We start from the raw sequence: 57671 nt of genomic DNA, 5'->3' as shown, positions 1-57671 counted from the left end.
CGCCGCTGACGTATCGCGTCCACCACCGGGATCGGCGCGTCGGCCGGGATCCGTGACCACGGGGCGGTGATCTGCAGTGGAGCACCAGAGGCCACGGCGAGGCGCAGCAGCTGCTCACCGGGCGCCCGGAGATAGAGCAGCCCAACCGAGGCGACCGTGTCGCGCATGACCTCCGCCAGGACGGCATCAAGCTCCTCCAGGCAGGCGGCGTCCTGGGCTGCGGCGGATTCGGCCGGATCGCGCATGCGCTCACCTTGGCCCGGTGCCGACGGAGGAGGATCCCCGTGTGCGCGCGAAGCGGCTGCGGGCGGCCGCCGCAGTGATACCCAGGGCAGCACCGACCTGCGCCCAGCTGGCTCCAGCGCGCCGGTCAGGCAGCACGCCGGCCCGCACGAGGTGTCTGGTCAAACCCGGGACCGTGGCGACGGTGGTGCCGTGCCGGCCCGCCGTACGGACCGCGAGCGCTTCCCGCGCACGTTGCGCCACTGCCTGGGCCTGAAGCAGCAGATCGGTGCCGGCCTCTGCCATCATGGCGCGGGCTTCGGCCGCCCGCTGCCACCGTCGCCGGGCCCGCCAGGCCGCCTGCCGGTGCGCGGGACGGCGGTGCCGGCGGTCACGAGCCATCGGCTCGAGCAGGGCACCGCACCGCTCACACCGAACGTCGCCCATATTCGGACAGTACGCCCGACGGTGGGTCACGGCATCCAGGAGGGACTGGCCAGTGACCTGCAGCGCAGCCTGTTCTGCCGGCGGCCGTGGTCACGGCGTCAGCGTGGAGCCGCCGACGATCGCTCCGTAACCGATGTGGGCGAGAACGGTGACCACGGGGGTGCCGGGCCCGTAATTGCGCATCAGGAAACCGGGCGGTTCCAGCAGCGCTGTCTGTGGGGCGCTGGTCAAGGGGCTGCCCATGCGCGGGTGGACGAGCGGCAGCAGGATGTTGACCAGTGCGGTGCCGGCGAACAGGCCGTGCACGAGACCGAACAGGGCGCCCAGCCACCAGCCGGCCCGGTCGATGGCGGCGAAGACGGCGAAATAGACGAACGCGAAGATCTGCCCGTTGAAGAAGTGCATCAGGTAGCCGAGGGCCTTGGCCCGAGTGCGGTTGACGGTCACCGCCGTGCCGAGGAGAAACGGCAGGTCCATGCGGGTCAGTCTCAGCTCACTGGCGGCGCGCAGTGCGGTGGTCAGGGCGAGTGTGCCGACGAAGGCCCCCGCGGCGGTGCCCCACGCGTTCACCGGGCCGTGTCCTTGCTCGCGGCGGTGATGGCGCAGGCGGCGCTGATCAGCGCCAGGTGGCTCAGGCCCTGGGGCAGGTTTCCCAGGAAGTCGCCGGTTGTGGGGTCGGTCTCCTCGCTGTAGAGGCCGACGTCGTTGGCCAGGCCGATCAGCTCGTCCATCAGCGCGATCGCCTGCGGAAGGCTGCCGGTGCGGGCGAGGGATTCGGCGAGCCAGAAGGAGCAGGCGAGGAAGGCACCTTCGCCGCCGGAGAGCCCGTCTTCCCCGGAATACCGGTCGACGTAGGGTCCGTGCCGGAGGTGGCGGTCCAGGGCGCTGATCGTGGCCCGTATGCGGTGACCGCCGCCGCCGTATCCGTAGAGGTGGCCCAGCAGGACGGCTGCGTCCAGGTCGTCACTGCCGGCGGCGCGAACGTAGCTGTCCCGGTCGGGTGAGAAGCAGCGGCCCTCGATGAACCCGGCGATCTCGTCGCGCGCGGCATGCCAGCGCTTGATGTGCCAGCTGGGGATCATGCCGCGTTCGGCGAGGTCGGCGGCGCGGTCGAGGGCCACCCAGCACATCATCTTCGACTGGGTGAAGTGCCGGGGCGGGCTGCGGACCTCCCAGATGCCCGCGTCCGGCGCCTCCCAGGCCGTGCACACGAGGTCGGCCAGCTCCGCCAGACGGCGGGCGACATCCCTGTCCAGCCCGCCCATGGCCTGGGCGTACTGCCAGGCCGTCTGCATCAGCTCGCCGTAAGTGTCCAGCTGGACCTGCCGGGCCGCGGCGTTGCCGATACGGACCGGCCCCGAACCGCGATAGCCCTCCCAGGACAGGGTCTTCTCCGGGGTGCGATGCCCGCCGTCCAATCGGTACAGCACGTTCAGACGGGGGTGGGTCAGCTGGGAAGCGTGCATCAGCCACCAGAAGTAGGCATGTGCCTCCGCCGGGCAGCCCAGCCGTAGGAAGGCGGCCAGGGTGAAGGCGGAGTCGCGCACCCAGGAGAACCGGTAGTCCCAGTTGCGCTCACCGCCGATCTCCTCGGGCAACGAGGCCGTAACCGCCGCCGCAACCGCACCCGAAGGGGCGTAGACCAGCAGCTTCAGCGCCAGCAGGCTGCGCATCACGGCCTGATACCACCGCCCGGTGTACAGCCGGTCATGCGCCCAGGTCCGCCAGGCCGCGCACGTCGCCTTCAGGCGCGCCTCGCAGTCGGAGCGGGTAGGGAGGACGAGCGGCTCCTGATGGGCGAACGGCATCGCAATCAGTGCGTGCCGACCCCCGGCGAGTTCGAAGTGCCCGCCGACGGCATCCTCCGCGCATATGGGCTCGCCGGCATCCCAGGCGCAGACCGCGAGCGCATCGTGTCCGGCTGTCGCCACCGGAACACCGGCACGTCGGGCGATCCGGGTATGGCGGGTGCCGTAGCCGAATCGGGGCTGCACGCTCCAGTGCAAGGGGACGGACCCGGAGAGTCCCTCCACACGTCGCAGCAGTTCCCGCATCGGCGTGAGCGTCGCTTCGTCGTGGAGCGTGAGGGCGTCTGTAACCCGGACCGTGCCCGTGTCGGTGCGGAAAGTGGTCTCCAGGACGTTGGTGCTGGGCAGGTAGCGACGCTCGCTCCGGTACGGGACTGACGGCGCGAGCGTGAACCGGCCACCGCGGGCGGCGTCCAGCAGAGCGCCGAATACCGAGGGCGAATCCAGGTCGGGCAAACCCAGCCAGTCCACCGCCCCGTCCCTGGCGACCAGAGCGGCGGTGCGACCGTCACCGATCACCGCGTAGTCCCGCAGCGGAGCGTAGGCACCAAACCGCGGGCCCCCGGCCGACGGGCTTGCGACGCTTCTTGTTTCCGTTCGACCGTTGATGCTTCCCATGACACCACCATCGCCTGCGGGCTGCTCGCCTGCCTGGTCCGCACCCCAACGGCACGGGGCTGGGGCCCCACACCACAGGCAGACGTGTGGAAAGCCCTCAGTCCAGCGGGGCCTTGCGGCACTGATGGCCGCAACAGATCGGCACTCAGCCTTACGGCCGCAGGAAGAGAGGATGGCGCAACTCGGCGCCCGACAATGACGCCGCGATTTGCCCGTCTTCCTGGGGATTCCCGCAATCGCCCCGGTTGCAGACCGCCCCGATCAGACCGCCGCTGACGCGCGCCCAGAGGTCAGATGGCTGTGGCATGCTCGTCTGCGTGATCGATACCCCGAACGATGGCTGGTCGTTCGCAACCGCGCGGGAGCCGGCCCGATTCGGCGCCTGCGAGGTGAACGACGTTCCCGGTGTTGAGCACGCGGTGGGCGCGCGCGGGACGCTGTGCGGCATGGCGGCGCGGCGCACAACCCGCTATCTGCACCTGTTCGTGCCCGATGCCCTGCAGTCGTGTCGGCGTTGTCGCCGGGAGGCAGACACCGTGCCGACACAGCCAAGCGCCCAGGAACGCCTTCATGGCCGAGTCCGGGCCGCAGTTCAGGGCAGGGCTCGCGACGACTTGCTGGCTGCTCTTCACAAGGGTGCGAAGGTTCGCTTGTGGATCAACGGCCCCTCCGCAGATCTGGCAAGGTTCTACGCGAGGCTCGATGAGCTGACCGACGGTGCAGGGCCCGCTGCCGAGGCATTCGCAGCCGCCACGACAGTCGGATTGGCGAGTGTTGAGGACGACCACTGGCGGTTCCTCGTTGTCCTGCCAGACGACGGCGGTCGTCCGCTCGTCGCGCGCGGACCACGCGACCTTCACTGATGCATTCGCGACCTTCTTCGGTTGAACGGGGCCAGGGGGTGATCAGCCCGGTCTCGGCCGGGCGGGCGTCGATGAGCTGGGGTCGGTCGTGTATCGCACTCCGATGTCATCACGGAGGAATCAAGGTCCGTCAGTACCAACGACAAGACGAGTTCAACCTGAGTAGTTCGGAGAAGCGCAGCTCCTGGCCGTCCAGCTCGCAGACCTTCTTGTAGCGGATCCGGCCGCCGTCGGCGGTGTGGATCTGCCGGAAGCTGATGTCATGCGACTCCGTCGCGGGTTCCAGGTGGATCGGGTTGCTCACCAGCCCGAAGCTGATGGCACCGTTCCAGATCGGCCGGGGCATCGACGCACCTCCCACAGGTCCCCGTGGGGCTTCCCAGCGTAGGACGGCTCTGCCTGGAGGGCTCGGCGGCCGGTGAGAACACCATCGTCGTCACGTGCGGAGTGCCAGCGGCCGGCCTGTGCACGCCCGGAGACGAGCGGTGGGCAGCGGCTATCCCGTGGCCTTCTCGTAGAGGCGCGCCGCCCATCCTCCCGTGATGGCTCCGCACACCCCGCCCAGGAGGGCACCGGCCCACCCGAAGGTGACGATCGCCGCATCGATGACAGGAAGGGGCCATTCCCACGGATCTGTGCCGTATTGCCCCCACGCGATCTCCACCCCGTATGCGCCGTGGCCGATCCCTACGGCGATGAAGGACCCGCCGAGGAGGCACGCGGTGGCGATGGCGAAGTGCTGAACGGGCCCTACCTTGAGCTTCCTGCTCAGGACGAAGACGAACAGGGCGACCCCGGAGGACCAGGCGAGCGTCGCCCAGAACACGCCGAACACGCCTCGCTGGGCGGCCACGTCGTCGGCCATGGCACCGGCGAGCACGGGACCGAGCAGCGTGAGCAGGGCCGGCCAGATCAGTTCGAGGAAGTGGTCCACCGCCCAGTCTGCGTACTTCTTCTCCCGGCGGACCCGGCCGAACTCGCCCCGCAGGGTGTCGGGCGATGGAGGCGAGGTCTGGGCGACTTGCGGAGGTGGCCTCAGGAGTCCGAGCCCCGAGCGGCTCAGCTGCTCGACCCGGCCGTCGGCGTGATGGATCTCGACGACCCCGCCGCCCAGGTACCCCGTCAATGCCAGCTCGGCAGCCCCCACGGCACTTCCGAGATCTCGATGTACCGACTCGGCACCCCCTTCACACAGCCGCCACGCTCCGCGGCCGTCCGCGATGACCTTGACTACTCGTCCTGTCGAGAATTGCGACATAACGATCACGCTCATTCCTGGGGAGTCGGCGTTCGAGCCGACGGCGATGAGGCTCTGGCAGCCGCTCAAGGGGACCGTCGGGGCTGGCAACTGTAGCTGCCAGATTCACCCATTTGCCGTCTTTATTTGTTACTTCTATGTCTCGCCCCATGTGCGTGGAGGTGGCCGACATCGCATGGCACTCCGCACCAGTGATCGCATCGGGCCGCGGCCGCTGCTCACCCGTTGGCGGACTACTGCCGCGTGGCTCCGGAACGCCGGCGCGGACCTGCGCTTCCGTCCGTGGGCCCATGCGGATCATGTTCATCGGCTGCCTCGTGGTGCTCCTCGGCGGTCTCAGCCACTTCACGGCGATCGGCCTGCTGCACCGGTGAGCCCCCGTGGCGGGCGGCTGCTTGCCCATCTTGATCGGCAGGCCCGGCTCGGCACCGCCGTGCCCTGTGCGCCGCGCCCGGCTACGCCCGCTTGCCGACGGCGCCACTCGATGTGACCTGTTTCACCCGTCAAAAATCCTTCGTTCCGCCCCACAACTAAGGCACAAGAAGCGGCACCCGTAGCCGCTCCCAAGGCCGCATTCAAGACCCGCCGACCAGCAAATGCACAGGTCAGGTCATTGAATGCGGCTCACCGCGTCCGACGCCACCGCCCGTGAGCGGCTGACCGGCTGGGAACTGGGCTCGGAGTTGGAGCAGGAGTTGGACGGCAGCGCCCGCAAAGCGCGGATTCTGGATGAGCAGATGCCGCCGGACACGGTGCGGGTGGCGACCGACGGACGGACCGTGGTCGACATAGCGCGCGAGGTCGTGAGCGCCCGAGCCGATGGCTGGCGAGCGCCTCCGGGTAGGTTCCTCGCCACTCAAGACCGAGTCCAGATGAGGATGGCGGCAACGTGGGGTGCGGCCTGGTAGGCGATGGCGAGCTCGTCCGTTCGCAGGGCCAGACCGCGCCACTGTTTGAGCCGGTTGATGCATCGCTCGACCGCGTTGTGCTGCTTGTACACCTCGGCATCGAAAGCCGGTGGGCAGCGCCGGCGCGGCCTCGCCGCAGACGGTGGCCGACCTGGTCGGACGGCTGAGGAATGACAGCGCGGATGCTCCGCCGACGAAGATGGGCCCGGATCGCCCGGGACGAATAGGCGCGTGGGCTAGAACGGCGTCCGGCCGGGTTCTCGGTCTTCCCGGCCCGTTTCGCGGGACGCGGATGCGTGCCATGACGGCTTTGAACACTGGCGCGTCGCCTGCCTGGCCTGCAGTGATTCGGAGGACCAAAGGGCGGGCGAGGCTGTCGCTGGCGAGGTGGACTTTCGTGCTCAGGCCGCCTCGGGAGCGTCCGTGGGCGTGGTTGTCAGGTTCGTCCCGGCCTGGAGCCCCCTCTTTCCTCGCGCCGGTGGCGTGCTCGTGGGCTCGGCAGACGGTGGGGTCCACCGAGACGGTCCAGCCGATGTTGGCGTCAGCGTCGGCTGCTGCCAGAACTGCGGCGAGGATGCGTCAGGTCCGTCCACGGGCCACCTGATCAGGCGCTTGTCGGCGGTCTGGAACGAGCCGAGCTCGTCCGGCAGGTCACACCAGGGCGAGCAGGTGCGGTACTTCCATGCGATGGCTTCCAAGGTTCGGCGGTGGTCGGCCCATCGCCGACCGTGGACCGGATCGGCCGGCAGCAGCGGCTCTATCCGGTCCCACATCGCATCAGTGATCACGGAGCTTCTTCGATGTGCCACCAATCGGGATGGGGTGTCAAGCGCAACGAGCGAGGCCCCCGGGCTGTTGATCGGGGTGTCTGATGTCTCAATCACGCAGCTCGGGGGCCTCGTTGGTCGTCCATCCTGCCGCACTTGACCTGTGGCACGCTGCCGATTGCGCGGCCCGGAACCCGTTCGCAGCTACTCCCTGTTCAGTGATCGCCGCCGCGATCTGATCTGGCGCGTCCTGTCGGGAGCCCCTCTGCTTCAACAGGATTTCATCAGAAAAGCAGCGTGCCACGACAGAGTCTGTCAGGCCCGTGAGTGCCGTGCGGTCAGGGATCCGTACCTTCATCGCCCGGCGTACACGAGCAAGCGACCGACCAGACAGATACGGCGTCAATGCCGCATCGAACCGGCGAAGACATCAGGGGCTCCGGGGCATGGACGAAGAGAACCAAGAGCAGTGGCCTCATGTGCAGGGCAAGGATGGACACCCCTGAGCCGGGTGCCCGCGGGGATGCACCGATAGATCTGCTGCCCCCGTGAGCGATGGCATAGCAAGCATCGTCGATGTCGGCACCTCGTCAGGCTGGTGCGGTCTCATCCGGTGTCTGCCGGACAATTCTGCGGCGACCTTTCGAGGTGATGTGATTCATTCATGTCATCTCGCCCTGTACTGCATTCATAGCGGGCCTCTCCACATGAGCGGCTGTACAGCCGGACCAAGGAGATTCCATTGCGTATTTCGATGTTCACTCGCAAGGCAGGAGCGGCCCTGGCCGTGACAGTCGCGCTCACGGTCACAGCTGCCGGGCCGGTCCACGGTGCGCCGACCCAGACCGCCGACCAGGTGATGCAGGATGGACTCAATGCGGCCGTGGCCGCCGGGTACCCGGGTGCCACGGCGCTGCTCCGCAAGGATGGAGCAAGCCAGTACCTGACAGCGGGTGTTGGCGACCGGGCCGCCCGGACGCCGACGGATCCGAAGGCGCAGGTGCGCATCGGGAGCAACACCAAGCCGTTCATCGGGGCCCTCACTATGATGTTGGCCGATCAGGGCGCGCTGTCGCTCGATGACACCGTGGACCGGTGGCTGCCGGGCGTGGTGACGGGGAACGGCAACGACGGCAAGAAGATCAAGATCCGCCAGCTGCTGAACCACACCTCAGGCGTGCCCGAATACCTCGACAGGGTCACCGTCGATGCCTACAACAACCCGAACAAGCCCTTCCCGCCCGCACAGTTGGTTCAGCTGGCCATGCAGCGAGCGCCGTTGTTCACGCCGGGCACGAGCGTCAAGTACAGCAACACCAACTTCATCCTGCTCGGGATGATCATCAAGTCGGTGACGGGCAACGAGCCGGCCGTCGAGGTGCAGAACCGCCTCATCGACCGGCTGGGCCTCACCGGCACGAGCTACCCCACGTCGGATCCGAAGCTGTACGGCAACCACGTCCGGGGATACGCCGTTCCCCTCTACTACTGGGGCGAGCGCCCCTACGTCGACGTCACCACCCTGAACGTCCAGTTCTCCGGTGCAGCGGGCGCGATGGTGTCCACCCTGGACGACTTGGCGGCTCTCCACGAAGCGCTGCTCGACGGCACCCTGCTATCCCCGGCGATGATGAATGAACTCAAGACCCTCGTCCCCTACCCCGACCAGTCCAACTTGTCCTTCGGGCTCGCCCACGAAGTGGTGAACGGACCGGGCACCTGCGGCAAGGTCTGGACGAAGGGGGGCGCCATCTACGGTTACTACACCGCCGTCCTCACCCGGGAGGACGGCGCCCAGGCCGCCGTCGCCACCAACCAGTACAACATGGCCGGCCCTGCGGGAGCGGGGGTGGCGAACCTGACCAACGCCGCCATCGACGCCCTCTGCGCCCTATGACGGTCATCCCGCACGCTTGACCCCGTATGGGCCTGACCCTTCGAAATGGCTCGTCGAATGCTCTCGACGGGCCGTGGGGCTTCACGCGACGCCCACCCAACGCGCTCAGCTCGCCTACCTCGGAGTGGAATGGGCCTGATCTGCGTGCGACATCGCTAGGCCGACTCGCCCAGCACCGTTCGCGGCTGCCGCACCGAGGCTCACGACGTACACCTCGTCGGTGAGGGGGTCGACGCTCGCCGGGTCCTGCCGGCACACTCGCCAGTCGTCGTACTCGCCCTCACGGGGGAGCGTGTCGTTGAGGTACGCGGCCTCGGCGTGCACATCACCCTCGGGTACGCCCGCGGCCGCCACCTTCGGGACGGCGGCGCGCCAGGTCAGCCCCAGGACGTCGGGCATCTTCGTCCACGGCACCATTTCGGTACCTCGCAGTCTTCCGTGCAGCGGAGTCTCGCGCGTTTGACGCTCTCACTACGGGCGCGCTGCCTGGGACACCTGGCTGGGAGGCTACCGAGCGGTCCGTCGTTGCGCTCCAGGAGTACGGCGAGGCGTGCGCCCGTACAAACGACGAGGCTGAGCGCGAGCCGTATCGAATGTCAGCGCGCGCCGCTCTCGCTGCTGTTCCGCATATCAACGCGGGGCGGGTGGAACTACTGATGCTGGACTGGGAACAGCCTGAGCTCGGCCCTCTGCGGGAGAGCCACAAAGCGGCGATCGACACAGCCATGGCATCTCTGATTCGGGAAGCCCGCTTGATGCTTCGGTCCCACGAGGAGCACTAGGCGGTGCCTTCAAATGATGCTGGTGGATCATGGTGTCGTGATACGTCGCCATGGACTGTCCGATGCTGAGTGGGAGTTCGTCCGGCCGCTGCTGCCCGAGTCGTTGCGGGGGCGGAAGCGGCTGGACGACCGCAGGGTCCTGAACGGGATCGTGTGGAAGTTCCGGACCGGTACGGCCTGGCGGGACGTGCCCGAGCGCTATGGTCCGTGGGCCACGCTGCATACGCGTTTTCGCAGGTGGGCGGCGGACGGGACGTTCGACCGGATGCTCCGGGCCGCGCAGGCGAAGGCGGACGCGGCGGGCGACATCGCGTGGCTGGTGTCGGTCGATTCCACGGTCGTCCGGGCCCATCTGCATGCGGTGGGGGCCCGAAAAGGGGGCTCCGCGACCCGGCCCTCGGCCGGTCCCGAGGCGGTCTGACCAGCAAAATCCATCTGGCCTGTGATGGGCGGGGCCAGCCGCTCGGCTCCGTCGTGACGGGCGGCAACACCAACGACTGCACCCGGTTCACCGCCGTGATGAAGCGATCCGGGTGCCCCGGATCGCACCGGGTCGGCCCCGAACCCGGCCCGATCGCGTCCTGGGCGACGAGGGCTACGGTTCGAAGGCGATCCGTGCCTGGCTCCGCCGTCGGGGCATAGCGCGCACGATTCCCGAGCGTGCCGACTAGGTCCGCAACCGAGTCCGGCGAGGCAGCCGCGGTCGCCGCCCGCCGGCCTTCGACCGCGAGGCATACAAGCACCGCAACGTCGTGGAGCGGTGCTTCACCCGTCTGAAGCAGTTCGGGGCATCGCCACCTGGTACATGAAGCAGCCGTCGCCCTCGCATCACTCCTGATGTGGGCGTGACATTTGACGACAGAACCTAGATGGCTGGCGGGCCCGGCCTGGGTCGGCGCGGCCCGCCAGCCGTTTACTGCTGTGGGGCACTCACCAAGCTTCGGGTAGGTAGGCGGACCGGATACCCAGCTGCCAGCCGTGCGCGAGACGAGCGAGGGCCGCGAGCGTGACGGCCCCCACCGGCAGCAGGCTCCTGACTGCTGGGTCGGCGCCAGCGCTCTCGCGGTGCGCGACGAGCCGTTCATCAAGGGCCTGCTCGAACGCGGACTGGTCGTCGTCGAGCAGGACACGCAGGAGACGCTGGTCCGGTGTCAGCATCCCGGCCGCATCGAGCTGCTCGGCCGTACGCGCCCGCTCGGCGGCGGCCGGCTTGACCAGCGGCACCGGGCCGGGGAGTGAGCCGGGGTAGCGCCCCTGCACGACTGTCAGGTAGCCGCACAGCGCGTCCATCTCGGCGAGGTCGGCCGGGTCGGACACCGACTCCCGCTTCGAGTACGGAACGCCGGCACGGATGGCGGGCGCATAGTCCTCGCGCAGCAGGGGGCCAATCACCAGGTTCCGCTCCCATATCAGTCCGCTGATCACTGACCACGCGAACGCGTCGGTCCACCTCCGCGCTGTGGTCGCCGGGTGGATCGGCTCCGATTGTTCCTCGTAGTGAAGTTCCTCGCTGCTGAGCGTCTCCCCTACGAGCGGGAGGGGGACCTCGAAATCACCGTCGGGGAAACACCCGAGGCTCAGCACGCCCAAGGAGCACTGAGCAGCCGTGATCAGGACGGTGCGCGAGTCGGGCGTACGGTCGAGGTCGTCGGGGTCGGCCGCGGTGCGCGCCGCGATGTGGTCGGCTAGTTCCTCGCCGAGCTCCGTGAGCCCGCGCCGCAGTGGCATGTCGCCATAGCGCATGTCGTGCCACTGGCCGTGGGCCCGACTCCATATGCCCTCCAGTGCATGTTCGATCCGCTGCTCTGCGACTGCGTGACGTGTCACTTCCTTGATCGTCATGCCTGCCATCCTGGCAGTGACCACCGACAGCGCGGTCCCACGCGATAGTTTAGGCGGAGCCGGTCCAGTGGGTACGGGCGGCAGTGGCGCAGAACCCCGGTCCGACTCCGCAAAGCAGTCCCTGAGCACCCGCAGGCGGAGGGTCATCACGCGTGCGGTCCAGGATCGTCAGCACGGCTGGCCCGCCGGTGTTCCCGTCCTCCTCCAGGCTCGTACGCGACTGGCGGAGGGCCTTCTCCGAGCACGCACCTGCCTCGACTACCGGTCAAGAATCTTGGGACTGCCGGTCGGCCAGGTGGGCGGCGGCCGCCTCCGGGCCGGCGAGCTCGCTTACACGAACAGAACGCGGCCGACTTCGTGGCTTCTCACACGAGTTCAGAGGTCGCTAGGTCAGGGTCGTGGACGGAGGGCGCCAGGGGGAGGGGGCGGCCGAGGATGTCGAGCACGAGTCGGCGGTGGGCGGCGTGCAGGGTGCGTTACGGCACTGGCTTGGTGCCGGGCGGCGGTGGCTCGACGCCGCCCCGGGGCCAGCCGGGTTTGATGGGGATCCATAGGTGTCCGGGGTCGGAGCCTGCCCGCAGGCCTCGCCGAGAGCGAAGCCGACTGGCGCGGCGACCTCATGCACACCACGACCGCCCTGGACGCAATCCGCGACAGCGGCCAGCTCTACGCCTCCTCCGGCTGCCTCGTCGCCGCCCTGTACTGCGCATCGCTCGTCCCCGTGCCGGTTGGACTGCGCCCGCACAACCTCGGCGCCTACCTCCTCGAGACCAAGCCCTACACCCGCACCCTCGTCATCACCGTCACCCCCGTCCCCGCAAGCGGCATCGACTACCTCCGCCTCGGCCGCTTCCACCTGAACGCCTACCTGCAGCACCGCAGCTTCCTCACCGAGACCGAAGACGCCCAGCTACGCGAGCGCGCCCAGCGGCAGATCCGCGCCACGGCCCCGCTGCTGGACACCCTGCTGGCCAGCGCCACCGGCCACCGGACCGCGCCGGAGCCCTTCCTGGACCAACTCGCCGCCACGATTCCCCGCATGCCGTTCCTGGGCTACCTGTACTTGCCGGACAATTCAGGCGATCCTGCCGAAGCTGGCGCTCCACCAACAGCCCATCCGAGTCGCCAACCAGCACCGACACCTCCACCTGACTTGCAACGATCAGCCGGAACCTCTCCAGACGGACCTCCGGTCATGCTCGACTTGCCCGATCACCTGTTTGCCCTGTCCCACAGACCAGGTCGAGACTTAATCCGCTTCGTCTGATGGCGCGAGCTCGGACAATGGAGTAGCTGGACGTAGCGACTCTCCGAGATCGAAGCAGGTTGCTGAGGCAATGACTGAAACGCCATCCACCATGCAGATGGTCACCTTTGCGGCCTGGCGGGACGATGCCCTTCCCACGGACAGCCCGGCTGATCGCCGCTACGTCACCCTGGCTGAGCTTCTGGTCCGACTAGGGAGTTACGGGCTCGGGCTGACATGGAAGGCTCGGATGTTCGACGAGCAGCCACACCCGGCGTTCGCTCGGATGCTGAAGGCTTCAGCAGGCACCGGAATCCCCACCCTTCAGTTGCTGGCCATGGACGCGTCCTACGTGCAGGCGATCGACGGCGACTTCGAGGGCTACGCGGGCAACGAACTCGTACTGACCCTGAGGGAGTTCGACAGTTCCAGCTGGGATGTCCGCACAGCCGACGCCTGGGTGCTGGGTGAGATCCAGCGGCGCTACCCCGACGCCAGGCCAATGACCGCAGACGAGTGGGACTCCACGAACTGATTCTTCGGAGGATGGAGCCACGGAGCCACCGGTCGTGCACGAGCTCTTCGTGCACCAAGGTGTCGTCGCACACGAAGCAACCATCAGAACCCAGGACACCGACACAGCCCGTGCCTAACTGATCGTTTCAGAATGCGGTTCGCAGGCGGCAGAGGCATATGAGGCTGCGGGCCAGTTCGAGCAGGCCCTGGTGGAGATCTGCGCGTCGTTCGTATGGGATGCGGAGCCGTTTGAACTGGTGCAGCCAGGCGAAAGCGCGCTCGACCACCCAGCGCACCTTGCCCAGTCCGGAGCCGTGGGCGACGCCCCGTCGCGCGATCAGTGGCTTGATGCCGCGCTTCCACAGCAGGCGGCGGTACTTGTCGAAGTCGTAGCCCCGGTCCGCGTACAGACGCCGGGGTTTGTGGCGGGGGCGTCCCCGCCGACCTCGAATCGATGGGACGGCGTTCAGCAGGGGCAGGAGCTGAGTGGCCGCGGGTGCCCGACCGGCAGGCTGTGTGCGGGATCCTGTTCGTTCTCCACACCGGCATCCAGCGGGAGTACCTGCCCCAGGAGCTCGGCTTCGGGTCCGGCATGACGTGCTGGCGTCGCCTGGCCGCTTGGAACGAGGCCGGCGTGTGGGACCGACTCCACGCTGTCCTGCTGACGAAGCTGCGGTCGGCGAAGCAGCTGGACTGGTCGAGGGCGGTGATCGACTCCAGCCACGTCAGGGCCGCCCGGCGCGGCCCAAAAGTGGGCCAAGCCCGGTCGACCGAGCACCTCCGGGCAGCAAGCACCACGTCTTCGTCGACGGGCAGGGCATTCCACTCGCCGTGTCACTGACCGGCGGAAACCGCTATGACGTCACCGAGCTGCTGCCTCTGCTCGCGAAGATCCCGTCCGTCGCCGGCCTCGTCGGCCGGCCGCGGCGACGGCCTGACATGCTGTTGGCCGACCGGGGCTACGACCACGACAAGTACCGTCGCCTCGTCTGGGCCCAGGGCATCAAGCCGGTGATCGCCCGCCGCGGCGTCCCGCACGGCTCCGGCCTCGGCGTCCACCGCTGGGTCGTCGAACGCACCATCGCCTGGCTGCACGGCTTCCGGCGCCTACGCGTCCGCTGGGAACGACGTGACGACATCCACGAAGCCTTCCTCGGCCTCGCCACCTGCCTCATCACCCACCCACATCCAACGCCTTTGTTAGGACCTCTTAGCCTCGCGCTTTCACGAAGCGGTCTGTCCAGCACGTGATCAGGGATGTGGGAAGTGCCTCTGAACAGCGAGGAGGGAGATTGCTGAGGTTCTGGTTCCCGTACCAGGCGGAGACACTTTCCAAGTCAAGCGGTGCATCGCTCTGGCAGCTGCTCGCCATCCTCGACGCCGAAGCCGCGTCTCTCTGTACAGGGCGGGCCGGAACAACGCCCTGGCCGAACTCCATTCATCGCACATACGATCCCGGCATGACGAATACGGCGTGGCGCGTCGCTCTCGGCGTGGTGGCTTCCAGCGCGTTCTTTTGGGCAGTCGCCGGGGCCGTTGACCTGGGACTGGAGCGAACCCGTAAGGGCTACGCCCTCCCTGACGGCGGAGGATGGTACACACTCGCCCTGTTTGCCGGATTCATCGTCGCCTACTTCAGCGTGGCCTCCCTCACCGATACGACCGCCGGTCGCCACGCGCCCCTGGTCCCGGCAGCGGGTGCCTGCTTCGGAGTCGTCTCGTGCCTGCTCATGGGCCAGCAGACGCGGCACTGGGTCGCCGCCGTCGTCATGGCACTGATCGGATCTGCCCTGCCGCTCATTGTTTACCTACGGAATCGCACACGGCGTGCCCGGATTGACGCAGACGCACCGGCCTAGCCCTTTGCTGTCGGGTAGGCGGTCGTCCGAGGAGTGATCAGAAACGCGAAGAGTGCTCCTGGAAGGAAGCACTCCTCAGGTGAAGAAGCGTATCGGGTTCTATCCGCAGGTCCGGATCGAGGGCAGCGGCCGGGCGGTGGTCACCCAGGCCGGGGGCGTGCTGCTGGTCGAAACCTTCCGCAAGGCCGGACTGGACACCGCAATGTCCGCGGCGCTGGCACCGCGGCGGAAGGCTCGGGCGGTGCACGATCCGGGGAAGATCCTGCTGGATGTGGCCCTGGCGGTCGCGCTGGGCGGCGACTGCCTGGCCGATGCCGGGATACTGAGGGCCGAGCTGGCCGTGTTCGGCCCGGTGGCTTCCGACCCGACCGTTTCCCGCCTCGTCGACACCCTGGCCACGTCCGGCCCAAAGGCTCTGAGCTCGATTCGGTCAGCGCGCGCCGAAGTGCGCCAGCGAGTCTGGAAGTTGGCTGGAGCCTCGCCGCCGGACACGGGACAGGTGATCGTGGACCTGGACGGGGTGCTCGTGCTGGCCCACTCCGAGAAAGAGGACGCAGCCGCGACCTGGAAGAAGACCTTCGGACATCACCCGCTGATGGGCTTCGTCGACCACGGAAGTGGCGGCACCGGCGAGCCAGTGGCCGTGCTGTTACGGCCCGGGAACGCGGGCAGCAACACCGCCGCTGGGGGGGACAGGCTCAAGAACTTCCGTGCGGTGGCTACGCGGTATGACAAGCGCGGCTACGTGTTCCTCGGCACTGTCTCAGCTGCGGCTGTCATCGTGTGGCTCCGCTCATGACCGGCCACTCGTGTTCAAGTCGAGTGCGGAAGCCCGGCCGTCCGCGGCAAAAAGGATAAGAGGCAGCTCCTTGTCGGCCTGGCCGATCGCCAGCGCGAGCCAACGACCGCTGTCGGGGAGCGGCCACACCTGCATGCTCATGGCCTGTTGGCTGAGGTAGTCGAGCGGCTCGGCGCTCCCTCGCAGCTGGCGCTGAGATACGGTCCGAGGTCCACGACGAACGCACTGCCCCACCGATCCGTCAGGCGCGTCGCCAGGTCGTCGAGGCGGGCCTGCAGGTCGCGCACATGATGCTCTGGTCCACCGCCCCCGGAGGCGTCGACATAGGTCACCTCCGGGAACGGTTGCACGGCCAACGCGTCAATCGTCGAGAGGTACTCCTCGGTGGTCATGGGCGCGCAGGCTATGGGACCGCGCAGACAACCTCCGCCGACTGCCCACCCCAATGATCGGCCGGACAGCTCCTAGTGATCACTGATGCGATGTGGGACCGGATCGAGCCGCTGATGCCGGCCGATCCGGTCCGGGGTCGGCGATGGGCCGACCACCGCCGAACCTGGAAAGCCATCGCGTGGAAGTACCGCCAGCGTTCGCCGTCGTCGTCCCAGGTGCACTGGTGGCCGTCCCTCTCCAGGGCCTGTGCCCGGATCCCCTGGGGCCTGGGGGAGGTACGCCAGGCCCCGAGGTCTTCTTGCCAGTGGTCGGAGGTAGCCACCAGGGCACCTCCTCGCTGGGTCAGGTGTTGCAGAAGCCGCTCTTCTTCAGTGCGCCGTTGATGCCGGCGCCTTGCGCCTCGTCGGTGGTGACGTCCTTGTAGGTGAAGCGCTGGGATGCCAGCCAGTCGGCCTTCGGGGAATCGAGTGAGCCGCAATGGTTGCGGGCGGCGTCGATGGCCTTGTCCTCGTGCCTGACTGCGTCGGGGGCGACGCGGCGGATCGCTTCGAGGAGTTCGGCGCGCTTGGCGCCGGTCGGCTCGGGCGGGATGCCGGCCTTCTTCAAGGCGTCGTCTGTGCTGGCCTTCGGGGTGCTGGTCGAGGGTGCAGGTGGTGCTGTCCCGTCGGGCTTGGCCGTGGTCGTGCAGCCGACGAGCGTGGCAAGCAGCAGTGTGGCAGTGATGGCGGTGGTGCGGGTGCGCATGGTCCCCCCGGACGTTGCGTGATGAGAGACCCATCATGCGCCGGACGAGGCGCGTCTGGGGTGGGAACGGGCGTTCGGTCAGGTCGCTGCGGTGCAGCGGTCGTACTCGGTGAGGTGGGTCCGCCTGCCCACCGAGCTGCCTACGGCGATGGCGGCCCCCACCTTGTCGGAGGGAACCGCCACTTTCACGCACGCAGGTCGCGAGTCACTCGCAAGGGGTGAACTCGTCTTGCGGAGGCTCGTCACGAAGGCGGCCCAGGACTGCTTGGGGAAGAGTAACTCGAGCTTCACTGAGCGTCGTCTGGCCACTCGAGGAGAACGCGGCCGTCTTCGCTCTTGACGATCGAGTCCGTGAAGAGCCAGTGGATGCGATCGTCCAAGGGCGTGTTCTGCACCCCGTATCCGAACAGCGTTGCGCGAAGGAGCCACCCGTTTCCGTGGCAGCCTGCGAATCGCACGTTCTGCATGGCCACCTCGCCATCGGTGTGAAGGATCAGTCCCCCATCCGCGTCGGTCTCTGGGACCTCGGCGAACAGCATTGGGCAAAGGCTTTCGAGGGTTACCTCTGTCCTGAAGCCTTGGCGATTCAGGCTTTGAGTGAGCTGTTGCAGTACATCCGACCAGGTCCTTCCGGGTGGGTTGTCGAAGACCTCGAGGGTCATGTAGGTCGTGTCCAGGACGTCCATGAGTACGGTTCCGCACAGCCGGCCGTTCTTGATGTGCGGCTCGAACGTCACGCCGCGTGCCCGGGGGACCTTCAGACCGCCGAGATCCAGGTATGGGCGTCGAGACTGTGGCGCTTCTCTGCTGTCCCAGGGGCCGACGATTCCGTCTCTCACTCGCTGCACGGGAGGAGGACCTGCACGGTGCTCGAAGGCGGACTCCACGAGCGCCAGGGCGGCTGCCTCGCCCGAGCTCTCCATGTCGGCCAGGAGACCTTCCGCGAGATCAAGCAGGCGGTCGATCTCGTCTTCTGGTCGAGAAGTCGAAGCGGCAGCCGCCCAGAGTAGAGCTGCGTAGTTGCGCAGTGTCGGCAGGCGTCGTTCTTCGCTGATCCTGGCTGCGTCGAGATCCCCAAGGGCTCCCTGAGCAAGCAGCCTGACTTCCCCCGCGGGCAGTTCGAGACCTCCGTCCAGCAGCGTCTCCACTGCCAACGGGATGCTGTACTTCTCCACGTGGTCGTCCAGCAGATCGCGCAGGCCATAAGGATCAGCCAGGTTGCGGTGGGCTTGCTCAGTGTGTCCCGCTCCGAGAGCTGAGCGCTTTCCTCTGAGAAGTAGCCGGCTTCCCCGAACTGCATCATGACCTGATGTGCGTGGTTCCTCAACGACGTTTCCTCAGCTTCCCCTTGCCCGGTGGCGGGCGCACCTCCGCATCAGGCAGCAGGACACCACACGGGCGGGCCCTGGTCGAGACGGCCCGGGCCCTTCGCCGCGTCCGGGCCGCCAGCCGCAATCGGCATCCCGGCCTACCCGGGGCTCGAAGCCGCCACAAAAGCAGTTGCCGGTTGGTCGGCCCGGTGCTGCTGTCAGTGGGCGGTGGAAGGATGCCCGGTCATGGGAACGAGAGATGACAGCGATGAGGCGTACGTCGTCGGTCTGTGCAACCGGATCCTCGGGGAAAGCGCCCTGGCGCAGCACAGGTTCGACTGGCTGCTGGGTGATCCCGGAGCGGGTGGCCGGCAGGTCAGGCTGCCGGTCGATGCCTACTGGCCGGGCCATCAGCTCGTGGTCGAGTACCGTGAACTGCAGCACGACCAGCCGATGCCCCACTTCGACAAGCCGGACCGACTGACCGTCAGCGGTGTCCACCGCGGCGAGCAGCGAGCCCTGTACGACGCCCGGCGCGGCACGGAGATTCCGACACACGGGCTACGCCTGGTTGTCATCCGCCCCGCGGACTTGGATGCGGACGGCCGCGGGCGGCTGCGCCGCAACGAAGAGGCCGATCTGGCGGCACTGACGAAGATCCTGGCCCGCGACAGTGACGAGGACCGGGTCACTGACACCTTCCGCACCTGGCTCCTGGCCGAACGCTGGACACCCGTCGATCCCACGGACCGGTGGACTGACCTGGAAGCCGTGCGCGGAGAGGAACGGCTGATCTGCGAGGCCAAGGGCCGCACCAGCGAGAAAAGCATCGACGCCGACATCGCTTACGGCCAACTGCTGCGCCGCATGACGAGCCAGGACCCGCACACTCGCTACGCCCTCGTCGTGCCGTCCTCCTCCATCAAGGCCGCAGCGCGCGTTCCGGCCCACGTCCGGCAGCTCCTGCGCATCGACGTGTACGAGGTGACGGACGATAACCGGGTATGCCGGCTGATCGACTGATCGGTAGTGGGTGCTGCGTCGTCGATGGCGCTTCTCTCAGTGCTTACCGCCCGCCCGCGTCGAGTTGCTGCGGCACGGCGCCGGACCTGAGCGTTCGCAGGTCCGGGATGTGGTTGTAGAGGGTGCCCGGGGAGACTCCGAGAGTTTGGCGATCGAGGTGATGGAACGGCCGGGGTCGGGCAGGAGGTCACGGGCGGCCTTGATGACTTCCTCGGTGGCGCCGGTGGGGCGTCCGCCGATGCGGCCGCGGGCGCGGGCGGCGGCCAGGCCCTCGCGGGTGCCCTGGACGATGAGTTCGCGGATGAACTCGGCGAGGGCGGCGAAGACGTGGAAGACGAGCCGGCCGCCGGGCGTGGTGGTGTCGAGGTTCTCGTGCAGCGAGGTAAAGCTGATGCCGCGCTCACCCTGTTCCTCGACGGACAGCCCTTGGCCGACCTTCGCGTCGAGGGCGCTTTATTGGTCCAGTTCGTCCTGGACGCGGCTCTTCACTGCCTCGCACTCGGATCGACGGACGTCGGAGTCCGTGGCGCTCAGCCATCCGGCGAGGAACGCCGCAGCAGCCAAGGCGATGCCAACTGGCACGGCAAGGAAACAGCACGCGGGATCTCTTGGAGCGCGGTTGTGACGCGCCAGGTGCAGCAGCGGGGGGCCTGGGGTGTTTGAGTCGTGCATCCTCTCACCTCGGGATAGGCGAGTCACTGTGGCAGAGGCGGTCTACGGTCCGCTCTACAACGGGTCGCGCCGCCGCTTACTGATCTTGCTCATCAATCGGTCGATAGATGAGCGTCTGCCTCTATCGAGCCCCGACTCCGCCAGTGGGCGAGCTGGTCTTGGGTTCTCAGGGTGCTGTAATGGTGCGGCCCATGCTTTTGCAGCCGTACAACCAGTAGTTCCGCCAGGGCCTCGGCGGCTCCGGCCGCGTCCCCAGCCTCGCCCCGTCGTATAGCCATCCAGTAAGCAAGCTCATTCTGTGTGCTCAAGGTGTCTGGGTGGTCGGGCCCCTGGATCCGCAGGAGGTCGGTGAGCAGTTCGGCCAAGGCTTCGGCAGCTCCGGCCGCGTCCCCGGCGTCTCCTTGGCATTTAGCCAACCAATAGCGGGTATCCAAGGTGTCTGGGTGGTCGGGCCCTTGGGTCCGCAGGCGGTCGGTGAGTAGTTCGGCCAAGGCTTCGGCAGCTCCGGCCGCGTCCCCGGCGTCTCCTTGGCATTTAGCCAACCAATAGCGGGTATCCAAGGTGTCTGGGTGGTCGGGCCCTTGGGTCCGCAGGCGGTCGGTGAGTAGTTCGGCCAGGGCCTCGGCAGCTCCGGCCGCGTCAGCATCGCCCCGCCAGACGGCCAGCCCAAGGCGGGCCTTCAAGGTGTCTGGGTGGTCGGGCCCCTGGATCCGCAGGCGGTCGGTGAGTAGTTCGGCGAAGGCGTCGGCAGCTCCGGCCGCGTCTCCAGCCTCCCCCCGCCATCGAGCAAGGCTGATGCGAGTGTCCAGAGTGCTGGGGTGGTCGGGCCCCTGGATCCGCAAGCGGTCGGTGAGTAGTTCGGCGAAGGCGTCGGCAGCTCCGGCCGCGTCTCCAGCCTCCCCCCGCCACCTTGCCAAGCAGGACCGGTCGTCCAGGGTCTCAGGGGAGTCAGGGCCGACAGTGCGAACCCGGTCTGCCAGAAGCCCGACCAGGGCCTCGGCAGCTTCGGCGGCATCCCCCGTGTGCCCGCGCCAGTCCGCGAACCTGTGGCGAGTGTCCAGCGTGTCGGGATGGTCCGGGCCTTGGACCCGGAAGTGGTCGGAGAGTAGTTCGGCGAAGGCCTCGGCGGCTCCGGTCGCATCTCCAGCCCTGCCCCGCCACTGAGCAAGGCAGGTGCGAGCGTTCAGGGTACTGGGGTGGTCCGGGCCTTGGACCCGGAGGCGGTGGGTGAGCAGCTCGGCGAAGGCCTCGGCGGCTCCGGCCGCGTCTCCAGTCTCTCCCCGCCACCGGGCAAGACCGGTGCGAGTGTTCAGAACATCGGGGTGGTCCGGGCCTTGGATCCGCAGCCGGTCGGTCAGAAGCTCGGCTAGATCTTTCACGGCGCCGCGAGCATCGCCAGCCTCTCCTCGGTTCTTGGCAAGATTGTCCCGGGCATCCAGGCTCTCAGGGTGGTCCGGACCGAGAGATGCTCGAGCGCTGTCCACCAAATCCTGGAAGTGCTCCACTGCAGCGGTGAACTGGCCAGCCTTGCTCAAGCTAACGCCAAGATGCATAGGTAGGTGATGGTGTTTACTCCCGCTGAATAGGGTGTCTCCGGCACAGTGCATGAGGGCTTGGGCGTTGGCCCTCAGGTTCTGAGCCAACGGCAGGTGAGGGTCGGGCCAGTCCTCGTCGAGTAGGGCGTCACCAGCGGCGCGGACGGCCTCACGGCGGTCCCGAGGGCTAAGTGTCTCGCGGGTGGCGCGTTGGATGAGCTGGTGAATGCGCACTGACTGCTGTGGAGACTTGGGATCGTGGTCGATGAGGCTCAGACGGTGCAGAGCACGGAGCGCGCCCCACACGTCCAACTCCGTCACTTCGTCCACGTCGCTTTGTTCAGCTGCGGCCTGCGTACGGTACTGAGCGAAGTAGGCTCGGGCAGGCTCACTGGTCAGAACGCTCTGGGGAATGCCGTTCGGATCCAGTACGGCGGCGAGCTGAAGCGTGGGGCGGGCGAGGCCGGCGGGGTTGAGATTGTCAGCGCGTTCAACCGACAGCGACCAGGTAGCACTCACAGTGGTGTTCTGGTCGTCTGGCAACATGCCGGGCTCGGGCAGCATACTGGCGAGGCTTGTGGCGCGTTCGGCGAGCCGACTGCGGTAGCTGGGGCACTGCTGGTGGGTACATCGCGAGCAGCCGACGGGAATGCCGGCATCGACGATGTAGGCAGCAGCCTGTGAGAGGGCTAGTGGCAGGTGCCCGAGGTCCTGGGCCAGCGCACGGATCTCGTCTGGGTCATCGTGCCGTCCGTGTTCGGCAAGGCAGTCAACCAGATAGGCGACTGCCTGATCAGGAGTGAAAACCCCGAGGTCGATCCGATGTCCGGGTAGAGCAGCGTCGCGGCGCCGCGTGGTGACCACGGTGCGGCCGTACGGGTTCTTCGCCGGCCATAGCCCGGTCACGTCAGCGGGGTCGGCGATGTCGTCCAGTACGACCAGCCATCGGCACACGCGCTCAGATCCCGGCGGCTTAGGTTCGAGCCATCTCAGGAACGCCTGTGCGGATTGCTCGGGGTCACCAGTTTCGTAGGCGAGGAGTTCTTCGGCGGCCTGGGCGAAGGCGGAGACGATGGCGGGGCGGCTGTTGGCGCTGACCCAGACCAGCACATCCAATTCGTCCCCAGCCCACGCCTGCCGCGCGTAGTGGGCGGCGAGCTGGGTCTTGCCGACGCCGCCGGTGCCGCGGAGCACCTGGCACAGCACAGCAGTGCCGCTGTTGGCCACCGCGGTCCGCAGCTGGTCGGTCTCGTCTCGTCTCTGGAAGGCCGCAGCTTCGCGGGGAAGGACACCGACCTGGCGCGGCCACGGGGCCGGCTCCCGCCCATGCACATGCACGGTCGTGATGTCGCCGCTGTGGTATCCGCTGATCGATACGCCTGCCGGCCCGGAAGTCGCTCGACCCGTGTCACGAACCTCGATACCCCGCCGTCCTGCCATACCGATCCCCCTGCTGAATCCCTGGACTACTTCTCGCTGTACCCGCTGATGGCGTCGCCATCTCCGGTCGCTTCGGCATCGCCTGTCCGCTCGACGGTGACGGGACGCGCAGAGCCGCTCCCGTGATAACCCGTGACCGCGTTGCCCTTGCCTGCTGTCTTGGCGGTGCCGGTTTCTCGAACGACGATGGCTGACCGGCTGGTGCCTGGGAGGGCTGCCCAGATTCCGACACCGACCGCTGCCACACCTGCGAGAGCGGAGGCCACCGTCGCAATCCGGCTCGCTGTCTCCCACTGCGAGACAGCGAACATCCACCCCAGGACAGCGACCACCAGGCACGTCACGACCAACACCACTCGCTTCAACGTCATCCCGTCATCGTCGCTCAGGCTGAGTCGCAACGGGAGTGCTTTCGCCGAGCCCCTCATCCTCCGATGTGCGGGAGCCAGGCACAGTAAAGGCACTGAGGTTCCAGCGGGCGCCCATGTAGAGGTTGACCTCCCGGTACGGGTGCTCGTCGCGCCGGTTGGACACAGTCTCTCCGTCCTTGCCGTACGCGATCACGGAGTTGGCGCCGTTGGAAGACTCCCTGACGTTCAGGTCCTCCTCGATCTCCCGCTGAAGATCCCGAAGCCGCAGCCGGGCCGCGAAGATGGTCTTCTGCGCGCACGGCTGACCTCTAACATCACCGCATAGGTGGGGTGAGAGGCACTGCGGGTGAGGCGGCGCAGGATCGCCTCGGTGAATATGGTCCGGGTACGGATCGCGGTCGCGTACTTAACATCTGGTCGCACTGCTGAGCGATGAGTGTCCAGCGGATCGGCCGGGTCAGCGCCGGGGTCGGCCGCGGGTACCCGCGTCCCCGGTTCGCCGGCCACCGGCCGGTACAGCTTCACCTTGTTGCTCCGCTTGATACGCGGCAGCAGGTGAGCCGAACCCAAATCCCGACTGCCATGTGAGTCTGTGTAGCTGACCTCGACGTCCATGGTACTGCCGTGCCACATCGCGCTCTCGACCATAGCGGCGACCTCGAGGGCGGTGCAGTTGATCAGCTGGGAGTGGATGGCCAGGGAGTTCTTCTCCACGTGCCAGTAGATGAGTACCCCGCGGCCGCCGTAGCTCGAGTGCCACTAGGAGCTGTCTCTTGAATCGGTCATGAGACCGTCATGCTCTTGACTGAAGGGCTCGCTGCCGCTGGGCCGCCACCGAACCGGTTGGGTCCTCTGTATCGGCGGATCGGCGATGACGAGAGGAATGAGAGATGGCCGACCGAAACATGCCGTACTGGATCATTCGTCATGTAGAGATCAAAGAGGCGGTTCCCGGGCAAACATTCACTGTGTTCATGCTCGAAAACGACAGCAAGGACGCCCGCTACTTTGACCTGCAGCGCATGCTTGAGGAGCCCGGCCCGCAGGAGATAGATCTTGAGCTCGACAGTTACTGCATCGTCTCCGAGAGTGAGGGCGTCGACTATGGCGGCCTTGCAGAGGTGACCATGCTGCCGGGCCGGCTTGTGCTCCAGTTCCGGCCTGAAGCAGTGGAGGAGTTGGAACTGCCCTCTGACGAGATCATCCTGGGCATCGCTCCAGACATCAACGTTTATGAGCTCTGGGCAGGCATGCAGAAGGTTCTCACGTACGGAAATCACCTGAAGGTACCCAATATGCGCTTTATGTGATCTCCAGATTGTCGAGCCGCCTTCTGACAGTGACGGTCGGGTCTATCGGCGGGCCCACATAAGAATCGCGGCGAGGTGGAATTCGGCCTGGTAGGCGATGGCGAGCTTGTCGGTCCGCATGGCTAGGCCGCGCCACTGCTTGAACCGGTTGATGCATCGTTCGACGGCGTTGCGCTGCTTGTATGCCTCGGCGTCGAAGGCCGGTGGCCGACCTGGTCGGACGGCTGCGGGATGACGGCGCGGATTCCGCGTCGGCGGAGGTGACTTCGGATCGCGCGGGATGAATACGCGCGGTCCGCCAGGACGGTATCGGGGCGGGTCCGTGGTCGTCCGGAGCCGCTTCGGGGGACACGAATGGCGGCCATGACGGCCTCGAAGTCCGGGGCGTCGCCCGCTTGGCCTGCGGTGACGTGAAGGGCCAGAGGCCGTGCCCGGCTGTCGCTGACAAGATGGACCTTCGTGCTCAGGCCGCCACGGGAGCGCCCGAGGGCATGGCCGTCAGGTTCGGCCCGATCTGGAGCCCCTTTTTCCTGGCACCGGCGGCGTGCTGGTGGGCTCGGCAGACGGTCGAGTCCAGCGAGACAGTCCAGCCGATGTCGGCATCAGCGTCGGTTGCTGCCAGAACTGCGGCGAGAATGTGTCCCCAAGTGCCGTCCATGGCCCACCTGATCAGGCGTTTATGGGCAGTCTGGAACGATCCGAGCTCGTCGGGCAAGTCCCGCCAGGGCGAACAGGTGCGGTACTTCCATGCGATGGCCTCCAGGGTGCGGCGATGATCGGCCCACCGCCGACCGCGGACCGGATCGGCCGGCATCAGCGGCCCGATCCGGTCCCACATCGCATCAGTGATCACTAACCGGATAGGCATGTCCGATCAACTGACCAACGAATCAAAGACACACGCTCTAGGTGAACAGGTTCTGGTGGTAGGCGCGCACATGGATCCATGCCGCCCTGCACGACGGCCACATGAGCGAGCGGGATGCCCGCCGCCTGTACACCAACCGCCTCGTCGACAAGGCCCTTGCCGGCCAACCAGGGCCTCGCGTTCTGCTTCTGACCCAGCATCAGGAGGTGTCTCCATGCCCGATCCGACCGCGCCCCGGCCGCATTCCGGAGCCGACCTCGCCCGTCAGGCCCTCGCCGCATACAAGGCCGGCCGCAGCGCCGACACCGGGGCGGCCAAGCCCGCCCGTCGAAAGCCTCGCTGGCACAGCGGAGAAGGTCGCGACCCGCAGGCCTTCGGCACCGTCTTGGCGCACCTCGGCAGCGAACAGGGCTGGACCGCCGGCGTCCGCGGCGGCAGCATCGTCGACCGGTTCGACGAGCTCTGCCCGCAGTACGCTGCCCGCGTCGAGGCCGTCGCGTACGACGCCGAGCGAGGAAGGCTTGATGTCCGCCCCTCGTCCGACGCCTACGCCGCCCAGCTCCGTCTCCTTGGCGGTCAGGTCTGTCGTCAGATCAATGACAAGATCGGCAGCGACGCCGTCCGTAGCCTGCGGGTGCTGCGCGTCGCCCCGCTCGTCACACCGCAGACGCAGCAGCCCGCAGGCACCGATTCGGACCGGGCGGCAGGGCCGGTCCGCACGCGGGAGAACGCCTCGGCTGGCTACCACCGCACTTTGGCCATCCACCAAGCGCACCTCCGGAACCGGGCCGATGAAGCCGGTTCTGCACGGCTCCTCGGCGCAGCCGCTACCAGGCAGACATCAGCGCTTCGCGCGAAGCGTCCCGTCCTCGAAGACGATCCGGAGTACGCGGCCCAGCTCGAGCAGCTGCAGCCCCGGGGACGGCGTGACGAGAAAGAAGCCGCTTACCAGGCCGCGCTGTACCGGGCGCACACCGGCATGGTCCTCGGCAGCCGGGACGGCGAACCGCCTCGGCTGTTCGGTGGTGCTGCCTGACCACGCCGTGCCCAGCGTCGATCGCGCTCGCCATCTCGGAGTATTACGACGTAATACTCCGACCACGCGGCTGTGGCTTTGTTGGTGAGTGACGAGAGTGCCTGTAGCTCAGCGTGGAGAGCGCCCTCTTCCACGGGAGAGCGATGTCGCTGAGTTTTGGGTTCTGGCACAGATCTTGGGGAGCGGTCGCGGAGTATCACCGGGGCAACAGTATGAGTTGGGTCGGCCCGCAGGGCGGTTTACCGGGACAGTCCAAATTTTCAGGCGCCCTCGCGAGCCGTGCTGGCATCGTATGAACCATGGCAGCGATAGACGACACATCCGAACCTGACAGCCCTGTCCGCAGCACCTATCCGCCTCTGGTGGAGGCAGCGTGGCTGTATCAGGCGGATCAGGTGTGTCCGGAAGACCTGCCGATGACCGCTGCCCAGGCACTCGCAATGGGAATGGACACGCCGACCCTGTGCGAGCTCGCTGGCCTGCCGCGCCATGCGGGCCCCCGGGACATCCGCGACACATTCGAGCAGGCTCTCGAAGACTTGGGGATCGCTTTGCCCGATCACCACCTGGCCCGGCGATACGCGCTGCACAGGCTGGCCACGCGATTCACCGCTGGGGAGGTGGATCGCGCCGAGTTGGCATCGGACGAGTGGTCGGAGATGGAGGTCGAGACCGCTGGAGGAGCAAGCATTCGTGGCGCTACTCCCGCCATGCGCGTGCTGCATCGAGTGCACGCTTGGGCTCGACGAGGCAGCATGGGAAGCGCAACTGCAGATCGCTGCCTGTGCCTTGGTCTCGCATCCCACTGTCGGGCCGCGCTTCTGACAAGTGGGGTCAGAAGGCGTTTCTGGTACAAAATCTGGGGTTCCGATCGCGGAGGGTTACTGAAGCAGGATCATCTTGCGGAGGAGTTCGAATCCGGCGCGCCCATAGAGCTGCCGCTTGATCTTCTTGATGCGATTGACGGCGCCCTCGATGCTGCCGGAACTCCAGTCGAGAGTGAGCCCGGCGGTCACGGCGTCTCGGTCTCGGAGCAAATGGAGTGCGAAGCCCGTGAGACCGGGCAGCCGGCCGGCGTCGACTGCGTCGATCCAGGTGGGGAGTGTGGAGCCCAGGCGTTCGGTGAGTATCTCGCCAAAAGCGCGGACGTGTCCGGCCGCCTTGTCCAGTTCGGGGCAGCGGGCCAGGACCTCCTTCAGGCTGGCCCGGTCTTCCTCGGTCAGGGGCGCGGGGTGACGGGTGAGCCAGCCGGTCACCTGCCGCACCGACGGCGCCCGCGGCGACACAGCAGGCGGAGCCCCGCGCAAGGTGGCGATGTGCGCGCGGACCATGGCGTAGGTGACGGGAGCTTGCTCGGCAACCAGTTCGCCGTGCAGTCAGGTGACGCTGGTGCATCCCTCGGCGAATCGGTGCTCCAGGTAGGGCTTGTAGGGGTCCAGCTTGCTGGGCCGGGGCCGGTTCTCGCGGATGGTGTCCGGCCAGCGTGCGGCGTTCGCGTATCGGAGCACGGTGTTGAGGCCCCAGCCCAGGTGCCGGGCGGTCGCCCGGCGTGAGTGGCCTTGGGCAAGCATTTCGTGGACGAGGGCGTGTGCGGCCTTCTTTCGCTCGGCCCGCTGGCCGACGGGCTCCGCATCGTCCTGCGGACGACCGGAAGCCCTCCGGTGGCCTCCGGCAACGTGCTGCTGGGCGAAGGATTGCGCAGGCAGTCGCGGTCGGCGGCGACGCAGGTCTCCACGAGCCGGACCACTGACCGTCTGGCTGATCCGCCAGCAGGGCCTCGATCCGTCTCGTCACAGGCGTGGGGCAGGATGGCGTCATGGCACAGCAGATCTTGCCCCCGTCGGAATCCTGGCGCCGGATCGACGCCTGGCTGGCGACCCACGCGGCGTCCGATTTCGCCCTACTCAATCCGCCTGCGACACGGGACGACATCCAGCAGGCGGAGCGGCTTCTCGGCATCCCACTACCTGGTGACCTTGCTGAGTCTCTGCTCTGCCATGACGGGGTGAGCGCCTGGGCGACCTTCCTGCCGGAGCAGTCACCGCTCCCGGTGAGCAGCATCGTGAACCATTGGCAGACCTGCATGGATGCCGCGGCGGAGAACGACGGGCTGACCCGTCGGCCCTGGGACGACGAGCCGTGGTGGCACCCGCTCTGGGTTCCCTGGGCCGAGAGCGCCGATGGCGGGGCGCAGGTGATCGACCAACGGCCTGGCCCGGACACGGGCCGTCTCGGTTGGGCGGGCCACAGTGGTGGCGGCGACTTCACCGATTCCTGGCCTGATCTTGCGAGCCTTCTCCACGCGGTCGCCCATGTGCTCCACGAAGGCGGTGACGTGCGCGGGCTGCATCCCTACCTCACCACCAAAGGTGAGCTTTGGTGGGACGACGCGGGCTGCGAGGAACTCAACGGTCAACCGCTGAGGGCAGCACCGATCGGACTGCCCTAACTATCAGCCTCGCGGACCTGCCGCCGAGCCGACGCGAACCACGCGACTGCTCCTACTTCTCGCGAACATTTCCGAGGCATCTGCCTCGTCGTCGTTCTCGAAGCCCACCGACAAGTGCTCTCCGCTGTCACCTGCGCAGCCACGGCTGAGAGGGGGCGGTTCGAGTGACCAACGGTTCGGCAGGTGTCCTCCCTGGGCCGAGGATGGCTTGCCGAGTATTACGTCGTAATACTCGGACGTGCCGTCCGGGGCTCTGGCGCCCGTGGCGCTCTCCTCGGGCTCCCGCCGCCCGCCCTAATCGTCACGGCATGACGTGGCTACCTTGCTCGACCGCCGCGGCGGGGAACTCCTCTTCCAGGTCCTGACCGAAGGCGAGGAGAAGAACAACGTCGCCATCGCCTCCAACGAGTCCTTCGGCAAAGGGCACATGTTCCGGCGAACACGTGCCAGGCGGCGCCGAAACCTCACGAGTTCGCCCTGCGGTCGGCCCAGAAGTCGTAGTACTCGTCGCTGACGAAGCCGTGATTGACCCAGCGCTGGGGGTCTGCGGCGAACTCGCGCTCGGCCAGGGCCAGGGCCTCTTCAGGGGTAGGCAAGACAGCAATCACCTGGCCCCAGGACTCGTCTTCGGGGTTGAGGGGCGGGAACTCAGTAATGTCTAGGAAGGCGTCGGTGCTGACGTCTTCGACCTCGCTGAGGTAGACGGTCACGCCCGTGCGGCCAGGGCCCAGGGCGATCCAGCGAAGCCCCTGGCGGCTGTCGCGTTCGATGGGGCCGAGGAACTGTTCGATCGGCTTGCTGCGGCGAAGGGCGCCGAGGGCGAAGGCGGGAGTGAGGTGCCGCAACTCAGTTCCTCTGCTCGTGCTGGTCGGGCAGACGCCCGGGATCAATGTGATCTGCAAGGTAGATCCGGGTGGCCTGCGGGGCCATCCCGAAGGCGGCTGCGACAAGCAGCCCGAGTCCGGCATGTCGCCGCACCTGGCCGAACTCGCGACAGATCCGCGGCAGCTGTTTGTCCTGGCGGGTCTGGGAAGGGTGACCGCACCAGCCGGTGTCTTGGTGCAGATAGCCGAGCCTGCCGCAGCGCTGACACATCTGCTCATCGACCGTTTGACCTTCAACGGCACCATCATCGAGACCGGCACCGACTCCTACCGGTTCGCCTCGACCTGGGCAGGACCGAAGCGCCCGCCAGAGCCTACTGCGACGCTCGCCCATCCCGGACTTGCCGAGCGTCGCCAGCCGCCGGCGTACACCTGGGCCAACAGGCCCAGGATGGTACGACTGAACGAGCTCTGTCGTGGATCTTGTGATCGCCATTTGAAGGGTCTTGACTCTGGGCTACTGCATGATCGTGCGCGGCAGGTGCGATGGCGTGCCGACGCAACTGTAGACCTGCAGGGTGTAGCCCCGTCCGATGACCACCTTGGTGGGTTTTGCATGGCTCCGGTACGGATGACCGACCGGCTTCGCCGCCTCCGGGTCTGCCTCTACCGGACGCCAGCTGCCGTCGGCCCCGTGCCACTCGCTGCTGTCGATAGAGAGCAACGCCTCCACCGGTCCGCCACACTCGCCGCAGCACAGTTCATCGCGGCCAGCCGGGTCGCGGAAGGTGAAAGGGGCCGGCCATCCGCCCGCCTTCCAGCCGGGAGCGACGGACAGATCGCTTTGGTAACTCACTGACTGCTGCGCGCACCAGCGGTACACACGCTCGTCCAGGGCCTCGTCGAGTAGATGGCCGGGCGGGAACTCACGCACCGGCTCAGGGTGGAGCAGGCACGGCTCCGGCACGTGGTCGTCACACTCGACGTAGGCGGGCTCAGGAGGAGTGCGCAGGACCTGCCGGACCTGCGAGGCCGGGCGCCAGCGCACCTGCACGTCGGCCGAGCATCCTTCAATCCCATAGCCCGGCGCCCACAGCACCTGCAGCAGGTCGTTGCCTTGCGGGAAAGGCAGCGTGGGCACGTCGCGGGCGTAGAGCTGCACGAGCGGTATCAGTGGCTGCGGCTCGGATGGCAGCAGCTTGGGGTCGTGCCCGGCCCGCAGCTGCTCCACCATCTCCTGTTCCTGCACAGACAGTAGGTTCTCCCGCGGACCGCGCGGTCGCGACCACGCCTCGGTCAATAGGGCTCGCACCCTGCGGATGTCTGCCAGTGTCGGCATTGACACGGCAGGCGGGTAGCCCGGCGTGCACTCGGGCCAGGGCTCGTCCGCCGGCCACAGCAGGGGCCCACCCACCGAACTGTCGTGGACGGTAGGCGCTCCAGGAGTCGGGTGCAGGCGGGTGGCCGTCTTGGCCAGCCGAACCAGCTCCGGGAACTCCACGGTGATGTCCAGCGGCCGTGGTGGTGTCGTGCGCGTCATGTCCTCTTCCTCCCGCCCTTGTGGGCAACGCCGCATCCAAGCACAGCGCGCCGACAGCCCTGGCCAGGCTCCCATCGGGCGCGGCGCTGATCACAAGAACTTCTGCAGAGCCGCCGAACGTGCCGGCACCTGGCAGCATCTGCCTACGACGACTCCAACAGACGCTCCAACCGATGGGTCAGTAGCGGAGGCGAGCTTCGGACCCATCGATACGCAGCGTGCAGGTCTTGAAGACCTGCAACGGAGGCTGCTCGCCGTCTACCGGGGCCAGGGTGAGTTCCAGGTCCTGCAACGGCTTGACCGCAGCGACAAACCGACCCCCATCCGGGTCCGGGCCCCTGAGGGCTGCACACCTCGAACAACGCACTCACGCTTTCCCAGCCCGGCCCCGGGGTGAAGCGCGTCAGGAAGAACGGTTGATCGCAGCCATACTCACTTAGCTCACCAAGTAGGACCTTGCCACGCAAGAGCCGCCACTGCGTCATAACCCTGCCCCCTCCGCCGCGCATTCGAAGTGGCATCCTCGCAGCGCATGAACACCTGGCCAAGCCGCTTCCCCGGCCACCTGCCACGCCTCAACAGCCGCGAACCCGCGGGGGCTTCGTCGCTCACAGCAGGCGGGCGCAGTGGAGGCGGTGGGCGAGCATTCGGCGTCCACCGCCGGTGTCTTCTGCATCGAACGCGGCACCCGATGTGACGACCACCCCGCAGGCGCCCACCGAGAGGGTCTAAGTCTCGCCTGACTGTCCGACGCGAAGAATCACTCGTAGATAGTGGCGGCCTGCAGCGCCCTCGCCAGGAAGGTCCAGTCCCCGCCTTCGGGGAGCTCCTGCCCCACGTTCCGATACCAGCCTGGCGAGTCATGCATCCACGTCGCAAGAGCCTCGAGGAAGTCGTCGAGGGTCTGGTTCTCCCACTCACCTCCCCTGCGGAGGTAGTCCTCGTGAAGTTCCCTAACGAAGGTGACCAGTTCGTGGCGGCTGCGGACTTCGTCGCCGGGCGTCAGTGGCATGGGAGCGAACCTATCCTGCGCCTCGTACTGCAGAGCGCTGGGTGACCAGGAGGAGCGTCAGTGGTACTCGCCTGCCGGGGTGGTACTGCGGATCTGCCTGTACACCGCGCACTCGCAGTATTACGTCGCAATACTGCGAGGCTCGCTCCGTCCGCGGCCGGCTGTCCGGAGAGACGCGCCGGTCTCCCCTGCCGGAAGCCCTCGACCGAGGTACGCGCAGAACTGCGACGCGTCGACTGGGCGTCGTTGAAGTGCGGCTGCGGTGACTCCGCGGAGCATGTGCCTCTTCTGATCGAGGCGATCATCACCGCTGAGACCCCCCAGGACATGGGTCGGATATACCCTCGATGGCCATGTGGAGGAGAGCACGATCATCTTCGAGTGCACTCCGCCGGAGGCTGGCGTGATTATGGCTGCGCTGGCGGATGACCTCTCGGCACTGGCCCGGGGCGTGCTGCTGCAGATGTTGTCGTTCGTGGCTGCGGGCTCCAGCGACTACGGGCCGACTGTGGAAGGCGCGGGTCTGTACTTGGTGACGACGACGCGACTGCCGCGGTATCCGCGTTCGCGAATCTCACGGAAGAGGCCCGCGGCGTTGGTCGAGCCGCTGCGGAAGCGATGCTGTAGGTAGGGCTTGAAGCGATTGATGTGGCCGTTGGGCCGACGTTCGTGTGCGGAGGCGAGGATCTGGTCGAGGTCGGTGGTCAGGTAGTGGCGCACCGTCTTGCGGTCCCGCCCGAGGCGGCGCGCGATGGCGCTGATGGTCCAGCCGCGGTCTCGGAGCTGGTGGATGTCCGTGTGCCACTGGCGGACCCGGGCCAGGAGCTGGCCGTCTGGCGGGTCTGCGGGCTCCGGTGGCCCGATCAACGCTGCCAGTACCGCGGGGTCCGATATCTCCTGGGGCTGGTCCGGATCGTTGGACTCGGCGTCTTTGCGCAGGCAGGCGCGATGCTGGTGAGCGGTCCGTTCCACGGCGCGGGCGAGTGAATGGAGCAGATGCCACCTGTCCGCGACTTCGATCGCGTCGGGTGGCGCGCGAGCCGCGGCCTGGCTGAACGTGCTGCACCGGTCCCGGCAGATCACCTTGATGCCAGGGTGAGCAGCGAGCCAGGCCGCCACCGTGTACGCGGTGCGGTCGGGCAACAAGTCGATCGGCCGTCGTGTTTCCGAAACCGCAGCGTGACCCCAACCCGGACCTCGTCGGTCTCACCAGCGGTCAGCCAGTCTTCGGCCGCGCTTCCAGTACGCCAGTGTCGGGGGCGATATGCGATGGACTGTCGAGCGGCCGTTCCTGTTACATCGACCTGCCGCCGGCAGCCACCGGGTGGCCGGCTGACCTAAGCGGTTGCAATGAAGTCAGCTGCTGATCCTTTTGCCGCCCGAACCCGCGAGCAGCGCAGTCGGCGCGGGATCCGCAGCGCACTTCCCGCATCCGCTCGCCTGTCTTTCGGATCACCCGATCCCTGGTCTGGTGTGTACGACCAGCCAGTCCGCGTCGAAAGCTTCACCGGCGTCGGCCGAGAAGGGCAGCCTGCTCCTTCTTGAGTCGCGCGAAGCGCGTCGTGGCGTACTCCTTCAGCTCCGGTCCCGGGAACTGGATGACGGACTTGTATTCGCCGAACTCGCCACATGCCCAGCGCGCCGCGGTGATCTCGTAGCCGGATACGTGGGCGCACAGTTCCAGCAGGACGGGCGGCACCTCCTCTTCGATGAGGAGGTCGGCCTTGGTGACGACCACATCGCGCATTTTCTGGATGTTGGGTAGGAAGACGGTCGTGGCCCAGATGCGCCACTCAGCGAGCTCCTCCTCGGTGGGGGGTATGTCATGGTCGAACGGGTGGATCCCATCAGGTCGGACATATCTCTCGCAAAACGTCTCGTAGGCACGCTTGTTGGCCTCCATGAGTGCGAAGAGTGGGCCGTAGAAGTCGCTCAGCTGCTGGTTCAGTCGGGCGAGTCGGGCCTGTCGCTGCGCGAGCCTCAGCCCATTGAGGTATGTCGCCAGGTAGCCGGCGAAGGCCAGGCTGACGGTCAGGATCACTGTGTTCATGGAGGGGATGCTAGGCCCGGTCCTGTCAGACGATCTGATCGTTGGTCACTGATGCGCAGTGGGCGCCGCTTGAGCCGTTGTTGCCGGATCGGGCGCCGAAGCGGGGCAGTCGTCGGTCTCGGTGAGGTGGTGGGCGGGGGTTCGGGTATGAGGTAGGGCAGGGAGGGGCTGCCCATGTCGAAGGTCTTGCGTGTCGAGTTGACGTCTGATCAGGAACGCGAGGTGCGTGAGCGTCTGCGGGCATGCGATCTCGCGCCGGGTACCAGACTGCGTCTGGAGTGCATACGGCTGCTGGAACTGGGACGCCGTCGTCAACGGCCTGATACTGCCCTGGAGTTCGGGCTCCGTCGAAGGCCAGGTCACACGCATCAAACTGATCAAACGCTGGTCAGACGGGGCGTCGCCAGGGGTCGTGTCAGCCACGGTCGTTCTCCTGAATCCTTTGAAGGGCGTAGAGGGCTCGCCGGGATGACGAGACGGGAGCGGACAGAGCCCGCCTCCTCATCGACGTGTACGGACGTCCCGCACCCCAGGGCAGCAAGAAGGCGCGCCCTCGTCACCGCCGCCACCAAGGCCGCGATGGGCGACACCATGCGAGCTGTTCTTCCCCACGGGCGGATCGAAGGCGGCCCGCCGGCAGACCGAGGTCGCGAAGGCACGCAAGACCTCACGCGACCAGGACTTTTACAGCAGGCCCTGATCGGCCGGCCGCCACGGCGACATCCCCCGTGCTCAGGTGACCGCCATCAAGCTCCGGCACAGTTCGGTGATCTGGCAACAAGATGCCTTCACCTGACGAATTAGAACAACTATACGTATCTGATTGCCAACTGAGGGTAGTATCCCCGTTCGACCACGCGTGTCGATCATGGTGCGCGGTGCCTCAGAGAGGTCTGAGGCATGTACTTGGGGGAGGGGACTGTGCCATCAAGACGGCGCAGGCGCGGCCGCACGGCGGCGTGCCTGCTAGCAGCCTGGAGCATGTTGTTCGCGGCAGCACCCACGGGTTATGCGGCGAGTGCGGAACGGGTCGCGGCGGGGGCCGTTGAGGCATCTCAAGGGCCGCAGCCGACGGCTCCGCAGCGGGCCATGACTTTGAAGGAACGACGGGCGCAGGTAGCGAGCGAGAAGACGCTCGGCCGTATGTCCTCTGCGGCGTTGCCGCAGTCGGGCAAGTCGATGCCTGAGAAGTCCGGAGGGAAGGCCAAGCTTCGGACGGAGGCCGCAGCCGAAGAGGTCCAATACACGGCAAAGATCGAGAGGGCCGAGGTATGGGACGCGAGCGGCAGACTTCGAGGATGGGACGAGCCAGGGGGGCACGGGTTCACTCCTCGAGATGGCGAGAAGTTCACGGTCAAGGGCTGGGTCTTCGCCGGGGGCATTGACACCGGGTCGGCTCCAGTAAACGTGAGGTTTGGATGGGTCTGCGGCGTCAACCTGAATGAACCGATAAAAAACACGGTCGACAGCCCCATGCCGAAGGTGTACTACTCCGCTCCTGTCACCGTGTCGGCACCTTCCCATCTCACCCCGGGCGAGGGAGCCCCGGTCAGCTTCTCGGTCACGTTCCAGAGGAGCGACTGCCTTGACGACATCAAGCGGAACGATGGAAAGGCGAAACCTGACCCCTACGTAGCTCCGATGGGTTGGCAAGTATCGGTGCAGGGACAGGGGCTGGATGGTACCTACGACTCGGCGCGCAGCGTCCTGGGCATCGCACTCGCAGACCTTCCCGGCAATCAGACCTTCGGCTCCTCCTGCGGTTCCAACTCGGCCAGTGCGCCCGCTTGCGCAGGCAGCAGGGGCGTGGGCGTCAACACCGCCACCGGCGCGTTCTCCCAGACCGTGACTGACGCGTCCGTACCCGGGACGCTGCCGCTCGACCTGCGTCGAAGCTATTCCTCGAACAACATCGTGTCCGGCTCGCTGGGGGCCGGCTGGTCTGCCTCGTGGGACGCGCGACTGGACGAGCAGACGAACGGCAACGTGGTCTTCCGCGCGGAGGACGGGTCCCAGTACCCGTTCACGAAAACGGCCGACGGCACCTACGCGTCTGAGGCGCACGTCGGTTCGACCTTGACGAAGACGGCCACCGGGTACGAGCTGAAGACTCGGGTGGGCAACATCGTCGGCTTCGATGCTTCCGGGAACGTCACAGAGCAGCGGGACCGGCAGGGGCGCAAGTCGTCGTTCGAGTACAGCTCGGGCCGCCTCGTCGGCGTGACCACGAACACCGGTCAGCGTGCGACGTTCGCGTACTCCGGGAGCCTGCTCTCGGAGATCTCGCTATGGGATGGCCGGAAGGTCTCGTACGAGTACACCGGGGGCCGGCTCACCAGTTTCATGGGACCGGACGGCAAGCCGGTGAACTACGGCTACGACGCCGGCGGCCGGTTGCAGTCGATCAGCGACAAGCGCGGCAACGAGGCCGTGCGGAACACGTACGACAGCCAGGGCCGTGTCGTCGAGCAGCAGGCCGGCTTCCTGACCGGAAAGATCTCCTTCGCGTACTCCGGTGAGGAGACCGACGTCACCATGCCGGACGCCGGCGTGTGGACCGACATTCACCACGACAACGTCCTCCTCGCACAGTACGACCCGTTCGGCAACAAGACTTCGTTCGAGTACGACTTCCAGCTCGACCCGGTGGCAGTCACCGACGCACTGGGCAATCGCTTCGGTGTCGAATTCGATCCGCAGGGACGGCCGACCAAGTCCCGAGGACCGCTGACGTCCCAGAGCTGGGCGTACACCGCCGCGGGCGGACTCAATTACGCCCTGGACGACAACGGGAAGATGACGCGGTTCGGCTGGGACTCCAAGAACCAGCTGTGGACGGTCATCGACCCCCTCGGCGTAGGAACAGAGTTCACCTACACCCCTGCCGGCAAGCTCGAGTCGGAGAAGTCCCCCGAGGGGCGGCGGACGGTTTACGCCTACGACGCTGCCGGAAATGTCTCCTCGGTCACGACGGGCGGGGGGCAGCGCCTGACCCGTACGTATGACGCCACGGGGCGTGTGAAGACCGAGGTGGATCCGCGCGGGAACGTCGAGGGGGCGGCCCCGGCCGACTACACGACCACCTGCACGTACGACGCCGGCGGGCGGGTCGCTTCGGCGAAGGACGCCAAGGGCAACGTCACGGCCTTTGCCTACGACGCGGCCGGCAACCTGACGTCGACCACCAACAGCGCCGGCAAGGTCACCTCCCACACGTACGACGCGGCGAATCGGCTGACCGAGACCAAGGACGCCCTGGGGCGGGTCTCGACCGTGACGTACGACGTCATGGGCAACGTCGCATCGGAAACCGATGCTGCGGGCGCGAAGACCACGTACGCCTACGACAAGGCCGGACGTCTGGTCAGCAAGACCATGCCGCGCGGCAACCTCACCGGCGCAACCGCAGGCTCGTACACGTGGAAGTACGGATACGACAAGGTCGGCAACCGCACTTCCGTCACCGACCCTGGAGGCAAGACCACCAAGACCGACTACGACGCCGAGAACCGTCCGGTCAAGGTCACCGATCCCCTGGGACGAGTGCGGACCACCGCCTACGACGGTGCGGGCAATGTCCGGGCGACCATTGACGCGCTCGGCAAGGTCACCACCTACACCTACGACGGCAACAACCGGCGCCTTTCGGCCAAGGACCCGAGCGGGAAGACCATCAGCTTCGGGTACGACCGTGACGGCAACAAGATCTCCGAGACCTCCCCGCTGGGTCACAAGACGACCTTCGCCTACGACGCGAACGGACGACAGACGGAGAGGACCGACCCGCGCGGCAACGTGACAGGCGCCGTACCCGCCCAGTACACGTGGCGCACCAGCCACGACGCAGCGGGCAACGTTACGGCGCAGACGGACCCGCTCGGCAACAAGGTGACGAGCGCCTACGACGCGGTCGGCAACCTGACGGAGCGCACCGACCCACTCGGGAAGAAGACCGTCTCCGTCTTCGACGCACTGAACCGCCCCACCAAGGTCACCGCTCCGGACGGCGGCGTCACGCTCGTCGAGTACGACGCCCTCGGGCAGATGACCAAGCGTACGGACGCCAACCAGCAGCCCACGCTCTACGGCTACGACAGCGTGGGTCGGCTCACCAAGGTCACTGACCCTCTGGGTCGCTCGACGTCATACGCGTACGACGTCGAGGGCAACCGGACCAAGGTCACCAACGCTCGCGGGCAGACCATCACGACCGCCTACGGGCCGCGCAGCCTGCCGACCAAGACGACCTACTCGGACGGCACGCCCACGGTGTCCTACGGGTACGACTCAGCCGGCCAGACCACGTCCGTGACGGACGGAACCGGGACCCGAAACCTCACCTATGACCTGAACGGCCGGGTGCTGACCATCGGCCAGCCGGGGGCGACCAAGCCGTTCACCTACACCTACAACCCGAACGGCACCCTCGCCAGCCGCGCCTACCCCGACGGCCGCACCACCGCCTTCACCTACGACGACGACGGCCGAGTCACCGGACAGACCACCAACGCCAAGACCACGGCCTACGCCTGGGACGAGGCCGGTAACCTCACCTCCACCAAGCTGCCGACCACGGCCGCCAGGACGGAGAGCCGCACCTACGACCAGGCCGGCCGACTGACCTCGATGACCGAGGGCAACGGCAACCGGACCTTCGAACGCGACGCGGCCGGCCGCGTCATCAGCGACACATTCAAGGACCTGGCCACTACGAAGCCCGCCACACGCTACGGCTACGACACCGCAGGCCGCCTGACTCGCAGCTGCACCGACACCACAGGCGGCGGATCCTGCCTGAGCGGGACCGCCGGCGAGACGTACACCTACGACAAGGTCGGCAACCGTCTCACCACCAAGACCGCGACGGCTACAACCACCAACACCTACGACGCCGCCGACCAACTCACGCGCAGCGTCACCGGCACCACCACCAGCGACTTCACCTACGACGCCGACGGCAATCTCGCGAAGAACTCCGCGGGCACGTACGCCTACACGGCCGAAGGCCGCGTCAAGACCGCAACCATCGGAACCAAGGTCTGGACCTACGGCTACGACGCCGACGGCAACCGGACCAGCCTCAGTGTTGACGGGGCGTTGCAGCGCACCGCCTGGTGGGACGTCAACAACAAGCTGCCAGTGATCGCCAGCGAGCGGGCCACTGACGGAACGCTGATGGGGAACTACGAGTACGACCCCCTCGGCGCGCCGCTGGCCATGGACAACACGAAGGGCAGCTACTACTTCCAGAACGACCGCCAAGGATCCGTTACGGCCGTCTACGACGCGGCGGGCACCGAGAACTACGCCTACACGTACGGCCCGTGGGGCGCGACCAAGGGAGCGGCCGGCATCACTGGCGGCCAGACCAGCCCCTTCGGCTACACCGGCGAGTACAAGGACCCATCGGCATCGAACTGGCTGTACCTGCGTGACCGTAGTTACCACTACGTCACAGGCCGGTTCAACACGCCCGACCCCGAACCCACCAGCCCCGGCAGCCCAAACTCTTCCGCCTACGCCTACGCCAACAACGACCCGATCAACCAGTCAGACCCGTCGGGCCGTTGCCCGCTCTGCATCTCGGCCGGCATCGGCGCCATCATCGGCGGTGCCATCGAAGGCGGAATTTACAGCTGGCAGCACCGTAACGACGGCCAGTTCTCGTGGGGCGACTTTGCGGAGGCCACCGGGCGAGGGGCAGCGATCGGAGGCCTCGCCGGTGCGCTGATGCCCGGTGCGGGCAACGCCGTGGTGAGGGGACTCGGGCTGACCGGGGGACGCGCCCTCGCCACATCTGCCGGCGTCAACGCAGTGGTCGGAGCCGGGTTCTCCTGGGGTGTCAACACGGCACTGTGCCGGCCGACCGACCCGTGGGATCTGGTAATCGGGGCGGCTGGCGGTGGAGTCAGTAGCCTCCTTGGCCCCACTTTCAACTGGTTGAAGAACAGGTTCTCCCCTGGCAATCCAGTGCCTCGCTACGGACCAGGGGCGGCACATCCTGACGACCCGGCGTTTGCTGGCAAGCCGCCTCTCCCTATACCTGAGAGGCTGTCGCTCCTCTACCAAGAGCTGGATCGCCTTCCGACGGCCAGGGATGCAGAATCGGCGCTCAGACAACTAAATTCGACGCTCGATCGAGTTGAAGATGCGTACAGCGGCGTAGCGAAGAACCCGAATCCTGGCTTGAAGCCGGACGGTAGGATGTACGCCCCTCGCGACGATTTCATTGAGAGGCACGCGGACGGCAGCCTTAGGGCCGTAACGAGGGGGAATACGATCGAGATCGGCGCAGACGGCACACTGCAAATCTATAGCCGCCGCTCAGGAGAACTCGTTTACAGCAAGGAGGGCGGAGGAAAGTGAGCCCTACACAGGAACCGGACGACAGCATGTGTACCCTCATCCACTCCGTCCTCGGCGACGACGTGCACATTAGGATCGAGAGGTTCTCGTCCGGTGCCGTTGCCATCGATATTCGGAAGTCAGGGCACCATCTAGCGGTGGACGGAACTTCAACAGGGCGCGAATGGGGAGTTTCCATCGAACCCTCACCAGGGACAGAGTTCCTGCGCCATGACCAAACTCTCGGTTCCCTAGAAGCCGCTTTGAGAACAGCAAGGGAGCTCATCGAACAGCAAACGAGCTGAATCACAGAGCGAGCCCCGGATACGGTGCCGGGGCTCGCAGCCTCTCGCTCACCCTGTGAGATCGAAGCGGGATCCGTCCGGGTCAGCGGCGTTCCTCTGACCTCAAATTCCGAAGCGCCCCTGATATTCAAAGAACCGGGGCGCTTCTGCCATTGCGAGGTGCAGGTCGGTCCTACGCCGCGACAGGCACCGCGACCTCACGCTCGACGTCGGCCGGCTCCGCGTCGTCGATCGGGGAGGCCGACGGCCACGAAGGTGGCCGGTCAAGTTGTAACTCCTGTGATCGTGTCCGCGCGGGAGGACATCCTCGACAAGGACAAGTACAACTCGGCTTGGTGATCTCGACCCACTCGTGGGTCTGCGACCGGTTGGAGCGGGTGTCCCGTCCGGGGCTGTCGGCCTGCACACGGCTGATCTCCACGGATCATGTCCAGGATCGGGTCGATGGCATTGTGGGCATGGGTGGGGTTCGACACGGCGGGTCTCCTCGCGGTGGCGCTCCCATGACGCGCCGACCCAGGAAGGGGGTGCCGGCGTGGAACGTGGCGGTACTGCGGGGAGGGGGTGTGGCGGCTTTGACGCGCGGCATCTTCGGCGGCCTCGTACCACAGGTCTGCGTCGTGGCTGCCGGGCTGACCGCCCCGGCACCTTTCTTCGTCCGGTTGGCAGCCTGGTCAACCTTCTCCGGGATGGCGGCCTTGATGCCGTGTCTGCGCAGGTGGACGCGGTTTCCGCGGGACGAATAGGCCTTGTCGCCCGCGACGGCGTCGGGCCGGGTGCGGGGGCGACCCTCGGGGCCGACGGAACTCGCCGACCAGTGGGTACGCGTGGCGTTGCGGGGCGGTCGCCCCGTGCTCGTTTCCCAGCGGTGCCGTGTGTCACTCAGACCCGGTCGAAGCCGTCTGCAGCTTCCTGTGTTGATGCTTCGCGATGGAGGCAGGCACGGGAGGTGGCTGGCCCTTGTCCGAACTCATGAGGTAAGTGGCGAAGCTGCCTCCTGTGCGGACGACGGTCACGGCGTTTCCCCCAGCTTCGGGAGCAAGGGGGTTCGTCAGGAGGTAGGTGACGGAGTCGTCCCCGACCTTCGCCGAGGGAAGGGGCCGTACGCTGAAGCGGTGCGTCCAGCCTCGCTCGGAGGTGGCCGTGAACTGACTGCAGCCGGCCAGGGCCTTCCTGATCTCGGCCATCCAGGCCTCGGCCTCTTCGACGGCATGGCTGGTCAAGGTCAAGCTGCCTGGTGTCGCCTCAGGAGGCGCGTTGTCGGGCTTGATGGTCGCCCAGACCATCGCCCGGCGTACATGCTTCGGGCGCACGCTCATCATGTCGGCGATCGGACGGCATGCGGGCTTGTCTGTCGTGACGACGTCCTCGGCTTCCAGGAGCGCCAGGCTCTGAGGCACCGTGGTGAAGCCAACGAGTTCATTGCCGTCAGGCAGTGCCTTCGTCAGCTGCTCCTCGGTCAGCGGATGTTGACCGGGCGAAGAGTGCCGGGGCCCGTCGGCCGAGTCGGCTGCCGACCCGCAGGCCGTGGTGGCTATGGTGATCGCTGACAGTACGGCAAACGTCAGCGCGCGCCGCATACCTCCGTGCACAGGAACCCCTTCTCGTATGTATCGAGAGCTCCTGATGCGGCTCCCTTTGCCATGTGGCCAGGTGATGATCCCAGGCCTGAGTCAGGGAAGCAGCCCATTATCCGTCCCACTCCTTGAGGAGTTCGAAGCGGGGCTTGAGGAACATCTGAACGGAAACCGGCACTATGCCCTGCCTGGGCCTGAGAGGGCTTTGACCTGGGCTTCTGCGGGGGCTGACCCTTCGGCAGTCGTATTGATCGACTGTCTGGAGGTCCGGGGTGCCGGTTGAGTTTTTGATGAGCAGGCCGCCGCGTATGCGGCGTTTCGCGGGGCGCCGTCCCGCACGGAACTGGAGCGGTTCTTCTTCCTGGACGATGCGGACCGGGAACTGATCGAGGACAAGCGTCGGGCGCACAACCGGCTGGGCTTCGCGGTGCAGCTGACGGCCGCGCTACCTCGGGGCGGACGACGCCACTGATGCGCCGACAGGGTCGTGGACTACCTCGACGAGCAGCTCAACATCGCGGACGCGTCCGTGCTCAAGGTGTACGGCGAACGGGAGAACACCCGCCTGGAACACGTACGGGAGCTGCGGCGGGTCCTGGAGTGCCAGGAGTTTGCCGAGGCGGAGGCCGGAGGCCGGACGGCTGCGCGAGCGCCGGTGCTGCTGCCCGGTGTGACGACGCTGACCCGGCTGGTTGCCTCGGTGCACGAGGCAGCGAACCAGCGGCTGTGGGACACCTTGTACGGGCTGCTGAACACAGGGCAGAGGGCGGTGCTGGACTCGCCGCTCACCGTGCCGCACGGCGCCCGGGTCTCGGAGCTGGACCGGCTGCGCCGAGGTCCGGTGCGGGTGTCCGGGCCGACACCATCTGCCGCCCCAGGTCCCGCGCGGACCGGGGCGCGGGGCGTTGGTGGCATCGACCGCCGTATGGCCGGTTGGAGCAGAGCCGGCGCAGGGCGGGACTGCCGGAGAGCGTGGTGCGGGGCTCGCCGTCTGTGCTCGAAGGCAGTCAGGAAGGCTGCGCACGATCACTCTCGACTCGTACAACCGTTCCCGGCCTTCGCGTGTCTGATCGAGGCGGCCTACTCCTGTCCGTGCCGCCCGATCCATTGGGGGATCCTTGCCTTCACGCACCACCCGACGACGCCTCTCCACCGCCGTCGCCGTCGTTCTCGCCCTCACCGCCGGCGTCGGCCTGTGCGCCCCCGCGGCCGTCGCGGCACCAGGCGAAGCCACGGGCGCGGCGGTCACCTTCGGAGCGGAACAGGCCGGCGTCGTCTCCATCCCCGCGGGATCCGCGCTTAACGGCGTAGGGACGACCGGCGTTCTCACCAGTGCCAAGGACGCGACCCAGACGTACCGCTATCGCTGGACGCGTTTCGCGGACGGCGCTACGACCGAGCTGGCGGGGAAGGCGTACGGCTCGGCCTCCGACACCGTCGTCGTCGAAGAGAGCGACGCCTACGCGGTGTACGACATGACCGGCGGCGGCGAGCCGGTGCGCATCCCGCGCACCGCGCTGAGCAGCGGGTACAAGCTGACCCGGGTCCTCGCTTGTGATGACCGCGGGCAACTCCGCGGGCGGCGACGACCTGCGCCTGGTGTCCATGCGGGACGGCAAGGTGACCGAGCGGACGGTGACCGGCCTGCCCCCGTCTGCCGCGGACTTCTTCGTGGACGGCGACTCGTCTCAAGGCACCGCGCTCCTGCGCTACTTCATGCCCGACGGCGAGGGCATCGCCCTGGTGGACCTCGCTTCGGGCGCGGTGGTCGAGTCCCGTGACACTCCCGGCGGCTACACGCTGACCGATGTCACCGCCTCCGAGACGCACATTGCCTGGACCGACATCAACAGCATCTCGGGCGTGGGCCTGTCCGTCGCTCCGCGCGGTTCCGGCGAGGCCCAGCGCACCGCTGTCGGCGGAGGGAAGCTGAACGTCGATCTGCTGGGCGACTGGGTGCTCTACTCCCGCAAGGGATCCAGGACGGCCAACTACGCGGACCCGCTGCACGCGCTCACCGCACGCTCGCTGAAGACCGGCACGACTCTCAAGCTCCTGGACCACTCCTGGACCATCCTCCCCACGCCCGACGGTGCTCTTCTGGCGGAAGGCGGAACCGTGGAGCACGGCGAGGGTCTCTACCGGATCGCGCTCGGCGCCGACGGGACGCCCGTCGTCACGCTCGCGGCCAGCACAGGGGAGCCGACGGCGCTGACCCTGCTGGGAAGCAAGCTCCCCAGCGGCGTGATCGATCTGGACAAGACCCGTACGGTGCCGCTGGAGGCGAGCTTCAGCCGGCACAACGTCCGCCTGGTGTTCGAGCTGACGCATGTCGCCTCGCAGAGACGGATGGTCAGGGTCCAGGTCCCGTACAGCACGGGGGCGGAGGGTCCCGTCACGATCAGCACCAGCTGGGACGGCCGTCTCGACCTGCAGCAGGGCGAACTGGGCGAGTTCCTCGCGGCGTACAACGGCGACTACACCTGGCGGATTCAGGCCACCCCGATGAACGGCATCGGTCCGGCCGTGGAACGGACCGGAGCCTTCAGCGTCGTTCGCTCGGCCAAGCCCCACGATTTCAGCGACAACGGTTCTCCGGACGCTCTCGGCATCGACTCCACCGGGCAGCTGACCAGGTACGACACCGCCTACCGTTTTGACGGCCTGCACTACTGGACGGCTCGGACCGGTCTCGGCACCGGATGGCAGATCTACGACCGCCTCGTGGCGGCCGGAAACGTCGGCGGCACGGCGCAGGCCGACGTCCTGGCGCGGGACCGGAGCGGCGCACTCTGGCTCTATGAGGGCACAGGCAAGCCCGGGCAGCCGCTCGCATCTCGGAAGAAGGTCGGCACGGGCTGGCAGATCTACAACAGGATCACGTCCGGCGGCGATCTCACCGGGGACGGCAAGGTCGACCTGCTGGCCACCGACGCCGCCGGCGCGCTCTGGCTCTACAAGGGGACCGGGAGCGCCACCGCGCCGCTGGCGTACCGCGTGAAGGTCGGACACGGATGGGGCATGTACAACAAGATCGTCGCCACCGGCAACATCGCCGGCGGGCCTGCGGGCGACCTCGTCGCCCGAGACGCCTCCGGCGTCCTCTGGCTCTACCCCGGCACCGGGAACGGCACCTTCGGTTCCCGCCTCAGGATCGGCAGCGGCTGGGGCGCGTTCGCGCACCTGCTCTCCGTCGGCGACGCCAACCGCGACGGGCGCCCCGACCTCTTCGCCGTACGTCCCGACGGCATCACGTACGTCTACGAGGCGACCGGCAACCAACTCGCTCCCTTCAAAGCCGGCCGCACGACGATCAGCAGGCTCCGCCCCACCCCGGGCGAGTTCACCCAGCTGTTCTGACACGAGGGGTCGGCAGCGTCGCGATTGCCGCACTCCTCGGTCCGAACCCGGTCCCCGCCCGCAGGCCGCTGCTCTCGGGCGGGGCCACAGGCCCTGGCGGGGGTCGGCTCCTTCGGGCGAGCGGCGAGGATGCCCCCACGGCAGCGCCCTTTCATATGTGGCGCGGTCTAAGTGCCGGGTATGAAAGGGCGGCAGCCGTTCATGTGCGAGTGGCCGCTGAGCTCCGCGAGGGCGTCGGTGTACCGGTAGACGGTGTCGTCGTCCCAGGCGCGGCCGGCCACGGGCTGGCCGTCGGCGCGGACCTAGCTGCCGGCGAGCCAGGCGTCGAGGGTCGCGCGGGGGTTGGGGCGGAGCTCACACGGCCGAGGGTAGACATCCGTGCGCGGGAATTGGTCAGCGTGTTCTGACGCGGGCCGTTTCGGCGGCGTGGAACGCCGCCTCGATGAGCCCCAGCTCGCCGGCCAGCGTGCCGACGAAGGCGTCGACCGCCTCGATTGCGCGGCCCTCCAGGGTTCCGGGCTCGGCGAAAGCGGTGGCGAAAGCTCCAACCTGGGCGGTGAGTTCGGATCGACGGACCTGGTAATCGGCCCACTGGGGGCGGTGGACGGCACGCACCCGGTCAAGGGTCGCCTCGTCGATCTCCTCGTTGCGAAGGCGTCGGACCGCCTGGTGCCTGGCGTGCCACATGGCGATGTGGTGCTGCACCGAGACCGGTCCGAACGGTCCTGGGAGCGCGCGCTCGATCCGCGGTACGCCCGGCTGAGCCGGCCAGGGCGAGCACAGCTCGGTCAGGACGGACGTAAGTCGTGCCACGTCGATGCGGCCGGTCCGCTCACCCTCCTCGATGACCAGCTGAGCCGCACGCCTTTGCGGGATGGTCGCTGAGGAGCCGGCGAGCGACTCGACGATCGCGCGGGCGGTCTCGCTCCGCCTGGCGGCGGTCTGTTTGCCAGTGGCGCGAGCGTGCGTGCGCCAGGCCCGGCGCGCTTGCGGGGTGAGCACCACCGTGTCGTCGATCAGCCACAGGTACAGCACGACGCGGGCGATCGAGCGTGCGGCACTCGTCCCAGCGGAGAGCGTTCCCGGGCTTCGAGCAGCTTGGTGAACAGCTCGCGTTGTGCGGGTGGGAAGACGCGCGGGTCGCTGCCGTGCGCGCTGGCCTCGCGCGGGTCGGGGCTTGCGAGCAGTCCCTCCTCCACCCAGGAGGTCACCATCCGGGTGCTGGCCGACTCCACCCCAAGGGCGTGCGCGTCGGCGACCAGGTCGGTCGACGTGCCTTCAGCCCACACGGCGGTCCGGTCTTCGTCCATGGCGCCGAACTTACATCGAGATTCGGGGCTCGTGAGCTGCGTTCGACGGCTCTCAGCCGCGAGGGTGGTGGCCATCGACAGCCGTGCCCCGCACCGTATCCCGGCCAGGAACAAGCGGTGCGGGGGCGGCGGACATCGTCCCTGATTGGAGAGGGTCATGACCCACCGTACGCGCCGTCCCGTTTCCAAGCGGCGGCCCGCCCGCCGTCGATTCCTCCGGCGTTTTGGCCAGGCAGTGATCTACGCGGGAACCACCACGTTGGTCGCGGGACTGGCCCGCGCCCTGCTGGACCTGGTCCATCTGGCCTGACTGCCTGGGCGCGGTCAACTGGCGGTGGAGCTTGGCGCGCCTGGGTTCCACCGCCTGACGGCCTGGACGTTGCCGGGGCGGCGGCTGACCCACCCTCGCCACCCCGAGATGATGCGGGCAGCCCGTGCAGCCCCTACAACCCGGTACCGGCTCTCAACCTTGCGGAACAGACAGGCCGTCCGCTGCCCCGTATGTCCGCCCTGACCAGCGTCCGCTACGACCAAACTGCCGGGCCTTCTACGACCGCAAACGAGCCGAGGGGAAATGCCATACCCGGGCCGTGATCGCCCTCGCCCGCCGTCGCGTCAACTTTCTCTGGGCCCTGATCCGTGACCGGCGGCTCTACGAAGTCGCACCACCACTGGCCACGTTGCACTGACCTGGCCCGGAGGCATGGTCGTGTCTTCAAGACACCGAGCACGAAAGGAGTAGGTGGGCACCTTCGCAGTTTTCGCGATGTTGGCCATCGATCCCAAGTCCTCGTCTGCGCTCAGGCTGGCGGCGGGGAAGGCGCCATGTCGTACTCATCGACGTCCAGAAACGCGCCAGTAGCGGCAAGAAAAGCGATTGCTTCGCGGTCGAGCGCCCAGCCGAAGAGGTTGTGCTCCCGATCCTGAGGCTGCCCGACCTCGTCCTGCTGCTCGCCGTCGTTGAAGTAGCGCACGACCTCCAGCACGGCCTCGAGGCCCGGTTCTTCTTCGTCGCCTGCACTGTTGTACTGCTTCATGAGCTCGGCTATGAGGTCGGTCCGCGGTCGGAGACGGCCCAGGACGTGTGCGATCTGTTCGTCTACGCACAGGTCCGGTTCCCTGCACACGACCTTCCAGATCTGACAGAACGCATTCGCCGGGTCAACAGGGAGACGGCGCGGGTTGACCACTTTCGTCTCATCAGGCTCAATACCCAGCGCATCAGTTATCTCCTGCGCAGTGATGCGTCGGCTGGACAGAGCGAAGTAGACGTACTGGTGGAGAGGCATCCCCGGAGAATACGCGTTCACCCTTCACACCCACTCGCCTGACTGCGAGTGAGTCCCGACGCCCCAGTGGGGCATGGTCAGGACATCTGAGGAACGACTTTCCTAAGGGGCCGTCTCATTTGGTGCTGGAGAGGTTCCTTGACACGAGCACGGCGAGTTGGTGCAATCGCTGGCAGTAGTGGGCTCCTGCAGGGTCATTGATCTCAGGGATGACTCGGTCCAGGTCCTCGGTGCAGCTGTGCAGGATGTGGCTGTTCTTCGAGTCGAGAGTGCCCCCGTTGTCCAGCCACGTATGAACGCAGCCGGTGGTGGCTTGCGAGTAGGTAGTGGTGGGGTCGGTCTGTGACATGTGTGGCGAGCCGTCGCCAGCGCTTGGCGGCAGGGTGGGTCGGGCAGGGAGTTTCGGGGGGTGTTGCTGCGGTGCGTGCGTAGCTCGGCCTGTGGCTCAGTCGGTGGCCGAGCAGCGTGAGCAGGGCCGGGAGCAGGGTCAGAGCTGCGAGGACCGCTACGAGTACGGCGATCGCGGGCGCGAGGGCCAGGGCGTGCAGGAGCGGGAGCCCGCCGAGCGCGAGACCCGCCAGTGCGGCCGCGACCGCGCAGCCGGCGAAGGCGGCGGCCTTGCCGGCGCTCGCCGTGGTGTGTCCGGCGGCGTCCACCGCCGGGTGTCCCTGGGCCAGGAGTTCACGAAAGCGCGTCAGGCAGAAGAGGGTGTAGTCGATGCCGACGCCGAGGCCGATCATCGCCGCGATCGTGGCGCCCGCCGAGGGCATGTCGAGGACGTGCCCGACCAGGCCGATCGCCGACAGTGAGATCACCAGTCCCACGACTCCCACTGCCAGGGGGAGGCCGGCCGCGAGGATCCTGCGCAGCCCGAGGAACAGGACGATTGCCGCTGCGGCAAGCCCGATCAGCTCGCTGTGGGTGGTGGACTCCTTGTCGGCGGCTGCCGCGAGCTCGCCGCCGGGGGTGACCGTGATGCCCGCCTGCCGGGCGGGCTCGGCGGCTGACATGACGGCCTCGCTGATCTCCGGGGTGATGTCGCGGCCCGTCACGTTCAGACCGATTGAGAGGTAGGCGGTGTGGCCGTCCGCGCTCATGGCCGCCCGGCCCGGTGTCCCGTACGGCGTGCCGACGCTCATGACGTGGTCCACCCGGGCCACGTCCGCGGCCGCCGCCTCGACCGCCTTCCGGGCGATGGCGGACGTCAGAGCCGGGCCGTCCGGGGCCGTGTGGAGTACGAGGGGCTGGTTGCCGGAGGCGGGGCCGGGGAACGCGTCGGCCACATCCCGGGCGGCTTGGCTGTCGCTGCCGGGGATGACGACCGCTTCGCTGGTGACCCGCCCCTGAAGCATCACCGCGCAGGCCACGGCGATGGTCACGGCAGCCCAGAGGGCGAGGATCCGTCTCGGTCTGCGGGCACACCAGCGGCCCAGGGCAAGGAACATCGTGCCGCGCTTCCCTCCGCAATGAAGTTGCACTCCGAGTGCAGATTCACCGTTGCACTCGGAGTGCAATAATGTCAACGGGAAGAAAGGAGCCCCCGTGGGACGGCATCCCGAGCAGAACAGCCCGCGGCGCCCCGGCAGCCCCCCGGCCGGCGCGGCTGACGTTGCCACCGCCGCCGTTGCTGCGGACGGCCGGACCGCGCGCGGCCGGCAGACCCGCGAGAAGATCGCCGACGCGCTGCTCGCGCTTCTCGATGAGGGGGAGACGGACTTTCCCGCCGACCGGGTGGCCCAGTACGCGGGGGTCTCACGACGATCGGTGTTCCACCATTTCGACGACATGGCCCAACTCGTGGACACCGCCATCACCCGCCGCCTGGGACAACTCGCCGAGCAGATAAGGCCCTTGCCCACCAGCGGTCCGCGCGCCGCACGCGTGGCGGCCTTGGTCGAACAGCGCGCCCGAATCCTCGAATGGATCACCCCGGCACGCCTGGCGATCATGCGCATGGAGCACCCTTCGGACCGCATCCGTGAAGTCACCGATGAGGCCTTCGCCGACGCCCGCCGACGCCTGGAGGCAGTGCTGGGCGAGGAGCTCGGCCGTGTGTCGGGTCGACGGCGTACGGATCTGGTCGACGGGCTCGACGCGGTGACCACGTGGGGCGCCTGGTACCACTGGCGCTCCACCGGGCTCAGCCCCGACCAAGCGCGGCACGCCATGGAGGCCACCGTGCTCAACTTGCTCGACTCGATCGGCCCGCCCGACCAGGTGCTCCACGGGTCCGAGTGAACGGGACCGCGCCGGCGACTCGGCCCGCCGCGAGCGCGACGCGCGGACCGTCCGGTTGCGGGCGGACGTCCGACAGGGGATGCCACGAGCGCTGACCAGAACGACGACGCCCGGGACGAGGAGCCGAGGAGTCACTTGTGATCAGTCGCGGGGGACCTCGGAGTGGTCCTTGGCTCGTTTTGCTGGCGGACGATGCATCGCCTCACGGGCGAGCGCCTTCCTCGCAACGTCCCCGCTGGTCTCGATCACCTCGAAGACTTCGCCGTACGCACGCCGCCAGGCGGGTGACAGGCCTGTCAGGTTCCTTTCCTGCGGGGCGTTCCGTTCAGTTCATGAACGGCCGGGCCCGAACAGTCCGGACCTTCAGATGGTCAACGGCACCGCCCGCAGCGAACACGGAGCGGACTTCCCACTCGTCGTCGCCTCGTGCACGCGTTCACCCAGCAGCCCGGGACCGCCCGCCACGACCTGGTCCTCGTCGACGTTGACATGTTCGGCTTCTGGAGCTGCGGCACGCCACTGGCCGCGCTCCTCGCTCTGGACATCGGCCGATCCGGAACCGGTCGGAAGCTGACCCCGGACAGATGAACGGCCGGACGGCCCGGCTCGCCCGGCAGGGCGGCGAGGATGGGGTGGGTATCGGTCCGCCGTCAGAAGATGTGCTGCGCGCTGCCGGCCATGGCGGTCTATACGACCGGCCGCATCCCCCGCTCCCCGCCGGTGGCTGCGGGCTGCGGGTTGCCGTACGCCGCCGACTCGCGCGGCGCCGCGTCCCCGTCGCCGGCGTTGCCGGTCCAGTCCGCGACGCGGGCTGCCGAATGCCGAATGCCGGCTGCCGGCTGCCGGCTGCCGGCTGCCGGCCCAGGGCTGAGGGCTGAGGGGTTTCAGGCCCATGCCAGGAGTCCGACCGCCACCAGCGCGTCGACGACCATGCACCATTCCGCGTACGCCCGCGGCACCACCGCGCGCGCCCGGTGGTGCGCGAAGTCCCAGGCAGAGTGCGCGAACCATGCGGCGGCGACGATGTACACCGCCGCCCGCCCGCCGACCGCGAAGGCGAGCAGCGCGGGCAGCGACCACAGGACGAGACCGCACAGCTGGATCCCGAAGGCCCGCCGTGTGCGCAGCTCGCCGCGCAGTGCCCCGACGACGAGATACACGCCGGGCAGGGTGATCATGAGTACGGCGAAGGGCTGCCAGTTCACCGCGCCGTCCCAGAAGACGACGGCGACGCAGGCGAGGGCCATGAACGTGGGCCAGCGATGCGCGAGATGGGCGACGGCGTGTACGGGGACTTCCTGTCGTGGTGTGTTCTCCATGCGCCCCACCTTCCGGGCCGCTCTGCGGCGGGCGGAAGTGTGCCGGTCCGGCAGGTCCGAAACCTTGGGGTGCCTGTCCTTTCGGCCTACCGTGGCGGCATGGAACGCCGCATCGTGGTCGTCGGATACGACGGCGCAGAGCTGCTGGAGATCGCCTCCCTGAACACCAGCCTGGCCATGGCGAACGTGACCGGGCAGGTGCGGCCGCCGTACCGGGTCCTGCTCGCCACGCCCGGCGGGCGTCCCATCGCCTGTCCGACCGGGCTCGTCATGCAGGGCCACGAGAGCCTGGAGCGGCTCAAGGGCCCCCTGGACACGCTGATCGTCGCCGCGGATTCGGTTTCGAGGCGGCCACGGCCGACGCCCGGATCGTCGCCCATGTCCGCCGGCTCGCGGCCGAGAGCCGCCGTGTCGCCTCGGTGTGCACCGGGGCGGGCATCCTCGCCGCGGCCGGGCTCCTCGACGGTCGACGTGCCACCACGCACTGGAGATTCGCCGACCGGCTCGCGCAGCGGCATCCCGCCGTCGAGGTCGACGCGACCCCGCTCTACATCCGCGACGGGAACGTCCTCACAGCCGCCGGCGTCACCAGTGCGCTCGATCTCGCCCTCGCCATCGTCGAGGAGGACCACGGCCCGGAACCTGCCCGCCGGATCGCCCGGGAGCTGGTGATCTACCTGCAACGGCCCGGCAACCAGGCCCAGATGAGTATCTTCACCACCGCACCGCCTGTCGGCAACGACGTCGTCCGGCGGATCGCGACGCACATCGCGGGGCACCTGGGCGGCGATCTGTCGGCACCTGCCCTGGCCGCCCTCGCCGGCGTCAGCGAACGCCACCTCACCCGCCTGTTCCGTGAACACCTCGGCGCCACCCCCGGCCGGTACGTGCGCCGCGTCCGCACCGAGGCCGCCGCCCATCTCCTCGCCGGTGGCACGCTGCCGCTCGCCGCCGTCGCGGCCCGCTGCGGCTTCGGCACCGCCGAGACACTGCGCCAGGCGTTCGTCGCCCGGTACGGCATCTCCCCGTCCCGCTACCGGGCCGCCTCGACCCGCACCTGACCCGCCCCGCCCCCGCCGAGCAGGGCGGGCCGCGGCCTGCCCGTCGCTTCTGAAGAAAGCCATAGCTGCCCGGCTCACCCCCGGCTTCCGCGAGGCGACCTGACTGGCCTGCGGCGGTCTGCAGCCGGAAAACACTCGGCGTACGGGCCGGACGAGGGCGCCCCCGAGCCGATCTCCCGGTCTGCCTGTGCTCGCGCGGGTACGCTCGGCCGGCCTGCCGCTCGGTCAGGTCCCCGCCGCGCGGCCCGTGGTGCGGGACGAGAAGGCCGGTGCCGTCGCACCTGCCTGCAGGGGCTCGGCCCTCGCCGTCATCGGGCGCATCCCGGTAGTCGTCCCGCTGACCCCCGCCCCGTGCAGCTCCGCCGCACGGTTCGCCACAACCGGGAACCGCACACATGCCCACCTCATCGCCACCCTCGGCCGGCCAGCGGGCGGGCCGTTGCGCGTCCCGGCCCGCCGACCGTGTCCGACAGCGACACGCCACCGGGCAGGCAGCGCACGCAGCAGCGCAACCCTCCGGCGTACCGGACCCCCAGCCCGCACCGGCGCCGCCGCAGCGCCCCGCTGCCGCTGCCCAGCCCGCACCTACGACGCGTCCGGGTGCGTCGGGGCCGGGTCCGGCCCCCGCGGCGGCCTGGGGGCCCGGCGCCGGGCCCGTGCCAAGCGCGCCACGCGTGCGATGCCGTAACCGAGCAGCCACGGCAGGAGCGTGATGCCTCCCACGTACACGGCCAGGTACCCGAGGAAGTCGTGGAGGTGTTCCGGCGTGCCCAGCGTGCCGTCCTCCAGAACCGGACGGTCCCACCTGCTCAGCGGGAAGGCCATGACGACGGCCGAGGCCGTCACGGGGACCAGCGGGACCAGCAGCGACCACAGTCGAGGTAGGCGGCCCGGTACGCAGGCGCACCACACCCCCATGGCGATCATGGCGAACGGCCCGAACGGCACCCACAGCAACGCCGGGAGCACCAGCAGCGCCCGCCCTTCGTCCGCGTACCCGAACATCATCGGCGCCGCCCCCTGTCACCCGCCCCCGTAGGGCCTCCCACACTCACCATCCTGGAAGCATGACCGCGCAGCCGGACCTGTCCCGGGACACAGCCCAGCCCCCGCCATGAACTTCACCGTCAGCCACGTAGGCCTGCGGACCTCACAAGTCGACAGCGTCAAGCAGGAGGGACCGCTGACAGAGTTCAACTTCGCCACGAAGCGCTTCGTTGCCATCGCTGTGACTGACATCGACGGCCCTACGGACGTCCAGCAGGTGAAGGACTTCTTCTCTTGGCCGACATGGTAAGGCACCATACATTCCCCCGACCAGCGAGGAATGGGCAGCCGTCTTCAACACGAAGACCAAGGCCTTCGAAGGACTGTACGGATCGACAGCCGCAGGAGAACTGTCGGTCGCCATCCGCTGCGCCCAAGCCTCCCGGATCACCGATGCGATGTGGGAGATGGTTCAAGGTTCGGGCTGCGTTCTTCTGTGCACTGGTCTCAGTGGAGACCCAACCGCAGCCGAGTTCGGCGCCGCTGCTTAAACCCAATAGGAAGCTCCAAGCCGTCCTCGCACAAGCAGTCTTCGACTGATCCTGGGCTGCGACCGCTCGGACATCATCCCCACCTCATCCCGAGCTCGGACAACTCCCCGACCCGCTCCGGCGCGAGGCGTGCACGGCGGGAGCGGCTGTTGGCGATGAACACCCCCAGCGCGTACCCGGTACCGTCGACCTCTTCGACGTGCCGGTGAGGAACCTCCAAGTGCCCCTCCCGCTGCTGGTACTGGCGAGCGGCAGCTACATTCGCCGCCCACACCTGCGCCCGCGTCCGCTGCGGCACCGTGACGCTCTTCTCACTGTCTGGCAGGGGTTCGAGCCCGAGCGCTTCCCTCAGCAGCCAATGTTGTGCCGCTCCCAGGGTGTCCCACTGACGCCGCTGTACGGCTGCCCACTGCCCCAGGTCCTCGCCCTGGACCACCAGGCACCCCGATCCCTCCGGCAGAACTCCCCCGCCCCGTACATGCAGGCGGGCGAGATGGAAGCACCGCTGCCAGGCCACCGGCCAGGACGGGCACCACGACGGGTCAATGGCCTCCAACGCCCGCCGCCGCTCCACACTGAGCCCAGCTCCTTGCCCGGCCTTGTCCTGCCGGGCAGCGGCCCTCTGGTTCTTCAGCCACACCCCCACCGCATAGCCCTCCCACATGGCATCCGCCGGCGCCAGCAGGTGCCCGTGCTCGGCCGCCCACCCCCGCGCCGCCGACAACCCCTCGGCGAAAGCGACCTCCGCATGCGACCAGATCATGCCGAGCTCGTTCAGCTGTCCCACCCGTTCCTGGCTCAGTTCCCCACGCGTGCGCGCACTGCGCTGCCTGGCGATCCACACCCCCAGAGCGAACCCGTCCGGCGTCCGGTACTCATACGGCACAGCCAGGTCCCCGCGGTCACTGCGGTAGGCGAGCGCGGACGAAAGGCCCCGCAGCCAGAACTGCGTCTCCGGCTGCAACACCCGAAGACTGATGAACGCAGCCAACTGCGCCGGATCCCGAGGCCGGGAAAACGACAAAAGCTCCGCAGCAGCCTTACTCACGCCGCCTGCCACCTCCACCACCTCGCCAGCCGCTTCGCCGCCGGCCACCTGGGGAGCGGCCAACTGCTCCACGGCCTGGGCGTCATGAGCCCGAAGAGCCGTCAGCACCTTCACCAGCTCCCCATAGGCGCGCGAGACCAGCATCTCGTCAGGCTGCTCACCAGGCCCGAGGAACACAGGCACTACCAAAGAGGCGACCTTGCCCTCCCCGGGCTGCATCCGAAGCGCCCGCCCCACCGCCTGGACGATGTCGACTGCCGACCCCCGCACATCCGCGAAGACGACCGCATCGCACTCCTTGGTATCCACCCCCTCACCCAGCACCCGCACCGAGGACAGCACCCGCACCCACGCCGCCCCCGGATCAACCTCCGGCTCCGACGCGAACCCCTCCAGCACACGGCCCCGGTGCGCCGGCTTGTGCGCCCCACACAGCCAGTCAGCCCACACCCCATCAGCCTCCGGATACAGACCCGGATCGCTCTCCCACAACTCCTTCGCCACCGAACCAAGACCACTGGAGAACGCCTCAGCCTCACTGGTCCGGTAATGGAACGTCAGCAGCCTCCTCAACCGCCGCTCCGCAGCAGCTTTCATCACTGCCGTCTGCAAAGCCGCCAGCCGCACCCCCCGAACCTCCGCCGTCCTGCCCGCACCCCCCACCAACTCGACCACGGACACCCCAGGATCAGCGATATCGACACACACCACCTGGTACCGAGCGATCAACCCCCGCTCAATCGCCTCCGACAGCGACAGCCGGTACACCACCGGACCGAACACAGCCTCGTCATCCATCGACGCAACCAGCTCACCACCTCCCGGACCCTCCCGATCCGCCACCTCCCACAACCGCGGCGTAGCCGTCATATACAACCGACGCAGCGCCGGCACCCGCGCATCGTCGTGAACCCCCGCCCACGCCTTGCCCAACGCCCCCGACGTCCGATGCGCCTCATCCACCACCACCAGATCCCACGCACCCAACCCCGCGCGATGACTCCGCTCCACAACCCCCAGCCCCAACGAGGCATAGGTCGCGAAGACCGTCACAGACTCCAGACCCGAAACCCAACCCACCAACTCCGCCTCATCGGTGGTGCATTGGAGAACCTGTGCATCCTCGCCCGACAGCGAGCATGCACCGAACATCGGACCCCGGCGCCCCGCCTCACGCCACACCGACACCGTCTGCGCCAACAGCCCAAGCGTGGGAACCAGCACCAGAACCCGCCGGGCTCGCAGAGCCCGCGCCGCGTGCACAGCGATCAGACTTTTGCCCGTCCCAGTAGCAGCGACAACCTGGGCCCGTGCGCCGCCTGATGCCTCTCCATCAGCAACGTGCTCCAAGGCCCGCACCACTGCGTCAACGGCCTCAACCTGATGAGGACGAAGCGTCCACCGACTCGACACAGCACACCACCTGTCACCCTCGGGGCACCCAGCAGAGCCACTACCCGCTAAGCGTAGACTTTATCCGCGTTCAGTTTTGATTGCAGGGAGCCGGAGCGCGGACTCCAACCCACTATGGCAGGTGGATCACCGTCATCGGGCGAGCTCGAGTAAGAGACCACCCCACCGATTCGGCGTGAGGGGACAATGCCCAACTCGCTTCCCACGCCGCCCTTTAGCCAGCCGCCCGCGAAGCGGGCCAGGCTTGGAGGCGAAGCCGGAAAGCCAAGGCAGGGGAGCGCAGCGGACCTGCCCAACCAGGCTGCGCAGCAGCCTGGTTGGTGGGGGAGCCGAGCGAAGCCGGCTCCCCCACCAACACTCCGTCAGGCAACCGCAGCGAAGCGGAGGTTGCCCCTGGGGGAGCGCAGCGGACCCAGGGCCGCCGGGCGAAGCCCGGCGGTTCCCTCGAGCGCGCGCAGC

At 67.7% G+C, this 57671-nt stretch carries 41 protein-coding genes and 18 pseudogenes (1 of these 59 running past the window's edge); 24 read left to right on the top strand and 35 right to left on the bottom strand.

From position 1 onward, the window contains the following. From ABZO31_RS00295 to ABZO31_RS00285, 3 genes are all read right to left on the bottom strand, one after another. Positions 1-245 carry the 5' end (the start) of a SpoIIE family protein phosphatase gene (locus ABZO31_RS00295; RefSeq protein ID WP_406858766.1) on the bottom strand. Its footprint begins 1897 nt before the window's first position, so the window shows 245 of its 2142 coding nt (coding positions 1-245); its start codon is at positions 243-245; the stop codon falls past the left edge of the window. A 514-nt stretch (positions 246-759) separates the two neighbouring features. Then, a complete protein-coding gene (locus ABZO31_RS00290; protein ID WP_406858765.1) occupies positions 760-1239 on the bottom strand; it encodes a hypothetical protein in 480 nt (159 codons plus the stop codon). Beyond that, a complete protein-coding gene (locus ABZO31_RS00285) occupies positions 1236-3095 on the bottom strand; it encodes a glycoside hydrolase family 15 protein (RefSeq protein WP_406858764.1) in 1860 nt (619 codons plus the stop codon). The genes ABZO31_RS00290 and ABZO31_RS00285 overlap by 4 nt, the downstream gene beginning before the upstream one ends. Positions 3096-3412: 317 nt before the next feature. On the opposite strand from ABZO31_RS00285, the gene ABZO31_RS00280 reads away from it, so the two are divergent. Then, on the top strand, positions 3413-3958 hold the full coding sequence (locus ABZO31_RS00280; protein ID WP_406858763.1) for a hypothetical protein: 546 nt from the start codon (positions 3413-3415) through the stop codon (positions 3956-3958). Between the two features lie 163 nt (positions 3959-4121). Here the strand turns inward: ABZO31_RS00280 and ABZO31_RS00275 are convergent. Together ABZO31_RS00275 and ABZO31_RS00270 are read right to left on the bottom strand one after the other, a co-directional pair. Beyond that, positions 4122-4304, bottom strand: a pseudogene (locus ABZO31_RS00275) (Ku protein); the annotation flags it as partial. Between the two features lie 150 nt (positions 4305-4454). Further along, complete coding sequence (locus ABZO31_RS00270) at positions 4455-5231, bottom strand: hypothetical protein (protein ID WP_406858762.1); 777 nt, start codon at positions 5229-5231, stop codon at positions 4455-4457. 608 nt (positions 5232-5839) lie between these two features. Between ABZO31_RS00270 and ABZO31_RS00265 the strand changes: the two are divergent. Beyond that, positions 5840-6124 (top strand): annotated as a pseudogene (locus ABZO31_RS00265) (hypothetical protein); the annotation flags it as partial. Here ABZO31_RS00265 and ABZO31_RS00260 read toward each other — a convergent pair. Then, positions 6073-6897 (bottom strand): annotated as a pseudogene (locus ABZO31_RS00260) (IS5 family transposase). The pseudogenes ABZO31_RS00265 and ABZO31_RS00260 overlap by 52 nt on opposite strands. Before the next feature lie 781 nt (positions 6898-7678). Between ABZO31_RS00260 and ABZO31_RS00255 the strand changes: the two are divergent. Next, complete coding sequence (locus tag ABZO31_RS00255) at positions 7679-8788, top strand: serine hydrolase domain-containing protein (protein WP_406858761.1); 1110 nt, start codon at positions 7679-7681, stop codon at positions 8786-8788. Positions 8789-8902: 114 nt separating this feature from the next. Here the strand turns inward: ABZO31_RS00255 and ABZO31_RS00250 are convergent, their stop codons facing one another. Beyond that, positions 8903-9205 carry a hypothetical protein gene (locus tag ABZO31_RS00250; protein ID WP_406858760.1) on the bottom strand — a complete coding sequence of 101 codons (303 nt, stop codon included), beginning with the start codon at positions 9203-9205 and terminating at the stop codon, positions 8903-8905. Positions 9206-9607: 402 nt separating this feature from the next. Between ABZO31_RS00250 and ABZO31_RS00245 the strand changes: the two are divergent. Continuing rightward, positions 9608-10361, top strand: a pseudogene (locus tag ABZO31_RS00245) (IS5 family transposase); the annotation flags it as partial. A 139-nt stretch (positions 10362-10500) separates the two neighbouring features. Here ABZO31_RS00245 and ABZO31_RS00240 read toward each other — a convergent pair. Beyond that, positions 10501-11412: an immunity 49 family protein gene (locus ABZO31_RS00240; protein ID WP_406858759.1), complete on the bottom strand. Its 912-nt coding sequence runs from the start codon at positions 11410-11412 to the stop codon at positions 10501-10503. A gap of 619 nt (positions 11413-12031) precedes the next feature. On the opposite strand from ABZO31_RS00240, the gene ABZO31_RS00235 reads away from it, so the two are divergent. Both ABZO31_RS00235 and ABZO31_RS00230 read left to right on the top strand, forming a co-directional pair. Further along, a complete protein-coding gene (locus ABZO31_RS00235) occupies positions 12032-12679 on the top strand; it encodes a hypothetical protein (protein ID WP_406858758.1) in 648 nt (215 codons plus the stop codon). Positions 12680-12770: 91 nt separating this feature from the next. Beyond that, positions 12771-13193, top strand: coding sequence for a hypothetical protein (locus ABZO31_RS00230; protein WP_406858757.1), 423 nt, complete (start codon positions 12771-12773; stop codon positions 13191-13193). A 127-nt stretch (positions 13194-13320) separates the two neighbouring features. Here ABZO31_RS00230 and ABZO31_RS00225 read toward each other — a convergent pair. Next, positions 13321-13665: pseudogene (locus tag ABZO31_RS00225) on the bottom strand (transposase); the annotation flags it as partial. Between the two features lie 2 nt (positions 13666-13667). Between ABZO31_RS00225 and ABZO31_RS00220 the strand changes: the two are divergent. The 3 genes and pseudogenes from ABZO31_RS00220 to ABZO31_RS00210 all read left to right on the top strand — a co-directional run. Beyond that, positions 13668-14425: pseudogene (locus ABZO31_RS00220) on the top strand (IS5 family transposase); the annotation flags it as partial. A gap of 41 nt (positions 14426-14466) precedes the next feature. Continuing rightward, positions 14467-15033: a hypothetical protein gene (locus ABZO31_RS00215; protein ID WP_406858756.1), complete on the top strand. Its 567-nt coding sequence runs from the start codon at positions 14467-14469 to the stop codon at positions 15031-15033. Positions 15034-15112: 79 nt separating this feature from the next. Continuing rightward, positions 15113-15772, top strand: a pseudogene (locus ABZO31_RS00210) (transposase); the annotation flags it as partial. A 197-nt stretch (positions 15773-15969) separates the two neighbouring features. On the opposite strand, the gene ABZO31_RS00205 reads toward ABZO31_RS00210, so the two are convergent. Next, positions 15970-16224, bottom strand: coding sequence for a hypothetical protein (locus tag ABZO31_RS00205; protein WP_406858755.1), 255 nt, complete (start codon positions 16222-16224; stop codon positions 15970-15972). 90 nt (positions 16225-16314) lie between these two features. Between ABZO31_RS00205 and ABZO31_RS00200 the strand changes: the two are divergent. Continuing rightward, positions 16315-16482, top strand: a pseudogene (locus ABZO31_RS00200) (IS5/IS1182 family transposase); the annotation flags it as partial. Between the two features lie 85 nt (positions 16483-16567). On the opposite strand, the gene ABZO31_RS00195 reads toward ABZO31_RS00200, so the two are convergent. Continuing rightward, positions 16568-16969, bottom strand: a complete 402-nt coding sequence (locus ABZO31_RS00195) for a hypothetical protein (protein ID WP_406858754.1) — start codon at positions 16967-16969, stop codon at positions 16568-16570. A 287-nt stretch (positions 16970-17256) separates the two neighbouring features. After that, complete coding sequence (locus ABZO31_RS00190; RefSeq protein WP_406858753.1) at positions 17257-18144, bottom strand: DUF3710 domain-containing protein; 888 nt, start codon at positions 18142-18144, stop codon at positions 17257-17259. Positions 18145-18525: 381 nt separating this feature from the next. Between ABZO31_RS00190 and ABZO31_RS00185 the strand changes: the two genes are divergently transcribed. After that, a complete protein-coding gene (locus tag ABZO31_RS00185; RefSeq protein ID WP_406858752.1) occupies positions 18526-19302 on the top strand; it encodes a hypothetical protein in 777 nt (258 codons plus the stop codon). A gap of 36 nt (positions 19303-19338) precedes the next feature. Here the strand turns inward: ABZO31_RS00185 and ABZO31_RS00180 are convergent, their stop codons facing one another. After that, complete coding sequence (locus tag ABZO31_RS00180; RefSeq protein ID WP_406865218.1) at positions 19339-19680, bottom strand: recombinase family protein; 342 nt, start codon at positions 19678-19680, stop codon at positions 19339-19341. On the opposite strand from ABZO31_RS00180, the gene ABZO31_RS00175 reads away from it, so the two are divergent. Further along, positions 19630-19965 (top strand): hypothetical protein, encoded by a 336-nt coding sequence (locus ABZO31_RS00175; protein ID WP_406858751.1) that lies wholly within the window; start codon positions 19630-19632, stop codon positions 19963-19965. The genes ABZO31_RS00180 and ABZO31_RS00175 overlap by 51 nt on opposite strands. Positions 19966-20066: 101 nt before the next feature. Here ABZO31_RS00175 and ABZO31_RS00170 read toward each other — a convergent pair whose 3' ends face one another. The 4 genes and pseudogenes from ABZO31_RS00170 to ABZO31_RS00155 all read right to left on the bottom strand — a co-directional run. Beyond that, on the bottom strand, positions 20067-22949 hold the full coding sequence (locus ABZO31_RS00170) for a tetratricopeptide repeat protein (RefSeq protein WP_406858750.1): 2883 nt from the start codon (positions 22947-22949) through the stop codon (positions 20067-20069). A gap of 26 nt (positions 22950-22975) precedes the next feature. After that, on the bottom strand, positions 22976-23320 hold the full coding sequence (locus ABZO31_RS00165) for a hypothetical protein (RefSeq protein ID WP_406858749.1): 345 nt from the start codon (positions 23318-23320) through the stop codon (positions 22976-22978). A gap of 4 nt (positions 23321-23324) precedes the next feature. After that, positions 23325-23561, bottom strand: coding sequence for a hypothetical protein (locus ABZO31_RS00160; protein ID WP_406865216.1), 237 nt, complete (start codon positions 23559-23561; stop codon positions 23325-23327). Then, a pseudogene (locus ABZO31_RS00155) lies at positions 23546-24067 on the bottom strand (Tn3 family transposase); the annotation flags it as partial. The pseudogene ABZO31_RS00155 and the gene ABZO31_RS00160, both read right to left, overlap by 16 nt. A gap of 143 nt (positions 24068-24210) precedes the next feature. On the opposite strand from ABZO31_RS00155, the gene ABZO31_RS00150 reads away from it, so the two are divergent. Then, positions 24211-24630, top strand: coding sequence for a hypothetical protein (locus ABZO31_RS00150; protein ID WP_406858748.1), 420 nt, complete (start codon positions 24211-24213; stop codon positions 24628-24630). A gap of 42 nt (positions 24631-24672) precedes the next feature. On the opposite strand, the pseudogene ABZO31_RS00145 reads toward ABZO31_RS00150, so the two are convergent. Beyond that, positions 24673-25498 (bottom strand): annotated as a pseudogene (locus ABZO31_RS00145) (IS5 family transposase). Between the two features lie 214 nt (positions 25499-25712). Here ABZO31_RS00145 and ABZO31_RS00140 point away from each other — a divergent pair. Next, on the top strand, positions 25713-26534 hold the full coding sequence (locus tag ABZO31_RS00140) for a DciA family protein (RefSeq protein WP_406858747.1): 822 nt from the start codon (positions 25713-25715) through the stop codon (positions 26532-26534). Positions 26535-27415: 881 nt separating this feature from the next. Here ABZO31_RS00140 and ABZO31_RS00135 read toward each other — a convergent pair. Beyond that, entirely contained in the window at positions 27416-27790 is a 375-nt protein-coding gene (locus ABZO31_RS00135) for a transposase (RefSeq protein ID WP_406858746.1), read from the bottom strand. 120 nt (positions 27791-27910) lie between these two features. Beyond that, positions 27911-28240: an IS1-like element transposase gene (locus ABZO31_RS00130; RefSeq protein ID WP_406865214.1), complete on the bottom strand. Its 330-nt coding sequence runs from the start codon at positions 28238-28240 to the stop codon at positions 27911-27913. A gap of 110 nt (positions 28241-28350) precedes the next feature. Between ABZO31_RS00130 and ABZO31_RS00125 the strand changes: the two genes are divergently transcribed. Together ABZO31_RS00125 and ABZO31_RS00120 are read left to right on the top strand one after the other, a co-directional pair. Beyond that, entirely contained in the window at positions 28351-28983 is a 633-nt protein-coding gene (locus ABZO31_RS00125) for an SMI1/KNR4 family protein (RefSeq protein WP_406858745.1), read from the top strand. 325 nt (positions 28984-29308) lie between these two features. Then, positions 29309-29398, top strand: a pseudogene (locus tag ABZO31_RS00120) (AAA family ATPase); the annotation flags it as partial. Positions 29399-29447: 49 nt separating this feature from the next. Here the strand turns inward: ABZO31_RS00120 and ABZO31_RS00115 are convergent. Continuing rightward, on the bottom strand, positions 29448-29885 hold the full coding sequence (locus ABZO31_RS00115) for a hypothetical protein (RefSeq protein WP_406865571.1): 438 nt from the start codon (positions 29883-29885) through the stop codon (positions 29448-29450). 196 nt (positions 29886-30081) lie between these two features. On the opposite strand from ABZO31_RS00115, the pseudogene ABZO31_RS00110 reads away from it, so the two are divergent. Then, positions 30082-30159: pseudogene (locus ABZO31_RS00110) on the top strand (AAA family ATPase); the annotation flags it as partial. Positions 30160-30324: 165 nt separating this feature from the next. Here the strand turns inward: ABZO31_RS00110 and ABZO31_RS00105 are convergent. The 4 genes and pseudogenes from ABZO31_RS00105 to ABZO31_RS00090 all read right to left on the bottom strand — a co-directional run bounded on the left by ABZO31_RS00105 (position 30325) and on the right by ABZO31_RS00090 (position 34409). Further along, positions 30325-31056 carry a hypothetical protein gene (locus tag ABZO31_RS00105; protein ID WP_406865570.1) on the bottom strand — a complete coding sequence of 244 codons (732 nt, stop codon included), beginning with the start codon at positions 31054-31056 and terminating at the stop codon, positions 30325-30327. Between the two features lie 1051 nt (positions 31057-32107). After that, positions 32108-32359: a DUF7660 family protein gene (locus ABZO31_RS00100; RefSeq protein WP_406858744.1), complete on the bottom strand. Its 252-nt coding sequence runs from the start codon at positions 32357-32359 to the stop codon at positions 32108-32110. 495 nt (positions 32360-32854) lie between these two features. Then, positions 32855-33520 (bottom strand): annotated as a pseudogene (locus ABZO31_RS00095) (transposase); the annotation flags it as partial. A 343-nt stretch (positions 33521-33863) separates the two neighbouring features. After that, complete coding sequence (locus ABZO31_RS00090; RefSeq protein WP_406858743.1) at positions 33864-34409, bottom strand: hypothetical protein; 546 nt, start codon at positions 34407-34409, stop codon at positions 33864-33866. Positions 34410-35498: 1089 nt separating this feature from the next. Here ABZO31_RS00090 and ABZO31_RS00085 point away from each other — a divergent pair. After that, positions 35499-40775: a DUF6531 domain-containing protein gene (locus tag ABZO31_RS00085; protein ID WP_406858742.1), complete on the top strand. Its 5277-nt coding sequence runs from the start codon at positions 35499-35501 to the stop codon at positions 40773-40775. Between the two features lie 618 nt (positions 40776-41393). On the opposite strand, the pseudogene ABZO31_RS00080 reads toward ABZO31_RS00085, so the two are convergent. From ABZO31_RS00080 to ABZO31_RS00070, 3 genes and pseudogenes are all read right to left on the bottom strand, one after another. Further along, positions 41394-41480 (bottom strand): annotated as a pseudogene (locus tag ABZO31_RS00080) (lamin tail domain-containing protein); the annotation flags it as partial. Positions 41481-41658: 178 nt separating this feature from the next. Beyond that, positions 41659-41855, bottom strand: a pseudogene (locus ABZO31_RS00075) (IS5/IS1182 family transposase); the annotation flags it as partial. Positions 41856-41937: 82 nt separating this feature from the next. Continuing rightward, on the bottom strand, positions 41938-42639 hold the full coding sequence (locus tag ABZO31_RS00070) for a hypothetical protein (RefSeq protein ID WP_406858741.1): 702 nt from the start codon (positions 42637-42639) through the stop codon (positions 41938-41940). A gap of 298 nt (positions 42640-42937) precedes the next feature. Here ABZO31_RS00070 and ABZO31_RS00065 point away from each other — a divergent pair. Continuing rightward, positions 42938-43939 (top strand): annotated as a pseudogene (locus tag ABZO31_RS00065) (DUF4158 domain-containing protein); the annotation flags it as partial. A 254-nt stretch (positions 43940-44193) separates the two neighbouring features. Beyond that, positions 44194-45996 (top strand): FG-GAP repeat domain-containing protein, encoded by a 1803-nt coding sequence (locus ABZO31_RS00060; protein ID WP_406858740.1) that lies wholly within the window; start codon positions 44194-44196, stop codon positions 45994-45996. A 393-nt stretch (positions 45997-46389) separates the two neighbouring features. Here ABZO31_RS00060 and ABZO31_RS00055 read toward each other — a convergent pair whose 3' ends face one another. Then, positions 46390-47031, bottom strand: coding sequence for a hypothetical protein (locus ABZO31_RS00055; RefSeq protein WP_406858739.1), 642 nt, complete (start codon positions 47029-47031; stop codon positions 46390-46392). Continuing rightward, a complete protein-coding gene (locus tag ABZO31_RS00050) occupies positions 47013-47306 on the bottom strand; it encodes a hypothetical protein (protein WP_406858738.1) in 294 nt (97 codons plus the stop codon). Before ABZO31_RS00050 ends, ABZO31_RS00055 begins: the two co-directional genes overlap by 19 nt. A 504-nt stretch (positions 47307-47810) precedes the next feature. Between ABZO31_RS00050 and ABZO31_RS00045 the strand changes: the two are divergent. After that, positions 47811-47995 (top strand): annotated as a pseudogene (locus ABZO31_RS00045) (IS110 family transposase); the annotation flags it as partial. Positions 47996-48106: 111 nt separating this feature from the next. Here ABZO31_RS00045 and ABZO31_RS00040 read toward each other — a convergent pair. Both ABZO31_RS00040 and ABZO31_RS00035 read right to left on the bottom strand, forming a co-directional pair. Continuing rightward, positions 48107-48595, bottom strand: coding sequence for a DUF4279 domain-containing protein (locus ABZO31_RS00040; RefSeq protein ID WP_406858737.1), 489 nt, complete (start codon positions 48593-48595; stop codon positions 48107-48109). A 203-nt stretch (positions 48596-48798) separates the two neighbouring features. Then, complete coding sequence (locus ABZO31_RS00035; RefSeq protein WP_406858736.1) at positions 48799-50040, bottom strand: MMPL family transporter; 1242 nt, start codon at positions 50038-50040, stop codon at positions 48799-48801. 97 nt (positions 50041-50137) lie between these two features. Here ABZO31_RS00035 and ABZO31_RS00030 point away from each other — a divergent pair, with 97 nt between their 5' ends. Continuing rightward, complete coding sequence (locus tag ABZO31_RS00030) at positions 50138-50833, top strand: TetR/AcrR family transcriptional regulator (protein WP_406858735.1); 696 nt, start codon at positions 50138-50140, stop codon at positions 50831-50833. 426 nt (positions 50834-51259) lie between these two features. After that, positions 51260-51421, top strand: a complete 162-nt coding sequence (locus ABZO31_RS00025) for a hypothetical protein (protein ID WP_406858734.1) — start codon at positions 51260-51262, stop codon at positions 51419-51421. A 296-nt stretch (positions 51422-51717) separates the two neighbouring features. Here ABZO31_RS00025 and ABZO31_RS00020 read toward each other — a convergent pair whose 3' ends face one another. After that, a complete protein-coding gene (locus tag ABZO31_RS00020; protein ID WP_406858733.1) occupies positions 51718-52152 on the bottom strand; it encodes a hypothetical protein in 435 nt (144 codons plus the stop codon). Between the two features lie 99 nt (positions 52153-52251). Here ABZO31_RS00020 and ABZO31_RS00015 point away from each other — a divergent pair. Next, positions 52252-53316: pseudogene (locus ABZO31_RS00015) on the top strand (GlxA family transcriptional regulator). A gap of 482 nt (positions 53317-53798) precedes the next feature. On the opposite strand, the gene ABZO31_RS00010 reads toward ABZO31_RS00015, so the two are convergent. Together ABZO31_RS00010 and ABZO31_RS00005 are read right to left on the bottom strand one after the other, a co-directional pair. Beyond that, positions 53799-54221, bottom strand: a complete 423-nt coding sequence (locus ABZO31_RS00010; RefSeq protein WP_406858732.1) for a hypothetical protein — start codon at positions 54219-54221, stop codon at positions 53799-53801. A 603-nt stretch (positions 54222-54824) separates the two neighbouring features. Continuing rightward, positions 54825-57212, bottom strand: coding sequence for a DEAD/DEAH box helicase (locus ABZO31_RS00005; protein WP_406858731.1), 2388 nt, complete (start codon positions 57210-57212; stop codon positions 54825-54827). Between the last annotated feature and the right edge of the window lie 459 nt (positions 57213-57671).

The organism is Streptomyces solicamelliae (genome assembly GCF_045348655.1).
GTDB classification, from domain to species: domain Bacteria; phylum Actinomycetota; class Actinomycetes; order Streptomycetales; family Streptomycetaceae; genus Streptomyces; species Streptomyces solicamelliae.
This window is presented reverse-complemented; position numbering and strand designations above follow the sequence as displayed.

Bases quoted from the DNA above. Each gene is read 5' to 3' on its own strand.
- ABZO31_RS00285 (WP_406858764.1), bottom strand. From the start codon at position 3,095: ATGGGAAGCATCAACGGTCGAACGGAAACAAGAAGCGTCGCAAGCCCG.
- ABZO31_RS00270 (WP_406858762.1), bottom strand. From the start codon at position 5,231: ATGAGCGTGATCGTTATGTCGCAATTCTCGACAGGACGAGTAGTCAAG.
- ABZO31_RS00250 (WP_406858760.1), bottom strand. From the start codon at position 9,205: ATGGTGCCGTGGACGAAGATGCCCGACGTCCTGGGGCTGACCTGGCGC.
- ABZO31_RS00240 (WP_406858759.1), bottom strand. From the start codon at position 11,412: ATGACGATCAAGGAAGTGACACGTCACGCAGTCGCAGAGCAGCGGATC.
- ABZO31_RS00235 (WP_406858758.1), top strand. From the start codon at position 12,032: ATGCACACCACGACCGCCCTGGACGCAATCCGCGACAGCGGCCAGCTC.
- ABZO31_RS00230 (WP_406858757.1), top strand. From the start codon at position 12,771: ATGCAGATGGTCACCTTTGCGGCCTGGCGGGACGATGCCCTTCCCACG.
- ABZO31_RS00205 (WP_406858755.1), bottom strand. From the start codon at position 16,224: ATGACCACCGAGGAGTACCTCTCGACGATTGACGCGTTGGCCGTGCAA.
- ABZO31_RS00195 (WP_406858754.1), bottom strand. From the start codon at position 16,969: ATGCGCACCCGCACCACCGCCATCACTGCCACACTGCTGCTTGCCACG.
- ABZO31_RS00185 (WP_406858752.1), top strand. From the start codon at position 18,526: ATGGGAACGAGAGATGACAGCGATGAGGCGTACGTCGTCGGTCTGTGC.
- ABZO31_RS00170 (WP_406858750.1), bottom strand. From the start codon at position 22,949: ATGGCAGGACGGCGGGGTATCGAGGTTCGTGACACGGGTCGAGCGACT.
- ABZO31_RS00165 (WP_406858749.1), bottom strand. From the start codon at position 23,320: ATGACGTTGAAGCGAGTGGTGTTGGTCGTGACGTGCCTGGTGGTCGCT.
- ABZO31_RS00150 (WP_406858748.1), top strand. From the start codon at position 24,211: ATGGCCGACCGAAACATGCCGTACTGGATCATTCGTCATGTAGAGATC.
- ABZO31_RS00140 (WP_406858747.1), top strand. From the start codon at position 25,713: ATGCCCGATCCGACCGCGCCCCGGCCGCATTCCGGAGCCGACCTCGCC.
- ABZO31_RS00125 (WP_406858745.1), top strand. From the start codon at position 28,351: ATGGCACAGCAGATCTTGCCCCCGTCGGAATCCTGGCGCCGGATCGAC.
- ABZO31_RS00100 (WP_406858744.1), bottom strand. From the start codon at position 32,359: ATGCCACTGACGCCCGGCGACGAAGTCCGCAGCCGCCACGAACTGGTC.
- ABZO31_RS00090 (WP_406858743.1), bottom strand. From the start codon at position 34,409: ATGAACACAGTGATCCTGACCGTCAGCCTGGCCTTCGCCGGCTACCTG.
- ABZO31_RS00085 (WP_406858742.1), top strand. From the start codon at position 35,499: ATGACTTTGAAGGAACGACGGGCGCAGGTAGCGAGCGAGAAGACGCTC.
- ABZO31_RS00070 (WP_406858741.1), bottom strand. From the start codon at position 42,639: ATGCGGCGCGCGCTGACGTTTGCCGTACTGTCAGCGATCACCATAGCC.
- ABZO31_RS00060 (WP_406858740.1), top strand. From the start codon at position 44,194: ATGACCGCGGGCAACTCCGCGGGCGGCGACGACCTGCGCCTGGTGTCC.
- ABZO31_RS00050 (WP_406858738.1), bottom strand. From the start codon at position 47,306: ATGGACGAAGACCGGACCGCCGTGTGGGCTGAAGGCACGTCGACCGAC.
- ABZO31_RS00040 (WP_406858737.1), bottom strand. From the start codon at position 48,595: ATGCCTCTCCACCAGTACGTCTACTTCGCTCTGTCCAGCCGACGCATC.
- ABZO31_RS00035 (WP_406858736.1), bottom strand. From the start codon at position 50,040: ATGTTCCTTGCCCTGGGCCGCTGGTGTGCCCGCAGACCGAGACGGATC.
- ABZO31_RS00020 (WP_406858733.1), bottom strand. From the start codon at position 52,152: ATGGAGAACACACCACGACAGGAAGTCCCCGTACACGCCGTCGCCCAT.
- ABZO31_RS00010 (WP_406858732.1), bottom strand. From the start codon at position 54,221: ATGATGTTCGGGTACGCGGACGAAGGGCGGGCGCTGCTGGTGCTCCCG.